62 protein-coding genes and 4 pseudogenes (1 of these 66 running past the window's edge) are annotated in these 54,313 nt (G+C 60.9%); 29 read left to right on the forward strand and 37 right to left on the reverse strand.

What is annotated here, in order from left to right; all coding sequences use genetic code 11:
* Positions 1-110: 110 nt before the first annotated feature.
* The 3 genes from U0025_RS21430 to U0025_RS21440 all read left to right on the forward strand — a co-directional run bounded on the left by U0025_RS21430 (position 111) and on the right by U0025_RS21440 (position 2,113).
* Entirely contained in the window at positions 111-365 is a 255-nt protein-coding gene (locus tag U0025_RS21430) for a hypothetical protein (protein WP_004209604.1), read from the forward strand.
* A 205-nt stretch (positions 366-570) separates the two neighbouring features.
* Positions 571-1,767 (forward strand): DUF2252 family protein, encoded by a 1,197-nt coding sequence (locus U0025_RS21435; RefSeq protein WP_004209605.1) that lies wholly within the window; start codon positions 571-573, stop codon positions 1,765-1,767.
* 169 nt (positions 1,768-1,936) lie between these two features.
* On the forward strand, positions 1,937-2,113 hold the full coding sequence (locus U0025_RS21440) for a hypothetical protein (protein WP_004209606.1): 177 nt from the start codon (positions 1,937-1,939) through the stop codon (positions 2,111-2,113).
* Positions 2,114-2,173: 60 nt separating this feature from the next.
* Here U0025_RS21440 and U0025_RS21445 read toward each other — a convergent pair whose 3' ends face one another.
* Complete coding sequence (locus U0025_RS21445) at positions 2,174-2,674, reverse strand: DUF1543 domain-containing protein (RefSeq protein ID WP_004209607.1); 501 nt, start codon at positions 2,672-2,674, stop codon at positions 2,174-2,176.
* Entirely contained in the window at positions 2,671-4,362 is a 1,692-nt protein-coding gene (locus tag U0025_RS21450; RefSeq protein WP_004209608.1) for an FAD/NAD(P)-binding protein, read from the reverse strand. Before U0025_RS21450 ends, U0025_RS21445 begins: the two co-directional genes overlap by 4 nt.
* Positions 4,363-4,756: 394 nt before the next feature.
* Between U0025_RS21450 and U0025_RS21455 the strand changes: the two genes are divergently transcribed.
* Positions 4,757-5,650, forward strand: coding sequence for an SDR family oxidoreductase (locus tag U0025_RS21455; protein ID WP_004209610.1), 894 nt, complete (start codon positions 4,757-4,759; stop codon positions 5,648-5,650).
* A 183-nt stretch (positions 5,651-5,833) separates the two neighbouring features.
* Here the strand turns inward: U0025_RS21455 and U0025_RS21460 are convergent, their stop codons facing one another.
* From U0025_RS21460 to U0025_RS21525, 14 genes are all read right to left on the reverse strand, one after another.
* On the reverse strand, positions 5,834-6,517 hold the full coding sequence (locus U0025_RS21460) for a CDP-alcohol phosphatidyltransferase family protein (RefSeq protein WP_004209612.1): 684 nt from the start codon (positions 6,515-6,517) through the stop codon (positions 5,834-5,836).
* Between the two features lie 695 nt (positions 6,518-7,212).
* Positions 7,213-9,978: a MobF family relaxase gene (mobF, locus tag U0025_RS21465; protein WP_004209613.1), complete on the reverse strand. Its 2,766-nt coding sequence runs from the start codon at positions 9,976-9,978 to the stop codon at positions 7,213-7,215.
* Positions 9,975-11,837 carry a type IV secretion system DNA-binding domain-containing protein gene (locus tag U0025_RS21470; protein WP_004209614.1) on the reverse strand — a complete coding sequence of 621 codons (1,863 nt, stop codon included), beginning with the start codon at positions 11,835-11,837 and terminating at the stop codon, positions 9,975-9,977. The genes mobF and U0025_RS21470 overlap by 4 nt, the downstream gene beginning before the upstream one ends.
* Positions 11,834-12,205 (reverse strand): hypothetical protein, encoded by a 372-nt coding sequence (locus U0025_RS21475; protein ID WP_004209615.1) that lies wholly within the window; start codon positions 12,203-12,205, stop codon positions 11,834-11,836. The genes U0025_RS21470 and U0025_RS21475 overlap by 4 nt, the downstream gene beginning before the upstream one ends.
* 286 nt (positions 12,206-12,491) lie before the next feature.
* Positions 12,492-13,175 carry a lytic transglycosylase domain-containing protein gene (locus U0025_RS21480; protein WP_004209616.1) on the reverse strand — a complete coding sequence of 228 codons (684 nt, stop codon included), beginning with the start codon at positions 13,173-13,175 and terminating at the stop codon, positions 12,492-12,494.
* A complete protein-coding gene (locus U0025_RS21485) occupies positions 13,172-13,513 on the reverse strand; it encodes a DUF736 domain-containing protein (RefSeq protein ID WP_004209617.1) in 342 nt (113 codons plus the stop codon). The genes U0025_RS21480 and U0025_RS21485 overlap by 4 nt, the downstream gene beginning before the upstream one ends.
* Positions 13,486-14,091, reverse strand: coding sequence for a S26 family signal peptidase (locus U0025_RS21490; RefSeq protein WP_004209618.1), 606 nt, complete (start codon positions 14,089-14,091; stop codon positions 13,486-13,488). Before U0025_RS21490 ends, U0025_RS21485 begins: the two co-directional genes overlap by 28 nt.
* On the reverse strand, positions 14,088-14,600 hold the full coding sequence (locus U0025_RS21495) for a DUF2840 domain-containing protein (protein ID WP_004209619.1): 513 nt from the start codon (positions 14,598-14,600) through the stop codon (positions 14,088-14,090). The genes U0025_RS21490 and U0025_RS21495 overlap by 4 nt, the downstream gene beginning before the upstream one ends.
* Before the next feature lie 220 nt (positions 14,601-14,820).
* A complete protein-coding gene (locus U0025_RS21500) occupies positions 14,821-15,705 on the reverse strand; it encodes a replication initiator protein A (RefSeq protein ID WP_004209620.1) in 885 nt (294 codons plus the stop codon).
* A 4-nt stretch (positions 15,706-15,709) separates the two neighbouring features.
* Positions 15,710-15,973, reverse strand: coding sequence for a helix-turn-helix transcriptional regulator (locus tag U0025_RS21505; protein ID WP_004209621.1), 264 nt, complete (start codon positions 15,971-15,973; stop codon positions 15,710-15,712).
* Positions 15,974-16,102: 129 nt separating this feature from the next.
* On the reverse strand, positions 16,103-16,681 hold the full coding sequence (locus tag U0025_RS21510; RefSeq protein WP_004209622.1) for a DUF2285 domain-containing protein: 579 nt from the start codon (positions 16,679-16,681) through the stop codon (positions 16,103-16,105).
* Positions 16,602-16,925, reverse strand: a complete 324-nt coding sequence (locus U0025_RS21515; RefSeq protein WP_306452542.1) for a transcriptional regulator domain-containing protein — start codon at positions 16,923-16,925, stop codon at positions 16,602-16,604. The genes U0025_RS21510 and U0025_RS21515 overlap by 80 nt, the downstream gene beginning before the upstream one ends.
* A 73-nt stretch (positions 16,926-16,998) precedes the next feature.
* Positions 16,999-17,316 (reverse strand): DUF736 domain-containing protein, encoded by a 318-nt coding sequence (locus tag U0025_RS21520; RefSeq protein WP_004209623.1) that lies wholly within the window; start codon positions 17,314-17,316, stop codon positions 16,999-17,001.
* A 733-nt stretch (positions 17,317-18,049) separates the two neighbouring features.
* Positions 18,050-18,370, reverse strand: a complete 321-nt coding sequence (locus tag U0025_RS21525; protein WP_004209624.1) for a DUF736 domain-containing protein — start codon at positions 18,368-18,370, stop codon at positions 18,050-18,052.
* Between the two features lie 354 nt (positions 18,371-18,724).
* Here U0025_RS21525 and U0025_RS21530 point away from each other — a divergent pair, with 354 nt between their 5' ends.
* Together U0025_RS21530 and trxC are read left to right on the forward strand one after the other, a co-directional pair.
* Positions 18,725-18,907, forward strand: a complete 183-nt coding sequence (locus tag U0025_RS21530) for a DUF3008 family protein (protein ID WP_004209625.1) — start codon at positions 18,725-18,727, stop codon at positions 18,905-18,907.
* Positions 18,908-18,909: 2 nt separating this feature from the next.
* Entirely contained in the window at positions 18,910-19,365 is a 456-nt protein-coding gene (gene trxC, locus U0025_RS21535; protein WP_080604481.1) for a thioredoxin TrxC, read from the forward strand.
* A gap of 290 nt (positions 19,366-19,655) precedes the next feature.
* Here the strand turns inward: trxC and U0025_RS21540 are convergent, their stop codons facing one another.
* Positions 19,656-20,264 (reverse strand): DUF4142 domain-containing protein, encoded by a 609-nt coding sequence (locus U0025_RS21540; RefSeq protein WP_004209626.1) that lies wholly within the window; start codon positions 20,262-20,264, stop codon positions 19,656-19,658.
* Positions 20,265-20,678: 414 nt separating this feature from the next.
* Between U0025_RS21540 and U0025_RS21545 the strand changes: the two genes are divergently transcribed.
* The 3 genes from U0025_RS21545 (at position 20,679) to U0025_RS21555 (ending at position 21,911) form a co-directional block, all read left to right on the forward strand.
* The gene (locus U0025_RS21545) at positions 20,679-21,113 is read left to right on the forward strand and encodes a DUF488 domain-containing protein (RefSeq protein ID WP_004209627.1); all 435 of its coding nucleotides are present in this window, start codon (positions 20,679-20,681) and stop codon (positions 21,111-21,113) included.
* Between the two features lie 246 nt (positions 21,114-21,359).
* Entirely contained in the window at positions 21,360-21,539 is a 180-nt protein-coding gene (locus U0025_RS21550) for a hypothetical protein (protein ID WP_234415668.1), read from the forward strand.
* Positions 21,540-21,572: 33 nt separating this feature from the next.
* Positions 21,573-21,911: an HU family DNA-binding protein gene (locus tag U0025_RS21555; RefSeq protein WP_409371846.1), complete on the forward strand. Its 339-nt coding sequence runs from the start codon at positions 21,573-21,575 to the stop codon at positions 21,909-21,911.
* A gap of 17 nt (positions 21,912-21,928) precedes the next feature.
* Here the strand turns inward: U0025_RS21555 and U0025_RS21560 are convergent, their stop codons facing one another.
* Positions 21,929-22,453: a hypothetical protein gene (locus U0025_RS21560; protein WP_037490795.1), complete on the reverse strand. Its 525-nt coding sequence runs from the start codon at positions 22,451-22,453 to the stop codon at positions 21,929-21,931.
* Between the two features lie 792 nt (positions 22,454-23,245).
* Here U0025_RS21560 and U0025_RS21565 point away from each other — a divergent pair.
* The 9 genes and pseudogenes from U0025_RS21565 to U0025_RS21605 all read left to right on the forward strand — a co-directional run bounded on the left by U0025_RS21565 (position 23,246) and on the right by U0025_RS21605 (position 29,445).
* Entirely contained in the window at positions 23,246-23,998 is a 753-nt protein-coding gene (locus U0025_RS21565) for a helix-turn-helix transcriptional regulator (RefSeq protein ID WP_004209629.1), read from the forward strand.
* Positions 23,999-24,169: 171 nt separating this feature from the next.
* Positions 24,170-24,739: pseudogene (locus tag U0025_RS21570) on the forward strand (acyl-homoserine-lactone synthase).
* A complete protein-coding gene (locus U0025_RS21575; RefSeq protein WP_004209632.1) occupies positions 24,736-25,608 on the forward strand; it encodes a phytanoyl-CoA dioxygenase family protein in 873 nt (290 codons plus the stop codon). Before U0025_RS21570 ends, U0025_RS21575 begins: the two are co-directional and overlap by 4 nt.
* Positions 25,605-26,204 carry a GntR family transcriptional regulator gene (locus U0025_RS21580; protein WP_004209633.1) on the forward strand — a complete coding sequence of 200 codons (600 nt, stop codon included), beginning with the start codon at positions 25,605-25,607 and terminating at the stop codon, positions 26,202-26,204. Before U0025_RS21575 ends, U0025_RS21580 begins: the two co-directional genes overlap by 4 nt.
* Before the next feature lie 161 nt (positions 26,205-26,365).
* Complete coding sequence (locus tag U0025_RS21585) at positions 26,366-26,935, forward strand: helix-turn-helix domain-containing protein (RefSeq protein ID WP_004209634.1); 570 nt, start codon at positions 26,366-26,368, stop codon at positions 26,933-26,935.
* A 60-nt stretch (positions 26,936-26,995) separates the two neighbouring features.
* The gene (locus U0025_RS21590; RefSeq protein WP_004209635.1) at positions 26,996-27,358 is read left to right on the forward strand and encodes a hypothetical protein; all 363 of its coding nucleotides are present in this window, start codon (positions 26,996-26,998) and stop codon (positions 27,356-27,358) included.
* A gap of 49 nt (positions 27,359-27,407) precedes the next feature.
* A complete protein-coding gene (locus U0025_RS21595) occupies positions 27,408-27,869 on the forward strand; it encodes a hypothetical protein (RefSeq protein WP_004209636.1) in 462 nt (153 codons plus the stop codon).
* A gap of 310 nt (positions 27,870-28,179) precedes the next feature.
* Positions 28,180-28,446: a MarR family transcriptional regulator gene (locus tag U0025_RS21600; protein ID WP_323156742.1), complete on the forward strand. Its 267-nt coding sequence runs from the start codon at positions 28,180-28,182 to the stop codon at positions 28,444-28,446.
* A gap of 54 nt (positions 28,447-28,500) precedes the next feature.
* Positions 28,501-29,445 (forward strand): nucleotidyltransferase and HEPN domain-containing protein, encoded by a 945-nt coding sequence (locus tag U0025_RS21605; RefSeq protein WP_004209639.1) that lies wholly within the window; start codon positions 28,501-28,503, stop codon positions 29,443-29,445.
* Here U0025_RS21605 and U0025_RS21610 read toward each other — a convergent pair whose 3' ends face one another.
* The 7 genes and pseudogenes from U0025_RS21610 to folE form a co-directional block, all read right to left on the reverse strand.
* Entirely contained in the window at positions 29,446-29,613 is a 168-nt protein-coding gene (locus U0025_RS21610) for a DUF6771 family protein (protein WP_004209640.1), read from the reverse strand.
* Positions 29,614-29,968: 355 nt separating this feature from the next.
* A complete protein-coding gene (gene uraH, locus U0025_RS21615; RefSeq protein WP_004209641.1) occupies positions 29,969-30,370 on the reverse strand; it encodes a hydroxyisourate hydrolase in 402 nt (133 codons plus the stop codon).
* A 126-nt stretch (positions 30,371-30,496) separates the two neighbouring features.
* On the reverse strand, positions 30,497-31,036 hold the full coding sequence (locus tag U0025_RS21620) for a lipocalin family protein (RefSeq protein ID WP_004209642.1): 540 nt from the start codon (positions 31,034-31,036) through the stop codon (positions 30,497-30,499).
* Between the two features lie 91 nt (positions 31,037-31,127).
* Positions 31,128-31,886, reverse strand: coding sequence for an SDR family NAD(P)-dependent oxidoreductase (locus U0025_RS21625; protein ID WP_004209644.1), 759 nt, complete (start codon positions 31,884-31,886; stop codon positions 31,128-31,130).
* Positions 31,883-32,566 carry an NAD(P)/FAD-dependent oxidoreductase gene (locus tag U0025_RS21630; protein ID WP_048939285.1) on the reverse strand — a complete coding sequence of 228 codons (684 nt, stop codon included), beginning with the start codon at positions 32,564-32,566 and terminating at the stop codon, positions 31,883-31,885. The genes U0025_RS21625 and U0025_RS21630 overlap by 4 nt, the downstream gene beginning before the upstream one ends.
* An 87-nt stretch (positions 32,567-32,653) precedes the next feature.
* Positions 32,654-32,842, reverse strand: a pseudogene (locus U0025_RS26140) (NAD(P)-binding protein); the annotation flags it as partial.
* 1 nt (position 32,843) lies between these two features.
* Positions 32,844-33,476, reverse strand: coding sequence for a GTP cyclohydrolase I FolE (gene folE / locus U0025_RS21635; protein ID WP_004209646.1), 633 nt, complete (start codon positions 33,474-33,476; stop codon positions 32,844-32,846).
* Between the two features lie 83 nt (positions 33,477-33,559).
* Here folE and U0025_RS21640 point away from each other — a divergent pair, with 83 nt between their 5' ends.
* Positions 33,560-34,174: a PAS domain-containing protein gene (locus tag U0025_RS21640; RefSeq protein ID WP_048939287.1), complete on the forward strand. Its 615-nt coding sequence runs from the start codon at positions 33,560-33,562 to the stop codon at positions 34,172-34,174.
* Here U0025_RS21640 and U0025_RS21645 read toward each other — a convergent pair.
* Positions 34,171-35,670: a polyprenyl synthetase family protein gene (locus U0025_RS21645; RefSeq protein ID WP_169331138.1), complete on the reverse strand. Its 1,500-nt coding sequence runs from the start codon at positions 35,668-35,670 to the stop codon at positions 34,171-34,173. The genes U0025_RS21640 and U0025_RS21645 overlap by 4 nt on opposite strands.
* Between U0025_RS21645 and U0025_RS21650 the strand changes: the two genes are divergently transcribed.
* Positions 35,629-36,825, forward strand: coding sequence for an IS256 family transposase (locus U0025_RS21650; RefSeq protein WP_004207098.1), 1,197 nt, complete (start codon positions 35,629-35,631; stop codon positions 36,823-36,825). The two genes, U0025_RS21645 and U0025_RS21650, sit on opposite strands and share 42 nt — an antisense overlap.
* 33 nt (positions 36,826-36,858) lie before the next feature.
* On the opposite strand, the gene U0025_RS21655 is transcribed toward U0025_RS21650, so the two are convergent.
* A complete protein-coding gene (locus U0025_RS21655; protein ID WP_080604482.1) occupies positions 36,859-37,407 on the reverse strand; it encodes a hypothetical protein in 549 nt (182 codons plus the stop codon).
* Positions 37,408-37,543: 136 nt separating this feature from the next.
* On the opposite strand from U0025_RS21655, the gene U0025_RS21660 reads away from it, so the two are divergent.
* On the forward strand, positions 37,544-39,031 hold the full coding sequence (locus tag U0025_RS21660) for a phytoene desaturase (protein ID WP_004209649.1): 1,488 nt from the start codon (positions 37,544-37,546) through the stop codon (positions 39,029-39,031).
* 68 nt (positions 39,032-39,099) lie between these two features.
* On the opposite strand, the gene U0025_RS21665 is transcribed toward U0025_RS21660, so the two are convergent.
* The 4 genes from U0025_RS21665 to U0025_RS21680 all read right to left on the reverse strand — a co-directional run bounded on the left by U0025_RS21665 (position 39,100) and on the right by U0025_RS21680 (position 45,176).
* Entirely contained in the window at positions 39,100-40,740 is a 1,641-nt protein-coding gene (locus U0025_RS21665; protein ID WP_323156743.1) for an FAD-dependent oxidoreductase, read from the reverse strand.
* Entirely contained in the window at positions 40,740-43,649 is a 2,910-nt protein-coding gene (locus tag U0025_RS21670) for a TonB-dependent receptor (RefSeq protein WP_234415667.1), read from the reverse strand. Before U0025_RS21670 ends, U0025_RS21665 begins: the two co-directional genes overlap by 1 nt.
* A 128-nt stretch (positions 43,650-43,777) precedes the next feature.
* Positions 43,778-44,722, reverse strand: a complete 945-nt coding sequence (locus tag U0025_RS21675; RefSeq protein WP_234415666.1) for a FecR family protein — start codon at positions 44,720-44,722, stop codon at positions 43,778-43,780.
* A complete protein-coding gene (locus tag U0025_RS21680; protein ID WP_306452558.1) occupies positions 44,700-45,176 on the reverse strand; it encodes an RNA polymerase sigma factor in 477 nt (158 codons plus the stop codon). The genes U0025_RS21675 and U0025_RS21680 overlap by 23 nt, the downstream gene beginning before the upstream one ends.
* A gap of 498 nt (positions 45,177-45,674) precedes the next feature.
* Between U0025_RS21680 and U0025_RS21685 the strand changes: the two are divergent.
* The 5 genes and pseudogenes from U0025_RS21685 to U0025_RS21705 all read left to right on the forward strand — a co-directional run.
* Positions 45,675-46,270, forward strand: a pseudogene (locus U0025_RS21685) (transposase); the annotation flags it as partial.
* A gap of 117 nt (positions 46,271-46,387) precedes the next feature.
* The gene (gene tnpA, locus U0025_RS21690; protein WP_279731898.1) at positions 46,388-46,816 is read left to right on the forward strand and encodes an IS66-like element accessory protein TnpA; all 429 of its coding nucleotides are present in this window, start codon (positions 46,388-46,390) and stop codon (positions 46,814-46,816) included.
* A gap of 26 nt (positions 46,817-46,842) precedes the next feature.
* Entirely contained in the window at positions 46,843-47,169 is a 327-nt protein-coding gene (gene tnpB / locus U0025_RS21695; RefSeq protein ID WP_206434212.1) for an IS66 family insertion sequence element accessory protein TnpB, read from the forward strand.
* A 32-nt stretch (positions 47,170-47,201) separates the two neighbouring features.
* On the forward strand, positions 47,202-48,725 hold the full coding sequence (tnpC, locus tag U0025_RS21700) for an IS66 family transposase (RefSeq protein ID WP_004209593.1): 1,524 nt from the start codon (positions 47,202-47,204) through the stop codon (positions 48,723-48,725).
* Positions 48,689-48,862 (forward strand): annotated as a pseudogene (locus U0025_RS21705) (IS3 family transposase); the annotation flags it as partial. The gene tnpC and the pseudogene U0025_RS21705, both read left to right, overlap by 37 nt.
* A 105-nt stretch (positions 48,863-48,967) precedes the next feature.
* Here the strand turns inward: U0025_RS21705 and U0025_RS21710 are convergent.
* The 6 genes from U0025_RS21710 to groES all read right to left on the reverse strand — a co-directional run bounded on the left by U0025_RS21710 (position 48,968) and on the right by groES (position 53,197).
* Positions 48,968-49,609 (reverse strand): LuxR C-terminal-related transcriptional regulator, encoded by a 642-nt coding sequence (locus U0025_RS21710; protein ID WP_004209656.1) that lies wholly within the window; start codon positions 49,607-49,609, stop codon positions 48,968-48,970.
* Between the two features lie 281 nt (positions 49,610-49,890).
* Entirely contained in the window at positions 49,891-50,175 is a 285-nt protein-coding gene (locus U0025_RS21715) for a DUF1905 domain-containing protein (RefSeq protein ID WP_234415665.1), read from the reverse strand.
* A gap of 385 nt (positions 50,176-50,560) precedes the next feature.
* The gene (locus tag U0025_RS21720) at positions 50,561-50,749 is read right to left on the reverse strand and encodes a hypothetical protein (protein WP_004209657.1); all 189 of its coding nucleotides are present in this window, start codon (positions 50,747-50,749) and stop codon (positions 50,561-50,563) included.
* 210 nt (positions 50,750-50,959) lie between these two features.
* A complete protein-coding gene (locus U0025_RS21725) occupies positions 50,960-51,145 on the reverse strand; it encodes a YdcH family protein (RefSeq protein WP_004209658.1) in 186 nt (61 codons plus the stop codon).
* A gap of 56 nt (positions 51,146-51,201) precedes the next feature.
* Positions 51,202-52,827, reverse strand: a complete 1,626-nt coding sequence (gene groL, locus U0025_RS21730; protein WP_004209659.1) for a chaperonin GroEL — start codon at positions 52,825-52,827, stop codon at positions 51,202-51,204.
* 55 nt (positions 52,828-52,882) lie between these two features.
* On the reverse strand, positions 52,883-53,197 hold the full coding sequence (gene groES, locus U0025_RS21735; protein WP_004209660.1) for a co-chaperone GroES: 315 nt from the start codon (positions 53,195-53,197) through the stop codon (positions 52,883-52,885).
* A 272-nt stretch (positions 53,198-53,469) separates the two neighbouring features.
* Between groES and U0025_RS21740 the strand changes: the two genes are divergently transcribed.
* The 3 genes in view from U0025_RS21740 to U0025_RS21750 are tightly spaced (each overlapping or abutting the next) and all read left to right on the forward strand, a layout consistent with a single transcriptional unit that may run on beyond the window.
* A complete protein-coding gene (locus U0025_RS21740; RefSeq protein ID WP_004209661.1) occupies positions 53,470-53,706 on the forward strand; it encodes a hypothetical protein in 237 nt (78 codons plus the stop codon).
* Positions 53,703-53,972: an usg protein gene (locus tag U0025_RS21745; protein WP_004209662.1), complete on the forward strand. Its 270-nt coding sequence runs from the start codon at positions 53,703-53,705 to the stop codon at positions 53,970-53,972. Before U0025_RS21740 ends, U0025_RS21745 begins: the two co-directional genes overlap by 4 nt.
* Positions 53,969-54,313, forward strand: partial view of a hypothetical protein gene (locus tag U0025_RS21750; RefSeq protein WP_037490812.1) — the 5' portion only. The gene runs 228 nt beyond the window's last position; only the first 345 of its 573 coding nucleotides appear in the window; the start codon lies at positions 53,969-53,971; its stop codon lies off the right edge, out of view. The genes U0025_RS21745 and U0025_RS21750 overlap by 4 nt, the downstream gene beginning before the upstream one ends.

The following is a 54,313-nucleotide window of genomic DNA, read 5'->3' on the forward strand; positions in this document are numbered from 1 at the left end:
TGGAAGCGCGCCAAAATGTTGCTCGAGATTGACCGATTGCCGATCGTCCCACTAAGTTCCGCACACGGAATTGATGACAGGCTTTTCGCACAACCTGAGCAGGAAAAGGCATGACGGAAGAAGAAGCTTACGCGCTCAGACTGCAATCCGTCGCCACCACCAAGCTGGCGCAGACCACGCTTGAATTCGCTATCAACATGGCACGACTGCAGGGATTGTCCCTCGATCTGGAAGGCGCTGCCCAAGCGCACCTCAATTGTGAACTGGATCACAGCCTCGACCCGAAAAGCCTGGCAATAGAAGGTGACGCGCGCATGATTGTCGCAGAGACGCTCCTCGCCTTCGCGCGCAAGTCGGGCTGCTGATCACAGGCCTCGCAAAAGATCTGCCGCTGCTGCTGACCACGCTTTCGGAGAGCGTGGCCAAAGCTCCATCCGATCCATCATTTTGTGCAGCACGGCATGTTACAGCCTTGCATGCCGCAGCCCCTAGGCCAGTTACTGGCCCAGCTTGAAAAGCCCATGGCGAAAGCTAACGGAACGGCACAAATTGTTGCTCGTTCATGTCTCCATGAAGCCATTCGCGCCTGCAGAACGTGTTCCCTATCTCCATGCCCGTCGCGACCTCAAAATGGCACGGTCGGCCCATGCTTATGTGTGGGGCAACACGGCACGTTTCTACGAATGGCTGGAAGATAGCAGGCTTGCCCGGATCGTCCCGGAAGGGCCCGCGATCTGGATCTGCGGGGACTGCCATCTTGGCAATCTTGGTCCGTTAGCGGATAGCGACGGCAATGTCGCAATCCAGATACGCGATCTTGATCAGGCGGTCATTGGCAATCCCGCACACGATCTTATCCGCCTTGGCCTGTCACTTGCGACTGCGGCGCGCGGTTCCGATCTTCCAGGCGTCATCACCGCTCGCATGCTGGAAGAGATGATTGCGGGCTACGCCGAAGCCTTTTCCCACCCGGACCAGGACGAGCGGGAGGCCCAGCAGGAACCTGATGCGGTGCGCACGGTTCGCCGCCGTGCTCTCAACCGCAAATGGCGTCATCTGGCCAAAGAGCGGCTGGAGGCGATTGAACCCTGTATTCCTCTTGGCAAGCGATTTTGGCCGCTCGATGAAAAGGAATATGCGGCCCTGCGCGATGTCGTGATCCATCCGCCTGTCAGCGCGATGATCCTGTCTCTCGATCATCGCGGGAAAGAACGCGCACCTGTCATGGCGGACGCTGCCTATTGGATGAAGGGTTGCAGTTCGCTTGGCCTTCTGCGGTTTGCCGCGGTCGTCACCTTGGAAGGAAAAAAGCGCACCGATCATGCGCTGGTCGATCTCAAGGAAGCTGTTCAACCTGTCGCGCCGATCGCGTCCGGAGCCTGCATGCCGGATGATCCTGCTGAACGCGTGCTGGCAGCAGCACGCGCCTTGTCTCCGCATCTGGGCGAGCGCATGGCCACAGCAAGGATGCTTGGACATTCGATCTTCGTTCGCGAACTGATGCCGCAAGACCTCAAGATCGAGGCAGAACAATTTTCTCGGGGCGAGGCCCTAAAAGCCGCGCGATATCTCGCCTTCGTTGTGGGAAAAGCCCATGCACGACAAATGGACAAAGCGACACGCCGCGCATGGCTCACGACTTTGCGCAACGGCCGATCGAACGGCATGGACGCCCCATCCTGGTTGTGGCGGGCCGTAGTTGCCTTGGCGGCGCGACATGAAGCAGGCTATCTCGACCATTGTCGCATTTATGCACTGGCGCGCTGAGACATCTTTCGTCTGGGAAGGATGCTCAGCCGTGCGGACGTGCCGACTGCGCTCGGTAAAATCACACTGATTGAGATTAAAGCGACAGCTGCGACCGGGAACGCCCCTCTTGGCTAGGGATTGTCCTTCTGGCGGGACAATATTTGTCTCGAGCAGATTGGAGAGTATCATGAGCATTGAAGGCAAGGCCAAGGAAGCCGCCGGTTACATTAAGGAAGAAGCTTTCGAGCATGGCAAATCGCCTGAAAGTCAGAAGAAGGCCCAGGAAGGCCGCGACCTTCGCAACGAAGGCCGGGTGGAAGATGGCAAGCTACCCAAGACCGACAAGCCCGGCACCGGCGACTGACGGTCCTCCAAGCAAAAATCGCCGCTCCGGTCCGGGGCGGCGATTTTCATTGGAGTGCCTCTATTTTAGCGGTTTGTAGCTGCATTTGAATTTCAACGGGCGGGCTGGCAGGCTCGGTGTCAAATGGATGTGGAACTGCTCTCCGACCATCGTGTCGAGCGCGAAAGCCTGCTCCGCCTCATACATGTCGTCACGATGGGCGTCCTTCCATCCAGCCACGGCCTCGATCGCCTTTGCCTTCGCCCGCGACAGGCTGGTTGCCACGACGAACATGTTGCGATGCTGCTCCGCGAAGTCCGTCGGGTCATACCCTCCCAGATTGACATAATATAGCCTCTCGGCGCCCGTCCATCGCTCTGGGCGTAAAGTGACATTGTAGCCATCGGCATGATCGATCTCGGCCCAGCAGTCTATGTGCAGCGTGCCTGGCGTCCCCCACCATTGCTCCCGCAATGCTGCATGGGTGTCCGTGATCGTATCAGCTACAACAAACCGCATATCGTGGATTTCGATATGGGCCCTGGGATGTTCGCCGCCCACATATATCGCAAAAAGCTTCATATCGGTGCTCCGGGCTGGTGCTCGGACCGTACAGGCGATCGCGATGGGCGTATCGCGATCGCACAAGCCAGTTCAGCGCCGACTACCAGGCCCATTTCATGGGAGCTGGTGATGCCCTGGACAAAGGGATGGCGACCAAGAATGAAAGGTAGGCTTAGACAGAATATGCGTCGCGCCGCCGGGTCGTCAGAGACAGGATGATAGAGCTCGTCGATTGCGACACCTTTGACGCTGCAGCCTTGCGTGTCTGCGGCATTTTGGACGATTTCTTGTTCGATCAAGGTTGGGAAGGGGAATGCGTCAACATTGAGTGGACGCTGTCCGGTTGCTTCGATGAACACAGGATAATGGTGATCTTCGCCATCAATCAACACATGCACACCGGAATCGGCTTGATGACTATCGATTCTGTAATTTTCTCCCAATGCCTTCACATCCAATTTTTTTGCCCGATGTAGTGCTATCAGGCGTTCGATGGAAAGGTGTGGCACTGTTGCATAGTCGTCGATGAATATCGGCTTTAGAAAGCGATCAAACCGCTCGAGTTCATCTTCATCAAGATGCGGAACGATCAGTGCCATCACCTCATGCATCCGCAAGATGGCATAGCGCCATGGAACGGTGACTTCCTTGGCGAAGTTGCGCTTGGCTTCTGCCAGGTTGGTCGCTGCCCACTCAAATGGATCGACGTTGGCGCGCTCTCCAAAATAGCGATCCGAAAACTGTTCGGGCGCGAGGTCTGCAAGCATGATGCGTTTCGCATAATCCGGGTCAGCCTCCTGCAGCTCCTGCCGGAAAAGCGCGTAGGCTCGACGGAGAATATCGCCTTCTCCATCCTCGATCAGGCTTGTGATCGCTGCTTCCGTGCAGATCGAAAGCGGTATGTAGGGGATAGTATGGTAGAAATCAGCTTCCGGAAGCAGGCCCTTGCGCGACATCATCGTTATCTGAAGCTTTTCATGGCCGGGCTTTGACCGATATGTCAGAGCTCCGCCGTTCCGGCATTCGAACTGACCGTGGGCGACAGCCAGAGCCACCGCGGCATCAATGGCCGTCAGTGAGCTTCCGCGCAGCCCAACCTTTGTAGCGGAAATCCGCTGAAGTGCGCTTGCCGGCCATGGGCTCAGATAATAGCCGGGTCGCACTTCGGGCTCTTCGGGCCACTGATGCCCGGTCGCCAGGACGACATAATCAAACCACTCGATTGACTGGGGCAAGCGGGCTGGGGCGATCATCAGCTTCAGGCTGTCTCCTTCAACTTCAATGTCGACTACCTTGGTTCGCGCGCGGACATGAACGTCGATCCCCTTCAACCGGGCGCGCTCGACCAGTTGGGTGAACTGGTCGAGAAAGAACCGGCCGAGCGCTACCCGCGGGTAAAAAGCCCGTTCGTCGATGCCTGATCGATCAATGCCGAGTGCGCGAAGCCGATCTTCATCCTGGCGGCCGAGCCAATCGATCAACGTTTCTGCCAGAGGCGGAATTTCGACGCTCGCAATGTTGGACAGCATGGCGGGATCATTCCAGCCTGGCCGATATGGGGTGCCCAGACCTGGCTGGGATTGCAGTTCAAATATGGTGATATTGGCGTCAGGCCGGCCTGGTAAATTGCCTAGGGCTTCAATCAGCGCGTTCAACGTATAGATGGTGGTCGGACCTGCGCCGACGAAAGCGATTGCGGTAGCCATGTCAGTGCAATTCCCGTGGCGCCATTGAGTGCCATGGCAACTGCCATAGTTGATGCGAATTAAGCTCTTTTCCTGTTAGCGCCACGCGGTATCGGTACCGTATGAGCTCGCAGAACAGGACCTCAAAGCCCGGCCTCCCGCCCTCCGCCACGACAGATCGCCTCAGCTGAACGCCGTTTTCACCACGGATGATGCGTCTAGCATGCGCGTCTTGCGCCGATATGAACTCTACCATCGTTTAAGGGCGCGCGCCGCCGCCATCGCAATTGCTCCCGCCGATCGGTCTACGCAGCTCATTCACTGGAACCAGATGCCCTTGCGGCTCGTAAATTGCCCTGTCGCCTCAGGAGGCAACCCGGACAATGTCCATCATTCCACTCAGCAAGGAGCGAACATGGCAGAGCGTCTCACCATGCAGGACCCGCGCGCGCAATATCCCAAGCCGCCATTTCCAGAGCAGCCGCAACCGGTTCCCGGCATCGCAGCAAACATGGATCCAAAGCCTGATCATGGCGAGGACAGCTATGTCGGTTCAGGAAAGCTCAAGGGCCGCAAGGCGCTCGTTACCGGTGGCGATAGCGGCATCGGCCGGGCTGCAGCCATTGCCTTTGCGCGAGAAGGCGCTGATGTCGCCATCTCCTATCTTCCAAGTGAAGAAGCTGACGCAAAGGCAGTGGTCGCCCTCATCGAGGCTGAAGGGCGCACGGCCTTGGCGCTACCGGGCGACATCACCGATGAGAGCTGGTGCCGCAAACTTGTCGATGAAACGCTCTCTGGCCTAGGCGGCCTCGACATCCTCGTCATCAATGCTGGTCATCAACAATATCGCGATGATGTGACAGCCGTGAGCTCGGAAGATTTCGACCGTACGCTCAAGACCAATCTCTATGCCATGCATTGGATCACGCAGGCGGCGGTTCCTCATCTACCTGCTGGCGCATCCGTGATCACCACCGCCTCGGTGCAAGCCTATGAGCCGTCGGCCATTCTCCTGGACTATGCCACGACCAAAGCCGGCATCGTCGCCTATACCAAGGCGCTGGCAAAGCAGCTGATCGAGAAGGGCATCCGCGCCAATGTGGTGGCGCCCGGTCCATTCTGGACCGTGCTGCAGCCCAGCGGGGGGCAGCCGCAGGAAAAGGTCAGACAGTTCGGCGGGCAGAGCCAGTTCGGTCGTCCTGGTCAGCCAGTCGAGATTGCGCCCGTTTATGTGCTGCTTGCCTCGCAGGAGGGCAGTTATATCACGGGCGAAGTCTATGGTGTGACGGGAGGCGCCGGTATCGCGTGATGCAAATAACGGCCCCGCATCACTGTGGGGCCGTTATGGCAGTGAATATCCGGGAACGTGCCTTCATGGAATGTATTGCCCTGGGCGTTGCCGGAAACCAGCTGGAAGGGAAGCGACCATTTGCGTCGTTCATGCTACGGTTTCTAAATCTGCAATCCGCCATCGCCCCTGAGACGCTGCTTTTCACCCTTCCCAGCGCTCGGAGCGCGCCAGCCGCCGGCCCGTGGTCAAGGTCTGAATGACGAAAAGAAGAATAAGAATAAAGCCTGCTGCCCCGACAAACAGGTCGAAGCCCGACAGGCGCCCAAAATATCCTGGACCAGAACCCAAAACCATCATCATCAGCGTGAGCGCGATAAGCATCAATCTCAATTCGGTCGGGCCCGCTGCGAGATATGACAGCTTGAACTCTCCCAGCACGCGCGCAGCAAGATAGGCGTGGATCGAGAGCAGCAAATATCCAGCAAGCGCCACCATCGCGATGTCCATGGTGACGAACGGACTGAGGCCGATGCCGGCAAGGATGAGTAGGGTCGCAAGCCCATCGCAACTATGATCGATGAAATAGCCATAGGAAGGACGCTCAATGCGGCGAAAGCGAGCGATGCTCCCGTCCATTGAATCCCCAAACCATTGGACGACATAACCAACAATGGCGAGCGACAGCCACGATGTGTGTAGATTGCTTGCCACATAGCCTATGAAAATCAAACATGCACCGAACATGCCCAAGGCCGTCAGGAGATCGGGGGTGACGCACTGCGGCATTTGAGCGCATAACCAGTTCAGCAATTTCCGCTCTTTCGCGGCAAGCCAATTCTCTTGGATGCGGGAAAGGGCGGCTAAATTCTTTAGGGGAATTGTCATAGTCCCTTATGAAGCCATGAGCCTCACTGGGCAATGTGAGAATGGCGATACCTCCCGTCACTTCCAAGGCATATGCCTGATGGCAGCTTGCGACCGATTCCGTTGTTCCCAGCGCCTCTTCAAGTTTGCTTAGGGAGAATTGGAAACAGTCCGCTATCTACCCGTCACTGCAATCACGCTCGGGTTTAGCTTCGAGACCCTTTGGGCAAATTATCTGGGAATCTTCCTGCTGTCGCGGCACCGCTCGGACCTCTATCTGGACGATCACTAGTCGGAGCCGGGGCGTCGGGCTCGTCGATGTCTGTGGTACGTATGGCAGGGCTTCCGAGCCCTTCCCCAGCGATTGTTGCGCTACTATCTCCCGGCGAGACCTTCTGGGCGGCCTTCCGGTTGGTGCGCTCGCCAGCGCCGGTGTCCTCTGGACCGTCGGTAGTTTTAGGTGTCGTGGGCATCATTGATATCCTTTTTCGACTCATCGTCGAAACAAACAAAGCGCGCGCGCAATTGGTTTCACGATCGAGGCGACACTGATCTCCGACCGTCCGCTCCCGACCGTCGATCGCTGTTTGCCGGGGCGCCCGGCGCCGGCCCCCTACAGCGGTTGGTCCACTTCTAGGCGGGAACGTTGCCCGGCGCGAACCAATCGAATTGTTTGATGCCGCCACTTTTTACCCTGCCAGGATGAAGGCCCAGCCTCATCCCAGACCAGCGTCTTTCCTAGCGCCAGCTGCAAGTGCCGGGGCCTTGGCCTGAAATATGGCCGTCTGAACTTGGCCGGTCCGCTCACCGATCGCAGCCACGAGCCTGTCGCGATCATTAGTGTATATGGTGGCGGACAGCTTTGCTCGGGAGATCCCTACATAGAAGGACTTCTGATCGACCAGGTTGGTCGCTCTGCTGTCGGCATGGATGATGACGTGGTCGGCGGTCCTGCCCTGCGCCGCAAAGGCGGTATCGACATAGGCATGGGCAATATGCCGGTCGCGGGCGGAATCGAGATGGAGCGTTTCGATCTTCCCTCGTCCAGTCTGGACCGTGGCGGTGCGCGCCTCTTGATCAACCGCAAGGACTTGCGCACGGGCGCCATTCACCCGCCCCGTCTCGCGGTCATTGCGGGTGAACCGGATCGTATCGCCGGCCTTGAGGTCGATCGGCTGGGCCAAGAAAGCCTGAGCATGACCTGCCCCCCATTGCCGCAGGCGCCAGTCCACTGCGCGCCCATCCTCGGCCCTGAGTGTGATAGCAGCCTTGAGCGGATCGATGCTTTCGACGCGATAGGCTTCTCCACGCGCCACCCCCTTATCGGCATAGTCACGAGTGAAGCTGACGACGTCGCCCTTGTCGTAACTCAGCGGAGCGCGTGCATCGACTCGGGTGAGCCCCTTGTTGGCGAGGCTTTCCACGGCAACGGCGGGACCGGTCAATATCTCCGATCGAGCGAGGGCGGCGCGAATGTCTGCGGTCAGCGCATCGCGCCCTTCGCGCGACGGCTCGATGATGAGGGTGCGGGCACGTCCTGTCTTGTCGAGCGCGGCATATCGCTGGGCGATGGCAGCAAAGCGCTCATTCCGATCCGCGTTTTCTATGACCTGCCCGCCACCTCGATCCAGCGCTGCCATGGCTTTTCTGGCATCCCCATCGATCGACGCCAGCACCGCTTCCTTGGTGGCACCATTGGTCTGTCGCACAATCTCGGCCAGCCTGGCGGTCTCCATGCCAGCGTCCTGCAATTGGGCAAAGGCCGCGCCCGCCTCGACTGAACCCAACTGCTTTACATCCCCGACAAGCAGGATGCGGGCATCATGCTTGGCTGCAAGCTCGAACAGTCGCGCCATATCGTGAGCCGACAACAGGGATGCCTCGTCAACGATCCACGCGGCAGGTCGGCCAATATCGCCACGCTGCGGTGATAACAGGTGTCGGGCCACGGTATCGCCATTTGTGCCCAGCGCCTGCCCAAGCACCATCGCCGCTGATGCGGTAGGCGCAAGTGCGGTGATCGACACGCCTCGCGCCGCAGCCTCACAGGCAAAGGTCGCCAGTACAGTCGTGGTCTTGGCCGTGCCGGCATAGCCCTGCAGAGCCGTGATCCGGTTGCAACTGTTCAGGAGCTGCTGGGTGGCAGAGCGCTGATCGGGGTTCCAGCCGAAACCCGCGCGCTCGGCCTGCGCTGCAGCGTTGGCAACCGCCTTTGCGGCCGCAAGTGGGGATGCGATCGGGGCAAGTCCCCCACGCCCGTCCGCCTCGATCCGCAGCATCCTGGCTTCGGTCTCGACATTCTGGCGGGTGGTGAACCCGGAAAATTCGGCGCCGCGCCGGTCGATATAGACACGTTCCAGCAAATCCCCCTTCTTCGTGGCCAAATCGATTGCGGCCCCGATCTGCTCGTAGCCGATCCGGCCCAGCCCGATCCGTCCAGCCTCCTGTCTCAAGGTGGCCTCGGAAAATAGCGACTGCCGCTCTCCCAGACTGGCGGCGGCATGGGCGACAGCGCGGGCTGCGCCATTCTCGCCCTCAAACGCCATCCTGGCGCGATGAGAAGGATCGGCCATTCTGGCCTGAGCCTCTCTTACCATCATCGACCTCACTTCTGCCCCAAAGCCGGTCTTGGCGGCCCTCTCCCGCCATTGCGCAACAAGTCCCGTCTGGTCGGCGAGGACTTTGGCCTCGCGCGTGTCGAGCGCGGCAATCTGCTTCTCCAGAGCGCTGGCGGCATCACGAGATGTTCCCCTTTCGACAAGCGCTGCCTCGATCTCGGCACTTCGGGTGCTGAACGCGTCAATGACACCGGCTGGCACATCCGTGATCTCGAACATGGACTCCTTGCCGGCATCGATCTCATAGCCGAGCTCTCGCACCTTCAAGGCCAGTTCCTGTCGATAGATGGCTCCAATCTGCTTTTGCAGCTGGTAGAGCGCGCGCGGTTCTAGGCTGCGCCAGCCACCATCTTCACCCTGCGTGGCATTCATGATGACATTGTGGGTATGAAGCTGCGGGTCCTGGGCACGGCTGGTGCCATGCTGGAAGCTGGCAATGACCAGATTGCCGGTCGCCTCGCGCGCAACGGTGCCGCCATCGCGTACACGGGTCGCGGCCATATGCCGTTCGACATGCGCCATCGCGATTTTCACGGCATGGCCATGGGCGTCAATCAAGCGCCGGTCGCCTGCCACCTGGGCCATGATCGACACCGACTTGGGGGCGCTCAAGGTCACGTCCCAGCCGGGACGGTGGTGAAGCGCGCCATCCCGAAAGGCGCCGAGCTGCAGATCGCCGATCCTGCCGTCCAGCAAGGCACGGAACTGGTCGCGGTCCACCTCCCCGCACAGACCCAGCGCTTCGGCGCCCTGGCCCTGCCAATGGGAGGGCGACAAACCGCCCTCGGCATAATAGTCATCGGCCTCATAATAGCTGCTCGCCTGCGCCGAGCTGGTCAATGCCGATACCGATGCCACCATCATACTGGCCCTTGGCTCTCGGGCTGGGTGGAAAGCGGTGACGACGCTGCTGGAGATGGCGGTGCCGGAGATATCGGGGACGCTGGCGCAGCTTTGCCCCAGAGCATGGTCGCCGGATCGGCTTCAATAAGCCGCGGCTGGCGTGGGGGGCCGCGCCGCGCGACATGATCGGCGGTCAGCCGGATTTTGGCTACTGGCAATCCGTCGGGCAGCAGCAAATAGCCATCATGCCGCGCAAGGCGCAGTTCGCTCTCGAAGACGGCCGGGCGGACTTCTCGCCGCTTGCCCAAGCTGATTTGGTGGCCCTCATCACCGTCTACCAGAATGTCGGCCTTGGTCCGCATTTCCATCTCGCACTCGCCGATGGTCTGGCTGGCCCATTTCCTCGTTTCGCTGTCGATGCTTTGCAGGAACAGCTTGCTGTTACAGCAGCCCAGCATGGCCTCGGCGATCTGCGGCCCGTAGCGGTGCTGCATCTGCCCCAGCGCCTGGAAGGTCAATATCACCGCCGCACCAAATTTGCGGCCCTCGGGCAGCAGCCGCGCCAGATTGTCGACGCGGGGCAGGTCGGCCAGTTCATCCAGCACGAACCAGATGCGCCGTGTATCGGAAGGGGGCAGGCCCAGCACGGCGCTTGCCGCACATTCCAGCCAACAGGCGAGCAAGGGTTTGGACGCTTCGAAATAGTCCTCCTTTCTTGGCACGAATATCCAGGGCCGCGCGCCGGAATGCCGATCGAGCCCGTTGAAGAAGGTGCGAAAGGCAAAGGGGCTCTCCTTGGCGCCCTCGGCGCGCAGGAACTGGATAAGGTCCGCCGCCTTGGCGAGCATGAAAAGGACGCTGCCCGTTGCCCGGTCGGCATCGTCGGCAAAGGTGCGTGCCGATGAACTGGTGGCGAGCCATTGCTTGAGATCATCCCTGGTCCGGTTTTTCAGGGCATGAAGCAGGTTTGGCAGAGTGCCATTCTTCTCTCGCCACAAAGCCCTGATCATGTTGGCGACAAGGATGCGGCTGGTATCGAGCCACACGTCGCTATCATGTTTCCCGGTTTCGGTGATCAACTGGTGGGCGATGCGGTCGGCATCGGCGGGATGGGCGATCTCGGCGAACGGCGACCAGAAGGCGCAGCGCGCATCGAACGGATTGAGGATGATATCGCCGCGCGCCGGATCGTAATAATGTGCGATGAACTCGCCGCTTGTGTCATAGACCAAAGCAGCTTCGCCACGCGCCTCGATACCGTCGAGCAATTGCCGCAAGGCTGTGGTCTTGCCGCTCCCGGTTGTGCCGATCATGGCCATGTGACGGGTTTCGAGGCGGGTGGGAATTGGTACCTTTCCAATCGAGAGGGTGCGGGCATCGGCCTGCCTGCCGGTCAGCCTGGCGAGTTTCTTCTCGTCCGCCACCTGCGTTCCGCCGATCCAGCGATCGGCCAGCAGGCGCTCACGTCGCCGGGCCATCGCATGACGCATGGCGATCAGCGCAACGAGCCAGCCAGCAAAGCCCAGCATGCTGCCGCCTTTGATGCAGGCCCAGAGAAGATCCACTTGGTGGTGGAAATAGGGATGGGCGATGATCTGGCGGGCCGATCGTCCTTCCTCGATATGGTCGGGATAGTGGACATCGATTCCCGTGTCCGCCTTCCAGGCCGATACGGCCAAGAGTTTGGTCCTGGCCCAATAATAGGTGCCGGTGGCCAGCATGCTGTCCTTGTTCAGCAAGATGGTCGGCAAGGACAGTCCGCCGATGGCGATAGAGGCCAGCATCACCAAGGCCTGCCGCTTGAGGCGCGCGCCCTCGATACCGAGATGATGCTTGCGCAGGGCGTCTGCATGGTCGCGGCGATCGTCTCGCCGGGTCATGATCGATGTTCCTGCGCGAGCCGCCGCTGCCGATCATAGGCGGCATGGATCTCCTGGGTGAGGACTTCGTCGCTCTTGCCTGCGCCGCTCGCCGCGCTGCGGGCGTAGCAATAGGCTGCGCAGGCGGTGAACAGCGTGCGGTCGAGCATATGCTCGAGGTCGATGACATGCGTGCCGACCGCTGCAAGTTCGGTCACGATCTCGCGGGTGTCGATCGCGCTGCCTGTTCCCTGGACGAGGGCGATCAGCCCCTGGTCCACGACCCGAGCGAGCATGGCATATTCGCTCAAGCCGCGCTGCCGGGCGAATTCGGCAAGGATGCGATGCTGGGCTGGAGAGAGCCGCACGGTTTGGGCCCGAGCGCTCATCGCACTACCTGTGACGAGATGCTATTTGCCATCGCTAGAAATGGCGCAATTGCGCCATGTCCGCGCCGTTGCGATTGGCGAGATGCTATCGGCATCCCGTCAACCCCGCAGAAATGCGCGATGCACCCGTGCGTGAGGTGTGTATCAAAATTGCTGGCTCGATGCGGAGCATCGCAGCCCTGGAACCTTGCCCAATGGGCGCCCCAATCAACGCTCGCCAGCATGACCGGCTTCGACCATGCGGCGCTCCGACCGGCAACTGCGACATGGGCGGTAGGACGATGGTTCATCGCGCCGAGCCAGTAGAGTGCCGTACGAAGATCGTCGGCAGCACATCCACAAAGCCATCCTCACCATGCAAATGAGCGGTGAGCGCGGAACGAGCAGCAGCGCCATCGCCCGGCGGCTTCATCGCGGCGATCCCGCCAGAGAAGAGGCGCGACGCGCGCCAGTCGGTCGGCATGGGGACAAACATATTGCGGGCATCAGCCTCGCGCCTTTCGGTGACACGAGCGACATAGGTGATGGTCTCGGCGGGCAGGGCACGGGCATATTTGCGGTAGGCGTCGACGCGCCCCGGCCCGGCATTATAGGCCGCCAGAGCAAGGCGTAGATCCCCATAGCGGTCGATCATTTCGCGCAGATAAGCAGCCCCTGCCAATATGTTGGCCCTGGGCTCATAGGGAGAGCTACCCAGATGGTGGCGTCTGCTCAGATAAGACCAGGTTGCAGGCATGATCTGCATCAGTCCCATGGCGCCAGCACGCGATGCGGCGCGCAGATCGCCTGCACTCTCTGCCGCCATGACGCTGCGGATCAGGTCCTCGGGAAGCGCGAAGCGATACGCGGCTTCGGCGATGATCAGGCCATGCTCTTGGGCGCGTGACGGCGCTGCGATGGCACAGCCTAGGAGGCCGGCCAGCAGAAAACAGGGCAGGCGACGGCGCATGATTGCGGATCTGGCAGTCATGGCTGCGCCTCCCTAGGGCGCGGCAGACTGCGCGACCAGAGCAAGGCATGGTCAGCGGGATTGCGATCGGAGCGCATGAGGTTTGCCCGGAGTGGACGAGAGAAAGACGGGCAATCGAGCAGAAGGGCGATAAAGGGGCCGGCCTTGTCGCTGGTGCGCGTCCAGCCGCAGCCAACGTCGATGCGCGCGTCGCCGCGTGCAAGGACGACATGCCAGTCCGGCGCTGTCGCGCTTGCCTTTCGCCCGGCGGGCAGGACTCGGATGTCGAGATCGAGGCTCAATGTCTGGAGCCGGCCGGCATAGCCGCCGATCACCTTGCGGAATTTACCGATATGCATCGATTATTCTCCTTGTCGGTCTGGGCTGTCGCATCGCGGCGCCACCGCCAGGGCGCATCGGGCGCGGCGCGCGTGAGGATTGGCGTCGCGATCCCGATCACCGTCCGGCTGGAAAGCGGACCGAAATAGCGACTGTCGAAACTGTCGGCCGGCGCATTGAGGAGAAAGAGTTCGCCCCTCTCGAGCGTGCGGCACCCAACCCAGCCTGGAAGTGCACGGCCTTCCCGATCCCGCGCGTGGGCGATCGAGCGGGCGATCCCATTTATGCTGATAATGCCTTGGGCGTTGCAGACACGGGCACCGGCCGTCGCTGCGACCCGCTTTAGTAGCGGCACATTTTCGCCTAGATAGCGACGCCGCACCATGAAGGCGGCAAGCCGTGGCGGCGGCATGACGGCGACGAAGGCACCGCGCCGCGCCCGTGCGCCGACATGGACGAGATAGAGCCCGACGGGCGCACTCGCGCTGCTGTTCCAGAGCAGGCGTGGCGCGGGTCCGCTGACTGCAATCATGGCAAAGGCGATGGCAAAGCCCGGCGCTGCGAGCAGCGTTGCGAGACGATAGAAAGCCCGGCTCATCGTCCGAGCGCCTTGCGTTTGCGCCACGCCACATGGCGCTCGGCAGTGTAGGCGCGTGGCTGCTCGCCCGCTGCAATCCGGTCGGCGACATGGCTCCAATGTTCGGGCACGACAGCGCAGGGATCGATGCCGGCCGCTTCGATGGCATCGATTGTCTCGAGCACCAGCTGGACCTTGGGCCCGCCCTCGATGCTGAGCCAGATTTGCGCGCCCGGGCGGACGAATGGCAGCGTCGAACAGGCCTCGCCCGGTATCACCGTGCACATGATGTCGATGCGCGATCGGATCGTGCCATAGTCGCTCGCCGACCACCGAACCAATGCGACAGGACTGTTGGGAGGGAAGCGCAATATGCGTGTGCAGCGCGAGTGGATCGTCTCGTCCACTGCGTTGCCGAAGCGGATCCAATGTTCGATGCGCTTTTCGATCCAGACAAGTTCGATGTCGGTGTGAAGCTTCTTGTCCGCCACGGCTGTGCCGGGGCCAGCGCGGTCCCGTGCTGGCGTCATCTTGCGTCTCGCTCACGGCATGGGGATGCGATCACCAGGCGCGCGGCGCACCGCGTTAGAAGGAATCTGGAAGATTCCTTCCTATTAGCATGGTTAGAGGGGGCGGGATTCCGGAAGCGATGCCAGCGGCTTATCGCTGGTCTCGGTTCCCGATAGGACGAGGATCGGGTTCCTGATAGGACGAGCCCACCGGTTCCCGATAGGACGAGGCGAAGTCGGCTCATCGCTGCTGGCTCGCACGGGTTCGGCGCAGGGCGCGCTCAAAGCCGCTGAGCGCGATCGGTGCGAAACTCAGCCGCTCGCGTCCACTGTCCCGGTCAATGAGGAGGTGATAGCCGGGCAGCGGCTGACGGCGGACAATGTCCCGCAGTTCGAAGGCAAAACGTTTGTAGGGTGACAGTACGCCAGACTTTGCGTGCAGATGGGAAAGGTCGAAACTCCAGCCACCAACTTGTCGGCCGCCATGCTTGCGCACGATTCGATAGAGCCAGCGCTCGAGACCTCCTGTAAGGCGAAAATAGGCGGGATCGATGGTCAGGATGAGCGCACGATCCAGCACAGCTGCATAGAACCAGTCTGGCAGGATCAGCTCGATGCCGAGGGGGCGGCCCTTGCCGTCGAGCCGCTCCTGCCATTCATTTATCCAGGAAAAGCGGTGCCGGCGGCGCTCATGCTGTTGTCGGATCGAGGTCGCGACACTGGTCGCCTGCAGCCGATCGAGCGCCGCCTTCAATCGGTCATAATTGTCGCGGCTGGTCCCGCGTCCGATATAGGTGAGTATCTCGAAGGGCGTGGTCGCCATGAGCCGGGAGGTCGGCCGGCCGGCGTCGCGGGCCTCCACCAGCTGGCTCGCTGCCCAGATCAGGATGTCGGCATCCCAGATCGTCGCCATGCCATGCTGATGCACGGCCTCGACCGATATCCAGGTCTGGCCCATTTCAAAGGCAATCGGCACGGTCCGAGGCGACTTGGCGAGGCTGAAGAAGGGCCATGCCATCAGATCCTGGGCATCGCGGGGCGGGATATTGCCGGGAATGGAACGGAACAGCTCGAGCTGCGCGCGGTCCGGCTCGTCCCGGACGGTGAGAGCGCTATGATGTGCCATCGGTTCAGCGCCGTACCGGGCCATCGAACCGGCGGGCGGGCAGGCAGACACCTGAACCCGGATCGGAGGTCGAGCGCCGCAAGCCGAGCGCTGCCCAGCTGTCGAGCGCGTCGATCGTATAGACGACGCGCCCACCAAGTTTGTGAAAAGCCGGGCCGGTGCCATAGCAGCGGTGCTTTTCGAGCGTACGCGGGCTGAGGCCGAGATGCAGGGCGGCGTCGGGTGTCCTGAGATATTGCGGCGAGGACAGGGCGCGATTGGCGCTCATGATCATTCTCCATCGAAGGTGGGCCGGGGATCGAAGATCAGCGGACCGTCCGGCGGAGGATGGCGAAGCGCGTCCGGCATGGTGGAGCGGCTATCTGGATCGCCGGGTTTTTGTCGCACCGCGTAGCGCTCAGGGGCGTAGGAGCCTGCGATAGCCGCCCTCCATCAATGCCCGGGCCTCATCGATGAGGCGCTGGGTGCGGCGGCGCTGGGACGAGGATTTCCATTCGCTGCCCTGCCCCACCTGCATGTGGGCATAGACATGGCTGCGCGCGATTTCGTGTGTCGTCAGCCGGGCTTCGTCCCGCGCGCCGGCAGCATCGAGTATGTCGAGCAGCATGGATAGGCGCTGGCGCTGAAATGACGTGGGGCAAATGCCGGGCGGCAATCGGTCGGCGCGGCCGCCCGCCGTGCGCCGCTCGAAGCGGCGCACCATGGCCTGACGAAGCGCGATCGCGTCGTCTCTGATGACCATATAGGCAAGTGATCTGTCGGCCGGCCCGGGGCGCAGCCACAGGCGGTGCAGACCGCCGCCGTCTGCCAGGACGATGTGACGCCCGTTTTCGAGCAGTTGATCGACCAGAATGTCAGGCCGCCCCTCGAAATCGGAGAGAGCAGGAGCCGCGCCCTCAAACGGCGCGGTGTCCAGGATGAGGACCGCCGGCGCCGCCTGCGGATGCCAGAGCGCGGGCTGCGCTGCGGCAAACATGTCGGGGGCACAGGGGAAAGCTCAGGCCCCAGCGCCGGGCCATCACCTCCCGCGCCGATGGCGCTTGTCCAGCTGGCAGGATGGCAAGCGCATGATATTCGGCGCGGTAGCGTGGGTTGCGGCGGAGAAATTCCTGCGCAAAGCCAGGCAGATCGAGCTGCTGGCGCCCTGCCGCTTCATTGCCACCCACGCCTGTTTGCTCTGCCATGGCGGGAAGTTGGCGTGGCGGCAAAAGCTCAGCCATTCCATCATCAGGGGGTCGCTATCCCCGCAAATGGGGACGGTTCGCCCCCTTGGGGGAGCGAACCTTTCCATAGTCAGTCCGCGCCACGGCGGGGCTGGCGGTTCCAGACCAGATCATGTTCGCCATTCTCGCCCTCGAAAAGTTGCGCGAAGATCGGAGCAGTGAAGCTGGGATCATCGAGTTTGATGGAGAGAAAGGGGCGATCTTCGTTGCGGGTCTTGACCCAGCCGGCACCGACTTCGGCTTCGCCGGCATAGATGCGGTGGGTGGGCGCATGTTCGCTGGTCGTGACCTGTTCGACGATGCGGACCGACTTGGCCAGCAGTGTGAGAGTGATGATCTGGCCCCGATATTCGCCCGAGACCTTCTTGAAGCTGCCGATCTTCGACATGATCCAGTCCTTTTCTGTTGCTCGAGCCGCGCCATTGCGGCCTCGATGCGCATGAGGGGCAGCAACAGGAAGGCGCCGCAGCTGTCAGGCCCGCAGCGCAAGCGAAGGACGGGGCCACAGCCGTTTCTTGGCTCGCGAGGAGCGACGCGAAGCGCCGCGGGGAAGAAACTGCGAGCGGCGCCATTGCGGCAAGCCTTCCAGCCGCAGGCGATGTTGGTGCAGATGCGCAGGGAAAGAGGCCCATGGCGCGGCACGAACGGGCAACGGACATGTTTGACGATCGGCAATGTGGGATGGGTCGGGGATCGGCGCGCACGGCTGAAGCCATGACTGACAAGCGCTCATCCTCGATCAGGCGGACATCAATCCTTGCGCCCAGCTGTCGCCGATGCCGGCAACGAGGATCTCGGCAGACCGGATCGGCAGCTCTGTCCCGTCCCCAAATCATTCTGCAGGCTTGCGCTGCCTGCTGGATTGCGCTCACCGCTGGCAGGGCAAGGATGATAGCGCAACAAGCAGGCGACCGGTATGGAGACGTGCAGCGATCGCGACCATGCGCAGCAAAATGGTCAGGGGCCACCCCTTATCCAATGAGGGAAGGTGCTCTCTCCCACCGCAGCGCACATCTGCCCGACGACCAGAGCGTGGCGGCAGGGCGCCGCGAACCACAATCCATTGCCGGGCTGTCAGTCGGCACGCCCCGGTCCACCAATGGCGGACCGGGACGCATCGATCAGGCCGGTGCATTCCAGATGATGACCTTGCGCATCGGGTCATTCCCCGGCGCATTGGCGATGTTGCCGTAGATGGTCCCGAATTCCGGGGCCGAGAGAACGACCGAGACATATTCGGCACCGGTCGACTGGGCGAATTTCCTCCAGCCAGCACCGAGCTCGAAACCATTGCTGCGGCTGATGATCCGGTAATCGGGCTCCGCCTCCTTCGATTTGCGGGCGTTGGGCACAACGGTGATGGGGGCACTGATGGTCAGGGTGGCGAGCGTGCCTTCAAGGCTATCGCCCTTGACGATGAGGTTCGCGACGATGGTAGCCATGATGTGATCTCCTTGTCTGCTCGGGACCATTCCCGATGTCCAAGCCCAGGGGGCAGCTGATTACCGACGTCACGGATGGCTATGGCATCCGGGAACCTCCTCGCGGGGTTGACGGCATGAGGTAATCACGCTGCTCCAAGGCCAGGATGAGGGAGAATGGGGCTGGGCAGACAGATGGCGTCAGGTCTGCCTTCACCATGCTCCGAGCCAAGATCCACAGCCTGTGGCACTCTCACAGCAGTCCTGAGAACCCGCGAGTGGACCTGGTTCGACTGTTGGGACAGGAGGGCGGCATGCTGGCACCAATGCAGGGATGATGCGTTTCTGGGCTATCTGATGTTGAGAGATGAGGATATGCCTGCAACCTCCAAGGCGCAGCAAAAGGCGGCCGGTGCCGCTCTTGCCGCCAAGCGCGGCGATCAACCCAAATCGAAGTTGCGCGGCGCTTCAAAGCAAATGGAAGAGTCGATGACCGAGAAGCAGCTCGAGGAATTTGCGAGCATAGCTCGCAAGAAGCTGCCCGCCAAGAAAGGCTGACATTGGCCGGTAACGACAACCAGGCGCTGATCATTGCCTGCCCGATGTGCGCGGTGCTCAATCGCGTGCCATCGTCAAAATTGGGTGTCGGCGGGAAATGCGGCAAATGCGGTGGCGATCTCTTCGCGGCGGCGCCGGTCGCACTAAGCACCAGTAATTTCGATGCGCACGCCTTGCGATCCGATATCCCGTTGCTGGTGGATTTCTGGGCAGACTGGTGCGGACCTTGCCGGCAGATGGCGCCAGCCTTTGCTGCGGCCGCTCCGCAACTGGAGCCCTGGTTGCGGCTCGGCAAACTCGATACGCAGGCCGACCAGGCAATTGCGGCGCGCTATGCTATCCGGACGATCCCGACAATGCTGATTTTGAAAAAGGGCAAGGAGATTGCCCGAGAATCAGGCGCAATGCCGGTACAGGCAATTGTCCAATGGGCACGGCAAGCTTTGCGTCCGGGCTGACGGCGCGATCCACTTGTGCCTCGGTTATCATAAAGACCGTGCGGGCGAAGATATTGATGGCGGGTAAAGTCGACAAAACTGCGGCTCGGTCAGAGCCTGGACGCAAAGCCGGCAGCGCCCGATTTCTTCCGTGTAGATGTCTGCTACCGAGGGCCTGTCCTGCGCCCCGTCAATAGGCCCCCGCCAGACATGCTGGCAGGGGCCATGAGGCCCAGGCCATGGAGAGATGTCGCTACGGCGTCTCTTCATTGTCCGAAAAGATATGCACGGCGTGCGAAGGCGGCATCACGTCAGTCCTTGTCGAGCGCCTTGGCACTCGAGAGATGCTTTTCGACCACAGGCGCTATTTCCCCAGCTGCCTGCTTGAGCGAGGCGATCGTGCCGTCCGCAGCATATTTGCGCATCAGCTCAAGAGCGTCTTCATGGGCATCGACTTGGCCATCAATATATTCCTTGTCGAACTCAGTGCCCTTGAGTGCCTTCAACTCCGCGAGATCCTCCGACTGATCTTTGGTCAGCGTGGCATTGGGCGTTATCGCGGGACTGGCCGTCTTGGCTGCGGCCTTGATCTTGGCGGTCGAATCCGAGTGGGCGGCGACCATCATCCTGGCAAATTCCTTCACCTCAGGAGATTGGGCATTTGTTGCCGCCAGCTTTGCGGCTTCGATCTCGAAGGCGTCGCTCTTGGCGGCCGCGTCCGCAAATTCCTGGCCCGTCGGCGTCGTCATGAGAGCCTGCTGGGCATTGTCGATTGCGTTGCCGGTGGAATTGACGGCCCCTGAAACGGCGGCGCCGGTATCGTTCAATGCGTTGTCGGCCTTTTCTTCCACTTTCGGGCTGCAAGCACCAAGCGCGAGGGCCGCTATCGGTGCGACGCTCATCCACAGATGATTTTTCATGACATCCTCCTCTTTGGATGTCGCTCGAACGTCCGATAGCCGACCGCCGTTCCGCTGACGGGGGCGATTCAAAGCATGTTTTGAAAATCCCGGAAAATCGATCTGCTCACTGCGAGGCGCAGCAGAGATCACGCCATGTTCAATGGCGCGACAAAATAAAAGCCCGCCCGGTTTGCGCCGGGCGGGCAGTAGCAGGCTAAAAGCCTCGGGTCGCTCATGAGCAGATACAAGCTTGCAAGCGAGTCGCCTTGTAAGAATCCGACAAGTCTTGGATACTTTCCGTTAGGGAATGCTTGTCTTTCATGCGTCAGCCCGCCTTGCCGGAAAACGGCGCTCCCAGCGATGCGCCAGGAACTTGCCGGTCCCAAGATCAATTGATGCGCTCAATAGTGGCAAGGCTGAGGCTTCCCAACCATGAAGATTTTCACCATCGGCTATGAGGGGGTGACCCAGGAGCAACTGATCGACGCGCTGAGAGCGGCTGGCGTTGAAGTCCTGGCAGATGTACGGGCCCTACCCCTGTCGCGCCGCCCGGGATTTTCGAAGAATATCCTAGCGGCCGGTCTGCGAGAGGCTGGCATCGACTATGTTGGTTTCAAGGCACTTGGGACCCCTGCGGCAGGTCGCGAAGCGGCGCGCAAGAGGCAGCACGCGCGGCTGGCGGAAATCTATTCAGGTCAGCTCGAACTGCCCGAGGCAATTGTCCAGGCAGCGCAACTGGTCGAACTGGCAAAGGGGCGTCCTACCGCCTTGCTTTGCTTCGAGCGCGATCCGGCAGGCTGCCATCGGACCTTGCTGCTCGATGCCGTCCTACCACAGGCTGATCGTGTCGACCTCTATCCGGGCTGATGGCCGGATCTGCTGTGAGAACCCCGCCGGCGCGATGTGGCGTAAGCTACGGCGGCCCGGTGCGGCGCCGAATTTTCGAGATTATCCTATTCGATTTCGGGAACCCCAGCGGACGGGCGACCTTATAGCGGCATGCGCACCGCATCATCCCTGTCCCTGACATTTGATTGCTGGAGCCTTGGGCTTGAGGCTTGGTCCGTCATTGGCATGCGGCTTCCCCGCCTGATGTCCGGAAACGCTTTAGCCATGGCCGAAGCGCAGTTGATGGTCAGAGAGAAGATGGAGGCAGCAGCGCTGCTCCAGTGGAAGTTCATGACCGGTAGCCTTGGCGCCTCGGCCCCTGCGATAATGAGCGCATCAGTTACCCATTATCGCAAGGCGGTTCGCAAGAATCGGCGGCGATTGGCGCGGCCGGCCAGAAAATGAGAGTGCGGCGGTATTTTTTGCAATCAGTATGAAGTGCGCTCGACCACCGCTGGCATGTTTGGCAAAACGCTCCCTCCCCCAGCGAAAGAGGATGCCATGACTGGAAATGAACTGATCGAAGCCGTTGCTGTCCAGCAGGGCGTCACCAAATCGGACGTGAAGAAGATTATCGACGCAGCCTTGGCCATTATTGCGGACGAAGCAGCCGAGGGCGAAGATGTCTCGATTGCAGGCTTCGGCAAGTTCAAGGTGAAGCAGAGCGCGGCCCGAGAGGGCAAGAATCCCCGGACGGGCGAACCGATGACGATCCCGGCATCGCGCAAGGTCGGTTTCCAACCGGCCAAGGCGCTCAAGGACAAGGTCAATAGCTGATAGCAGGCGCCCCGGCATTATGAAGCGGCGCGACAGTTTTCGTCCGTAATCAACGACCGCGGTGCGCCCTGTATCGGCACGTACTGATAGGACTTCCGGCGAAAGGCTGGCAATGCTGGTTCCAGCGCGCGCTGGATGATGTTGGACCTCGCAACGGGCGGGGCAAGGACAGTTCCGGCTGGAGCGGGATAAGGTCTTGCCCCGCCAGCCTTGAGGCGGGTCGCTTCGCTCTGAAAGGCAGGCGGGGCATCCAGCAGATTGGCGCAGTCCTTGCCGCCCCGTTGGATAGATTTGACTGTTAACAGCGAAATCTGAATGAAATCTGCAATGGCCTGAGGCCATCGAGTCAACCTCAGCCGGCCACCCACTGCAGGCAGGCTGAGGTCAACCGAGAGGGTCGAAAAACCCTGCACCGGTTGATGCAGGGCCAGTCGGGTCGCGCAAGCCGCGGAGACTTGCAGGGGGATAACTGCTTGGTCGATCATTGTTTCCACGAAATAATGACGCAATCGAAATTTATCCGCGATGTGCTTTGCCACCATAGCTGGCCCGAGTCGGGAAAGGCGAAATATGCGGGATCAGGTCGGGAACAGAATGGCTTGAGGGAAGGCCGCCGCGCGCGGCGGCCGCGATTTTTTTCTGGGCGCGTCAAGCCATGGGCAGCGTTTTTGCTGCCCATGGCCATTTGATCAGGCTGTGCTGGCCGTCGATCTTGGACGAGCGGCAGGCGACTCGACCTTGCAGGCGCCGTGACGCGCCGTGCTGATCCCGCCCAAACCACCGGCAGGGCGGGAATTAGGGGGGGCGGCAGGGTGCGAGCGGAAAGGCGCGCTCGAGCGGGCGTCGGCACCGTCAGGGCGCAATGGCAATGGAGCAGCTGCGCAGCAGGTTGCCACCGGTCGCGACGCGCCTAGCAGGGAGCGCCGGCCACTCCCGATTTTGAGAGGAAGCGGCCAGACCTACGCCGCCGCGCAGGCGCGGCGTCCGCAGCCCCCTTTCCTTGCCACCGGGATCGTGACCGCGAGGCATGAGATCATGAGGGTCTGGCTCGAGATCGGGAAAGCGAAATGAAGCTTGGCCGGCGATGGCCAAGCCGCCATCGATCGCCTGTCACATCATTGTCACAAAGCATCTTGAAACCGGCGGTCATTCGGGCAGAGTTGCGCCACGGACCAGGAGAGTCCTCCCGCTTCGGGAACAGAGGTTGCAGCCAAAGGCAGACAGAAACGCTCGCGGCGCGGCGTGAGGGACGTCGCCAACGGCCCGAGCCAGGAAAAGGGCGCCTTCATGACGTAACGGGTTGGGCCCGTCGGCATGGGCGCAGATCCCAAGTCATGAATCAGGAACAGATAGAGTCGCTCAGCAAGACCATTCTTCGTGCCCTGTCCGCAGACGCCCTTCATGAGGCGATGGACAGGATCGCCATAGCGCTAGGGTTTGACCGCTTTGCCCTCAGCGTCGACGTCGGCCTTGGCGGACATTCGGGCACATCAATGCTTGTGCACAGCTACCCGGCCAGCTGGGCGGATATCTGTATCGGCTTCAACCTCGCCCAGACCGATCCGGTCCGAAGAGCCGGCGAAAGCAGTTTGTCGGGCTTTCGATGGCGCGAAATCGAACATCTCATACCGATTACGCCGATCGAGCGGGTCACCTTCGAGACCGGGCGCAAACATGGCATGGTCGACGGCTTCACCGTCCCGCGTCACCTGCCCGGTACGGTCACAGGCAGTTGCACCTTCGTCACCGCCACAGAACGCCCGCTCCCTGAGAGGATGCTCATCATCGCTGACATATTGGGCGCCATTGCCATCGCCCAGGCGAGCCGGTTGTCGGGGTGGCGGCGCCCCATCAAGAAACCGCGCCTCACCGACCGGCAACGCGACTGCGTGCTCTGGGCGGCGCGGGGCAAGACCAACTGGGAGATCGGTCGGATATTGGGCATCAGCAAGGAGACGGTGATCCAGCATCTTAAGGAAGCGCGCGACCGCTATGATACGAGCAACCGCGCCTCGCTCATCCTTTATGCCCTGTTCGACGGGCTGATCAGCTTTTCCGACATATTCCGCTGGCGCGAGCGGGTCTGATCGACCGCACCGCCGCGCGATGCGCGCGGCGGTGCCATCCCCCTTTCTGGGTATAGGCGGGGTCGGGCTGCGATGATGTCATGCGTGCATGTTCAATCATGACAGGAACAGCACATGGCTTCCCCGATCATCCGGGACCCGCATATCGACGAGGATATGGTGCTCCGCGCCATGTTCGAAGCGCGCAAGCGGGTCTTCATCGACCTGCTCAAATGGGATCTTCCGGTGCTGGCCGACCGCTATGAGGTTGACCATTTCGACACGCCAGACGCGCAATATCTGGTGCTGACCGATACGGAATTGCATCATCGCGCCTCAACACGGCTGCTGTAGACAAACCGGCCCCATATCCTCGCGGACATCTTCCCGCATCTGTGCGCTGGTCCGGTCCCGACCGGCGACCATGTCCGGGAGATCACCCGTTTCTGCCTTGATCGCGACCTCAGGGCCGCTGAGCGGCTTGACGCGCGCAACCAGCTCGTGATCGCGCTTGTCGATCATGCCCTGGCCAATGGCATCGGCTCCTACACCGGCGTCGCCGAGCGCTCGTGGTTCGCGCAGGTCGCGACATTCGGCTGGCGATGCGAAGCGCTGGGCCAGCCGGTTCGGCATAGAGATCAGTTCCTCATCGCCCTGCACATCCATATCGATGCAAGCACGCCGTCCATGCTTGAACGGGCGGGGATCCATGCCTCGCTTCAATATCAGCTGAGCGCCCCACGCCATGGGAGGCGCGCATGATGCGCCTACAGGCTTGGGACATCAGCATGCGGGAGACGCTGCTGCGAGACGGCTACTGCGTCATCGAGGATGCGCTGCCGCCAGACGTCATCCATGCGCTCAATGCAGATCTTGAACCCAGTTTCGCCGCCACCCCGCTCTGCCAGGGACGCTTCTATGGCGAGAGGACCAGGCGCTTTGGCGGCCTGCTCAAGCGCTCGCGCGACGCGCAGGCGCTCGTCCTCAACCCGGTCATCATGGACCTGGTCGAGGCCGTGCTGAAGCCCGCCTGCGACCGGATCCAGCTCAATGTCATGCAGGCGATCGAGATACTGCCCGGCCCAGCCCAGCAATTGCCGCATCGCGATCATAGCATGTGGCAGGGTGCCAAGGGGGCGCATGAATATCTTGTCAATGTGATCTGGCCGCTCGATGCCTTCTCCCGCGAAAATGTTGCGACACTTGTCTACCCCGGCAGCCATGGCGAAGCCGGCATGGCCAGGGCTGGACAGGAGGAACCCATCGTCGCCCAATGCCCGGCGGGCAGCGCGATCTGCTTTCTTGGCTCGACGGCCCATGGTGCAGGCGCCAATATCAGCCAGAGCGCCAGGCGTGCCATCGTGGTCGGATACTGCCTTGGTTGGCTCAAGCCCTATGAGAATCATTGGCTCGCCTATCCGCCTGCAGTGGCCAGACATTTCAGTCCCGAACTTGCGGCGCTGGTCGGCTATGCCCAGCATCGCCCCAATCTGGGCAATTATGAAGGTCAGTGCCCGTCGATCCTGCTCGGTGACAATCTGCCCGACCATGTCGGTGCGATCGATGCGCTGCGGCCCGATCAGGAGGCGCTGCTGGCCGCGTATTTGGAAAGCGCTGGAGAAAAGGCATGAGCCCGGCCCATGTGCTCGAGCCCACCTATGATGCGCTGCGCCGGCGGCTGATTGCCGGTGCCTGGCCGTCGGGCTTTCGCCTCGAGGCGACCAAGCTGGCGATGGAGCTGGGCGTCAGCATCACCCCTGTGCGCGACAGTCTCAGTCGCCTTTCGGGCGAGCGGCTGGTCCAGGCCACGGCAGGGATCGGCTTCCATGTGCCCCGTCTCGATGCCGCCGATATCAGCCAGTTGCTCGACTGGCACCAGATGCTGCTCGGCATCGCGGTGCAGCGGCTCGAAACCAACCAGGCCGCGCTGACCATTCCCCATGGCCATAATGGCATCGCGGATCATAGCGCGATCCTGTTCGGTTCGATCGGCATGGCGGCCGGCAATGGCGAACTGGACCGGGCGGTCGCCAATGCGGCGGCGCGGCTTGGCCCCTATCGCCGTATGGAAACCGAATTGCTGGCCGACGCCCCAGCCGAAATCGAGCGGATCGACCAATTTGCGCACGCCGGGAGATGGCAGGCGCTCAAGGCGCTCCTGGAGCATTATCATGAACGCCGGCGCGCGATCGCGTCGCAATTGGCCCAGGCGGTTCGCGACAGCTGATTGCGCGCAATCGACGGGGCCAAGGTCAAGGCCGGCACGATCATCCTCGCGTTTCCAATCCCGGCCCCGATCATCGCTGAAAAAGCGTTTGGAATTGCAACGCAATATCGCCTGAGGGAAGATGCCCCCACCCCGAAGGCCGAGAGGTTCCAGACGCACGCATGACCGAGACGCAATTTGATCGGCTGACGCCTCGCGAGTGCCAATGCCTGCTGATGGTGCGCGATCTCAAAAGTTCGGAGGATATTGCCCGCGCCCTCAATATCAGGCCCGGCACCGTCAACACCTATATCCGCGACGCGGTCGTCAAGCTGGGCGCGCGCGACCGCCGGCATGCGGCCCTGCTCTATGCCGAGCATCTGGCCCGGATCGTGCCGCCATCTACCACTAGCGCCCCCGAGAAAATAGGGGGCGATTTGATAGGTCTAGCCGATCAGGCCGATCCTGCAGCAGCTGTGCCACACGCCCAGAACGCCATCGATCGGTCCAGGCCGGAGGATGGTCTTGAGGGCGAGAGGCGGTCCGTCACCCCGCCTCGCGGGCAGGTCAATCTCGGCCTGCTCGTGCGGGAAATTCTCGATGGAACGAGACCGGACGGGATGACGCTGGTTACGCGGTCGCTTCTCACTCTGGCGGTCGCGATCGCGATCGGCTTCTGCTTCTTCGCGATCAGCGCTGGCCTAGGCATGCTATTCAGCATTGCCGATTTTCTCCGCCGCCTCTCCCACTGAGCCTTCCCCACACCGGCATCACAGCAGGTGCGCCACGATACTGGCGCGAGGAGAATGCGCATGTCCAAGCCGACCGACCATCCGCTCCATAGCGGCATCATGACCGTCGCTGCGGCAATCCAGCTGGCCGAGAAGTCTGCCGACAGCGGCATCGTCTCGACGGCCGAGCTCATCATCGCAACGATCAGGGTCCAGGAAGATCAGGGTCTTCCGCCCGGTATTGCCGAACCGGCGCTCGCCAAGCTGCGGCGCGCGATCGATGCCCATATGGAAAGCCGAACAGCGATCGTGGAAGCCCATGCCGAATATGGCCGGATCGCCAAGCGCTTCGGGGCCACGCCAGAAAGCTTCGGTCCGACCTGGCCCTGCCAGCAGGCCAAAGCGCCCTCTGCGCCTGTCGCCACGCTTGCAGCCGCCGCCTGAGCCCGATTTGCAAATGAGGGAAGGCCAGCCTTAATGTGGACAAGCGACCATGATCCTGCTGGCCTTCCTCATCCTTTCGGCAATCTGCTGCAGCTATGCCCTGGTGCGGGGCGGCAGCCCCGAGCGGCTGACCGCAGGAGTTTTTCTTGCAGGCACCTTCGCCTCGATCATGATTTCCATCCATGCGCCTCCCCCGCCAGAGGGCTTCCAATCGGCGATCTTCCTGGTCGATCTCGCCATGCTGATCGCGCTGGGGGCGATCATGCTGTTCGCGCGCCGCTACTGGCCGATGGCGATCACGGCCTGTCAGCTGCTGGCGGTGATGGGCCATGTCATCCGGTTGCTCGATCCGCAGATCGTTCCTGTCCTCTACTGGATCAGCACCGCCTTCTGGGCCGTGCCGCAGATGCTTTTCCTGGCGGCTGCCACCGCGCGGCATCGCAGTCGGCTCCGCCGCCATGGCGTCGACCCGGCCTGGTCGCGCCGGCCTGCCGCCGACCACGCCGGGTAAAAGGCACAAGCCCAGCGCAGCGGCATGTCGGGCCAAGAGCCGGACTTATCCACAGGTCAGACCTGCGTCATGCCGGAAACAAGGCGAGATGACCGATCAACCGCGCAAGGCGCTCCGACCTGGCAACATGGCGGCGCCAGGAAAGCCTGCCAGGATGCTAGCCGGCACCAAACGGCGGCGCGTGCCCCGAGCCCCTACTCCTTTGGAGGACGAGATGGGTGCAAGATTCATCCGATCGATCGGCGAGATGCGCCGTCGCCGCGCTGATCATGCCGCGCTTGTCCAATCGGCTGAACCGGCATGGGATATCATGCTCGACATCTATGCCTGCGCCCTTGAACGGATCGACCTCTCTGTCACGGCGGTAGGAATTGCCGCAGGGATTGCGCCGGCAACCGCGCAGAGATGGATCAAGAAGCTGGCAGCGCTCGGCGTCATTGAAAGGCTTGCCGATCCCCGTGATCGCCGCCGCAAGCTGGTGAGACTATCCCCGGCAGCGCTGGCGGCCATGCACCATTGGCAAACTGAAGCGCGCGCGATCTTGGAACAGATCGTACGTCGTGAAGAGCCATCGTGACGAACGGCCGGCCCCTCATTGCAGCCGCCCTGCGGACTAAGCTAGGATAGGATGATGCGGACCGATCTGGATCATTTGCCCGGCGACAAACAGCGCGAGCTCGAACGGGTCGTGCGGATCATCTTCGAGGAATTCGAGGATGCGCTGGCGCTCGCCAACCATGGCTGGAAGAAGCGCGGCCGGATCGAGAAGATCATTCTCTATGGCAGCTATGCCAGGGGCGGATGGGTCGACGAACCGCACACCGCCAAGGGCTATCAGTCCGACTATGACATTCTCATCATCGTCAATGACAAGCGGCTGACCGAGCGGGTCGACTATTGGCTCAAGCTCGAGGACCGCTTCAATCGCGAACTGGCGATCACCCACGCGATCCGTACCCCGGTCAATTTCATTGTCCATACGCTGCAGGAGGTGAATGACGGTCTGGCCCATGGCCGCTATTTCTTCATGGACGTGCGCGAAGACGGCATCGCGCTCTATCAGGTCGAAGACAGCGAGCTCCATGTTCCCAAGCCAAAGACGCCCGACCAGGCGCTTGCCATGGCACAGGAATATTTCGAGGAGTGGTTTCCTACGGCAAACCATTTCCACGCGTCCGCTTTGCATTCCGCGTCGCAAGGTTGGCTAAAAAAAGCGGCATTTGACATGCATCAGGCCACTGAACGGCTCTATCACTGCGTGCTGCTCGTCACGACCTTCTACACGCCCCATGTCCATAATATCGGATTCCTGCGCACACAGGCGGAGCGGCTGGATCGCCGGCTGGTCGATGTCTGGCCGCGCGAGCGGCGCATCGATCAGGCACGCTGGGAAAAGCTCAAAGAGGCTTATGTGAAGGCCCGCTATTCCAAGCATTACAAGATCAGCGAAGCGGAACTCAGCTGGCTTGGCAGACAGGTCGAGGATCTGGGCTGTGTGGTGCATGAAGTCTGCGCCGAACGGATAGCCGAGTTGAAGCGGACTGCCGGCGTTCTCGCCCGAACATCCAGGACCTGATCATTCGGGCAGTTCGCCCTGCTTGCGGATGGCGTCGGCAATGATCATGGCGAGCGACTCCTCCGCACGGACACGGGCGCCTAAATCCTTCGATGTCAGATCCTGCCGGATCCAGATCGGGGCGCGTTTGATCACGGCGAGAATGGCGGCCTGTACGAATTCACTCATATGCGCGCCTATGCCGGGCCTTGGCTATCGAGGCAACGCATCGGTCTCACACATCCGTGGGGCGCGGCGATGCGGGTGCAAAAAACATGATCCACTATAGTGAGTGGGCCGCCGCCGGACACGGATACCGCGCTTCTTGCCTTTGCTATCCCCGATGTCTCGACGTCATGTCCCTGCAGCGGAAAGAAGATTGCACTCAATATGCGCCGATTGGCTGTCCTTTGCGCTAGCCAATTGGCGACTGAGAGAAAGCGCAGGCCGATAGGTACTGGCTCTCAAACCCTCAGCTGCACATCATCGACGGTTTGGCCAACTGGCTTCGACCGCGGATCTCAAGAGCTTCGCTCCCTGCACATTAGTTGCCCCGGTAAGTCGAGTATCCATAAGGGCTGACTACCACCGGGACATGATAATGGCCCTCTTTGTCGGCAACGCGGAAGGTCAGGACAATTTCAGGAAAGAAGGGATTTGCAGACGCATCGGGATATTTCGACATATCGAATTCAAGGCGGTAGACGCCCGTGTCGAACAGGCCGCCATCGTCGAAGCTACGAACACGACCATTGGCATCCGTCGTTGATTTGGCCACTTGCTGCCAGACGCCATCCGCCGAGCGCTTGGACAGTGCAACAGGCACGCCCTTGCCGCCGGTGCCACGTGCAAGGTCGAGCACATGCGTGGAAATTTCAGCGGCGGTGGCCGGGAAGACGCTGCACCCATAGATTGAGGCGAATACGGCCAAGGTAGCTAGTTTCATGGTGACCTCCCCGAAAAGCGATGCTCTTTTCCAAAATACGTCCATTTGGCTCACGTCCTCCCGCCCGATGCTCAAAGCGGGCTGAGTGCGTCCAGTTCCCGCTATGAGAAATGTCGAAACGCGCCATCATTGGCGGGTGATGCGTACCAGATTCCAGTCATATCCCAACCGTTTGACGCGCTCGGCAAGCTCGGTTTTCATCTGGTCCGAAGGATGTTGGTCACGGGTCAGTACCCACAGATAGCGGCCGCTGGGTTCTCCGACGATAGACCAGCTATAGTCATCGCCATGATCCAGCACCCAATAGTTGCCATAGAATGGGCCGAAGAATGATACCTTGAGCTTGGCGTTGCCGCTACCCTCGACCAGCTTGGCCTTGCCGACCGATTCCTTCCATTTCGATCCCCGGCGTCCACGGTTGACGACCCGGACGGTGCCGTCCGGATTCATCACATAGTTGGCTGTGACGCCGTCCATGTCCTTCTGAAAAGGTGCCTCATATCTGAATTGCTCGAACCAGAGCCCCATATACTGTGCGAGGTCGACGGCTTTGGCGGGGGCGGGTACATTAACGTTACCAACTGGTCCGGGCCGCTGGATGAGCGCGCATGCGCCTAGTAGAGTCGTGGCAGCCAGCAGGCTGCCGATAACCAATTTTCTATGCATCTTGCTTTCACGATATGTTGGAATTTGCCTGCTATACGCACCGAATGTTGGATGTTTCCGTGAAGGAGGGAGACGCGCCGCTCGTACCACTTTAGTCTGGCAGCCGGACTCCGTTCCACGCGAACAGCCCGCCACTGTCTTGCGGTGTAAGCCCATCGAGCACATCGAGCAGCCGCTCCGCAGCATATTCCGGCGTGAAGATTTTTCCGGTCGAAATGCGGGCGGTGAAGGGAGCGGAAAGGGCGCTCCTTACGGTGCCGGGATGGAGGGCAGCGGCGATGGCCTGGGGATGTGTCCGCCCCATCTCGATCGCGAAATTTCGGATCATCATGTTCAGTGCTGCCTTGCTTGCCCGATAGGCATGCCAACCGCCAAGCCGGTTATCGCCGATCGACCCGACCTTTGCTGAGAGCACAGCGAAGATGGCGCGTCGATCTTTCGCAAGCCGTGGCAGGACATGTTTGGCGATGAGAGCGGGGCCGATAGCATTTATCAAATAGCTTCGTGCGAGTGCTTTGGCGTCCAGGGCACGCATCGTCTTTTCCGGAGCGATTGCCGCCACCTGATCGTGCAACATGCCGGTGCAGACAAATATCAGGTCGAGCGAGCTTGGCAGAGTTGCTGCTGCCGCGGCAATCGACGCCTCATTCTCCAGGTCGAAGCTGAAGGGCACGCAGTCCGGGGCCGGGACAGATCGACCTTTTCGCGAGCCGGTGTGGACCGAACTGAACCGTCCACCTTGCGCGAGACGGAGCGCAATGGCCTGGCCGATCGCGCCACTCGCGCCGAATATCGCCGCCGTTGCGGGTCGGGCCAGATATTTGCCTGTCTCATTTTGCAAAGCAGTCATCGTGCGACGGCTCCATTGACGCTAGCGTCGATCGGTTGCGACAGCATTGTGTCAGCAAGCAGGACGCCCGAAAGCCATGCGCCCTCGACCGTCGGTGAATGACACCAGTCTCCGCAGGCACCCAAGCCTATGCCAGGATTCCAGATGATCCTGCTCGACTGCGCATAGGGCTGCGAGAACCGCCAGCGATGGGCCTTCAAAAATGTGGGGGCAGGGAGCCTGATCTGGAAAAGTCGCGCAAAGGCGTCGAGAAGATACGCGGCAGCCTCAGGCGGCGACCATTCCAGATGATCCTGGGACCAGTGGCTGTTGGCGTGCAATATCCAACATTCACCATCACCCCTTTCAGGTTTGGACCTGTTGCATGCAACCATCGAGAAAATATCGACGTTGGTAGCGAACGGCGTTGGTACATCCAGTTGATGCGGAAATTCGACCATAACCGCCCAGCAAGGTGAGGACCTGACAGACGCGGCCTCGCGCGCAGCTTCGAGATCGTGAAGAGACAGCAGTGGTGCCGCCTGCTCAGCCGGAACGGCGATCACCACCGTGTCGAATGGACCTACGCAATCTCCCTCTGCCTGGATCATCCAACTTGAATCTTCCCTGACAAGAGATTGAACCCGGAACTCAAAATGGACGTCAAAACGCCGGCTTTGCTCGCGAACCAAGGTGGCCATTGCGGGCACCCCTACCATCGCATTCCCTGGGCCGTCGCTCCAACGCGCAACCCAGCCAGCCTTTCGCCAACGCCCGACTTCAGTTCGGAATCTGGGATCCCTTGCCGTGAACCAAGGCGCTCCCAAATCCCATGATGATGATCCAATTGCGACCGTTGTGAGCCTGCCACCGGGACGATGCCCCTTGTCGACGAGCATGATTTCACCGCAATGACGCAGCCGTCCTGCGCAGGCCAATCCTGCAATGCCAGCCCCGATGATGCCAATGCGAGGCATTTTATTGAGACTGCATGAGTGTCATGATCTCCCTACGGCTTGTGGGATCATCGCGGAAGCAGCCGAGCATCTTGCTGGTCATCATCGTTACGCCATGGGTACGTACACCGCGGCCGGTCATGCAACCATGACTTGCCTTGATGATGACAGCGACCCCATGGGGCTTGAGATTGTTCCAGATACAGTCCGCAATTTGAGCGGTAAGGCGCTCCTGGACCTGGAGGCGCCGGGCATATCCGTTCAGAACACGGGCCAACTTGGATATGCCCACGACCCTGTCCTTGGGAAGGTAGGCTATCGAGGCGGTTCCCGTGATTGGCGCAAGATGATGCTCACAGTGGGACTGGAAAGGGATGTCACGCAAGAGGACTATTTCATCATATCCTCCTACCTCATCGAACGTGCGAGAAAGATAGGTGGCTGGATCGATCTCATATCCGTTGCAATATTCTTTCCATGCACGCGTCACGCGCGCAGGCGTATCTCGAAGGCCTTCACGATCAGGATCGTCGCCCGTCCATCGCAGAAGCGTTCGGATAGCATGGTGAACTTCTTGGGGAGCTGAGAGAGGCTCTGGACCGCTTTTCGAGCTATCCTCATCGATAGGGACGAACCCGGCAGTAACGAAATTCATGACAGCTCTCGAATATCTGGCCGCCTGCCCCTTGCAAGCGATGCGAAGAGGGCATGCTAGTCAACTGAACAGGGCTCTGCGATATGACCAAATGGGAAGGAGTTGCAGTGACCAGAATATCGGATCCCAATTCTCTGATTTGCAACAGCCAGGTAGCGGCCGTGGTCAGCGATCCTCGGCGCGCCGACAATCCTATCGTGGCCTGCAATCCTGCCTTTGTTGAGTTGACGGGCTACTCCCAAGAAGAGGTCATAGGCCGAAACTGCCGGTTCCTGCGCGGTGCCGGAACCGAGGCCGAGCAGACGGAGATGTTGCGCGACGCTGTAGCCCAGGTGCGACCTGTCATGGTCGAGCTGATTAATTACCGTAAAAACGGCACCCCTTTTCGCAACGCTGTAATGGTTGCGCCGCTTTTCGATGACGAAGGCGAACTGGAATTCTTTCTGGGTTCTCAGATGGCCATCGACGATCGGCCGGTCAGCCGCCATCAGCAGGCACGCATGCGAATTGAAAATCTTAGTGGCCGTCAGCGTCAAATAATCGAGGCGCTTGCCCAAGGGCGCCTAAACAAACAAATCGCGTTCGAGCTGGGGGTTACCGAGCGGACGGTGAAGATGCACCGCGCTGCCGTTCTTCGAACTTTGGAAGTGCGGTCGGTGGCAGAGGCAATCCGGATTGCGATAGAAGCTGGCCTCTAGAGGTCGCGCCGCGCAGCGAACCGGGCCAAAGTCCTCAATCGGGCAGCGCTTATGCCAAACGGCTCCAGAGCGCTATCGCATGCGCGCAGGAGCGCTTCCACTTCAAGAGCTGTAGTTTCTGCTCCCAGGACCGTGACGCCGGTCTCCCGGCTTTTATCTTTGTCCTTGTTTACGGCCTTTCCGACAATGGCTGCATCGCCCTCAGAATCGAGGAGGTCGTCCCTGAGCTGGAAAAGAAGGCCGAGGTCGGTAGCATAGGACTTTAACGCGCTGCGCGTTTGCGCATTGCTTCGGCCCAGCAACATGCCTGCTTCCACTGCGAACCGCACAAGTGCGCCAGTTTTCCGATTGAGGCAATCGATGAGCCCTTCTCGTGAAAGGTCTGCTTCGGGATACAGATCCATCATCTGACCGCCGGCAAGTCCATCCTGACCGATGCATTTCGCAAGGCCCAGAACAAGTTCGCTGCGCACGGCCGCATCGGCATGGGTGCGCGGATCAGAGAGAATTTCAAAGGCCAGTGCCAGCAGAGCATCGCCCGCCAGGACCGCTGTGGCCTCGTCGAACCGACGATGAACGGTAGGTCGTCCTCGCCGAAGATCGTCATCGTCCATGCAGGGCAAATCGTCGTGGACGAGGGACTGAGCATGTACGCACTCAATTGCCGCAGCGACACGCAGTGCCGAACCCCGGTCACCCCCCAACATTTCAGCCACAGCCAGGGCAAGAGCGGCTCTAAAACGCTTTCCTCCTGCCGTAGCAGCGTAGCGCATCGCGTCGGCGAGACGAATATTGCGTGTGGGGCAGTCACCGATCGCATCCATCAGCACCGTGTCGACTGCTGCACGATCATCAGCCAGAATCTTGGGCAGATGCGGAGGGGCTTGCTCGGTCGTTACCACTGAAATGGGTCGAAATCGGATTGATTCTTCCGGTCCAGCCATTTCCTCGCGCAAGAAGCCAAGGCCATCAAGCCAGGAACATATTTCTTCAATCGCCTCGTCCGGGGCGGATGCGGCTGCGCTCAACCCTATTGTAGAGGCTTTCGCCAGTGGAATATGAGCCAAATCTTCAGCATCTTCGATCAGAAACGCCTGCGGACAATCAGCCGCCAGCGCCGCTTCGACCAGTCGGCGCGCATTCGAAGATGTGGGATCTCCAACAATCAACATGATATCGCAACGCGGCGCTATTTGCGTCACAGCAGATTGCCGGTTTGTGGTTGCATAGCAGATGTCGCTTGAACGCGGACCGACGCAATTGGAGAATCGAGCCTCTATCGCCTCGATCAATCGAGCTGAATCGGCGACTGAAAAGGTCGTCTGGACGGCGTAAGCTACTGGCGTTTCAGGTCGTGTCCCACGGGGTGGTGTAGGAAGGTTTCTCTGAGAGGGTGGCCACCGTCGATCTTCTGGTAGGGTTCGGATGCGAACTCGAACCTGGAGAAGAAGACGATGACCGACGACAGAATGGCCCTTGTTGAGCTGATTGAGCAAGGGGCAGACAGCGATTTGGTGCGCGATATGCTGGCATTTGCCGCCGAGCGCATGATGGATCTGGAGATTGAGGCCAGAACGGGTGCGGCTGCGGGCAGTCGCAGCCCGGCGCGGCTCAACCACCGCAACGGCTATCGCGAACGGGGCTGGGACACTCGGGCCGGCCGGATCGAGCTGGCGATCCCCAAGCTCAGGAAGGGCAGTTACTTCCCGAGCTTCCTTGAGCCACGCCGCACGGCTGAGAAGGCGTTGGCGGCGGTGATCCAGGAAGCCTACGTCCACGGTGTCTCGACTCGCTCGGTCGACGATCTGGTCAAGGCGATGGGCGCCAGCGGCGTCTCGAAGAGCCAGGTGAGCCGTCTGGTGGCCGAGATCGACGAACGGGTGAACGCCTTCCTGCAGCGGCCGATCGAGGGCGAGTGGCCCTACCTGTGGATCGACGCCACCTACCTCAAGGTCCGCGAGGGCGGGCGGATCGTCTCGACGGCGGCGATAATCGCCGTCGGCGTCAACACCGATGGTCGGCGCGAGGTTCTGGGCGTTGCCACCGGCCCTTCAGAAGCGGAACCCTTCTGGAAAGCCTTCCTGCGCTCGCTCGCCGACCGGGGACTTCGCGGGGTAAAGCTGGTCATCGCGGACGACCACAAGGGGTTGCGCGCCGCCGCCAGCAAGGTGTTCGCCGCGAGCCAGCAACGCTGCCGGGTCCACTGGATGCGCAATGCGCTGGCACATGCCGCGCCCAAGCAGCGACCGGCAGTCATCGCCATGATCAAGACGATCTTTGCGCAGGAAACGGCTGAAGCGGCTCACCAGCAATGGGAACAGGTCGCCGATGCCCTGCGCGAGAAGTTCCCGAAGCTGGCCGACATGATGGCCGGATCGCGCGAGGACGTGCTTGCCTACATGACCTTCCCGAAGGAGCACTGGGCGCAGATCGCGTCGACCAACCCGCTGGAAAGGGTGAACAAGGAGATCAAGCGAAGGGCCGATGTCATCGGCATCTTTCCGAATGACGCCGCCGTCGTCCGCCTCGTCGGAGCACTCATGCTGGAACAGAATGATGAGTGGGCGGTGTCACGCCGTTACATGACGCTGGAAACCCTCGGCTCGGTAAGCCATAACCCCATTGTCAGCCTGCCAGCTCTGGCTGCCTGACCCGAACCTGATCCTACTGCGGATCGACGGTTCCTACACCACCCCGTGGGACACGACCGGCGTTTCATCTGGCAGGGGGAGGGCGCTGACACTGGCCAGATCCGCTACTATCGAAATGGCGTCAGGGGGCAATTGTCCAGTGGTTCCGATTATCTCGGGATGGTCCGCATGGCCGACGAGCAAGACGTGGCGGCCTTGCGAATTCCATTGAGCGACCTCGGAATGAATTTTTGCGACCAAAGGGCAAATGGCATCCACGACGCGCAAACCACGTTTATCCGCCTGCGCTTTCACGGCGGCTGCACTTCCATGCGCGGACAATATCGTGACTGCGCCTTGAGGGATTTCGCTCACATCCTCAACAAAAACGGCGCCTAATTCCTCAAGCTGCTTTAGCACCCTTCGGTTGTGCACGATCGCATGGCGCACATAGACAGGAGCACCATGGACATGCAGCGCGTCCTCAACGGCTGCAATCGCACGTCGTACGCCAGCGCAAAAGCCACGCGGATTGGCCAACAGCACCCGTCTGGGCTCAGGAGAAAAAGCCTGATCTTCTCTATCGTCTGGTGCGCTGATCATCGCCTCATCCTATCTATCTGACATATTTTCAGTTTTTGGCTTTGAATACCATACTCCCCTTTGGACAGGTTGTGGCACTCCACCAATTCCATAGCGATGCCTTGAACCAGCATTCCTCAAACCAAGGCGATACATGATGTCATCAAAGCCTTCTGCAATCGTCATCGGATCAGGCTTTGGGGGACTTGCGCTTGCAATCCGCTTGCAAAGTGCCGGTATCGGCACGACGCTCATCGAGGCACGCGATCGCCCAGGCGGGCGAGCCTATCGCTGGGAAAGAGAAGGTTACATATTCGACGCCGGTCCGACCGTGATTACCGATCCGGCCTGCCTGGAAGAATTATGGATGCTTTCAGGCAATCGAATGGATGAGGATGTGACCCTCAAGCCGGTGAGCCCCTTTTATAGGCTTGTCTGGAACGATGGCACACAGTTCGATTATTCCAATGATGACGCGCTGTTGGAAAAAGAGATTGCCAAGCTCGATGCGAAAGACATCGAAGGCTACCACCGGTTTCTGGACTATGCGCGGTCAGTTTACCAGGAGGGCTACGTAAAGCTGGGTGCAGTCCCATTTCTTGATTTCAAGAGCATGTTGAAAGCGGCACCCGCCCTTGCCCGGCACAAAGCATGGCGGTCTGTCTATGCAATCTTATCGAGCTTCGTGGGGAACGAAAAGCTACGCCAGGCCCTGTCATTCCACACTTTGCTGGTCGGGGGCAATCCGATGAGCACGAGTGGCATCTACGCCCTTATCCACCACTTGGAGCGGGAGGGAGGAATATGGTGGACGACTGGCGGCACAAACGCACTCGTCGATGGGATGGTGGCGCTTTTTGAGCGATTGGGCGGAGCGCTCATGCTGAATGAACCGGTACGGGAAATTTTACATGAAGGGCGTCGCGTAACTGGCGTGGTCACGCAGGATGGACGTCGCATTCATGCAGATCAGATCGCCTCCAACGCGGATGTTGTCAGCACCTATAAAATGATCGTCGGGTCTTCTCACGCATTGAGGAAAAGGCATTCACTCGAAGCTAAGCGATTTTCTCCCAGTCTTTTTGTTTTACATATGGGAATTAAAGGAAATTTTCCGAAAATCGCGCACCACTCGATTCTATTTTCCGATCGCTACGGTCCCTTATTGGACGACATTTACAAGGGGGGGCGCTTGCCGAAGGACCCGTCAATCTATTTGCATAATCCCGGAGCCAGTGACGCAAGCGTGGCTCCTGCCGGCAAATCGGTCTTGTACGCGCTCGCCCCTGTGCCGCATTTGGGCGCTGCGGCAGTCAATTGGGCGGAGGAGGGCGACCGCTATCGCCAAATCATCATAGGCCGCATTCGCGACCTGTTGATCCCCGATATCGAGGATCGGATCGAAATCTGCTTTCACTATACGCCGGAAGATTTCCAAAGGGATTTGGACGCTCATCTCGGTAGCGCTTTCAGTCTAGAACCGGTGCTGACGCAGAGCGCCTGGTTTCGAGCACATAATCGTGATGACCGATTTGAAAATCTTTTCCTGGTAGGAGCAGGTACCCATCCCGGCGCGGGCATCCCGGGCGTTGTCGGAAGTGCCAAAGCGACTGCAGGGCTCATGATGCAAACCGGGAGGCCCTGAGGCCCGTGTGAACATTGCTGTTCTATAGGCCTACAGAGCTCTATCGCTCACGCTCTATGGATGATCCGTTATCTTTCCAGCGCCAAGATCTGCTGCTCGGACAATAATTGCTGTTTCAGCATCCCGTAATCGACATCCTGCACGCTCCTGCCCTCCCGGATCGCGATGGATGCCGCAGCAGCGGCCGATTGGCCAAGGATCATGAAGACGGGCTCCATTCGGATCGAGCCATAGGCAATGTGCGATGCCGACAAGGCGACCGGGACCAGTAGGTTGGTCGCTTCCTGGCGCTTCGGGATGATCGCATCATAGCTGATCGGATAGGCGCGTTCAGGGCTGACCTCGATATTCCCTTCGTTGCGCGCAAAGCCTCTTGCATCGACGATCCGCCGGACATTGTGCGAGTCCATATTATATGATCCCATGCCGACCGGCCTGGGCGTCGCCTTCGTGCCGCGCAAATGCGGTTCGGCCATGACAAAGTCCGAAACCATGCGCCGCGCTTCGCGCACATAAACTTCCCGCGGCCAGTTACCATTGCCGGTGAATTCATCCTTGCACAGGCCCCAGCGCGACATTTCGGTGCGCGTCTCGGCCGGTACGCCAGGATCGTTTGCCATGAACCACAGCAGCCCCTGCTGATAGTCCACATGCTCCTGAATGATGGCAGCCCGTTCGGTGTCGGTTCCCTCGGGATAGCGGTAATTCATGCCGATATCATCGAAGGAGAAGGCACCGAAATTGTTGGTGTCGGTCTTGCCGTTGGGGATGCGATCGAATTTGCGGAAAAAGTCGCGATAGCCCGCATCCATATAGCGTTTGAGCAACGCATATTGGCGCGGATCATAATGGCGCGGCCTGGGAAAAGGCGTGCGGTTGGCTGGCACGTCGGTCAGGCACATGCGGAATGTATAGGCCTGTATGCGATGGTCGCCCGTGCCGTCCGGCGCGATCGGATCTGCCGTTACCCGCGGCAACAGGCCGCTGCCGGGCTTACCCGGGACGACATAGGGATCGACGTCCAGTGTGAATTGATGATTGGTCGTGTTGGCCATCTGGACGCCGTTCAACGTCTCGCCGTAGGTGGCATTTGCTTCGCGCCCGACCGCAAAGCCCACCCCTGCCCCCGCCATCAGATCGCCTTCATAGCTGGCATCAATGAAGACATGTCCGGCAAAACGACGACCAGTCCCGGAACGGAAGGCGACAACCCGACCGGCTTTCACCTCCACGGCCCCGTCCCGCCGATCGATCGGCTGGGATCGAACGACGGTAACACCGGCCTCCTTCAGCCAGGCCTCGTAAATCCCCTCAGCCACCTTGGGCTCGAACTGCCACATCGCATCGTCATTGACGAAATTCTCGGCGTTCTCCGGACGCCTGGCAAAGGTCCAGGCAGCCGGATCATCATAATGACGCTTCACCCGCCGATAAAATTCGAGCGAGAGGCCACCAATGGCGCGATGATTGCCGGTGTCGGACCAGCCCAGGCCATTGGTCGTCATGCCGCCGACATAGGCGTCGCGACAGACGAGCAGCACCGACCGGCCCAGCCGCCGTGCCTCGACCGCCGCAATGACGCCGGCCGAGGTGCAGCCATATATCACGATATCCGCCGGTGTTTGTGCAACCGTGCTGGCGTCGGCCGCGCCGGCCAGCAGAAGGGCCGCGGCGAGCATGGGGCGAAGCGCCTTGATCCTGCCAGCCATCAGAAAGTCGCCGCCACGCCGAAGAAGAAACGGCGGTCCTCTCGCAGCGAACTGAGCAGGCGCGCCGGATCCTGGAGATATTGCCGTTCGACGGACCGGGTGAGATTGATGGCCTCTGCCGTCAGGCGGACGGTCTTGGTGAGGTTGATCTGGGCCGAAGCGTCGAGTTGCCCCCTGGCCTGCATATAGGAGCTGCCGCCCGATGCGGCGCTGCCCTGCCCCTGCAGATATTTGCTGCGGTGGATATAGGCGACCCGGAAGGACAGCAATTCGTCCTCATAATAGCCGATGAGATTATAGCTATGCTTCGACAGGCCCGGCAATGGCAGGCCGCGTTGGGTCGCCTCGTCTACCAGCGGCGTCTTGCTGTCGACGAAGGTATAATTGGCCTGAATGCCGAGATTGTCGAAGGGCGCCGGCAGGAAACGCAGCGCGTGCTGATAGGCCAATTCGAATCCCTTGATGGTACCCGACTTGCCATTGACCGGCTGGGTAATCTGGAACAGGTCGTCCGGCCCCGTCGACAGGCCGGGCACGAATTCGGGCCGGGTCGTGTTGATGGTGAAGGAACTGACGTCCTTGTAGAAGCCGGCAAGCGTCAGCGCACTGGACGGTGCAAAATACCATTCGAGTGTCGCATCATATTGCGTTGCCTGGAACGGCCGCAGGGCGGGATTGCCACGCGATCCCGTGCGGGCGACGATGAATGGAATGAAGCTCACCCCGACATCGTTAAGACTGGGACGCGCGACCACCTTGGCAGCGGCAGCGCGGAACATGAGGCTGGGCGACAGCTCGAGCGAGAGGTTGGCGCTCGGCAACCAATAGTCGAAGCGCGATTTCGACGCGGTTGCCTGTGTGTCCGACAGATAGCCCGAGGATATGCGCTCGATACTGATATAGCGCACCCCCGCATTGCCGGTGATCGGTATCGATCCGACCTCGCTCTTGAAATTGGCCCGGACATAGAAGGCGAGCGTGTCCTGATCCACGTCGCGGATCGACACGCGGCCAAGCGGGATCGTATCGGCGCGAGGGATCGGCAGGCCAAATGCATCGCGTGCAACATCCTTGTCCACGGTCCCGGTCAGCAAGTCGCGTGGGAAATCGCCCGAGGCTCCAGGAAAGAAGCTGCTCATGCTATTGTCATAATTGAGCCCCGGCATCTCATCGACGGTGATGATGCCATCGCCATTCTTGTCACCAACGGCCAGCAGGCTTGCCGCGGAGGGGACGCTTTGTGGCGATTCCGAATAAAATTTGATCTTCTCGTAGCGCGAGCCAACCTGGATCGAGCTGAGCAAGCCCCAGTCGGTGCGGATGTCGAAATCGACACGGCCGTCATAGCCGCTGTTGTTGGTGATATTGTCGCCATCGAAGATCGATGCCAGCTGATATTGCGCCGGATCGTTACGGTCGAAATTGGTGTCGAGCGAAAGGTTGGGCACCGGGCCGCCCCCCGAGAAATCATAGCTCGCATTGGTGACATTGCCGGCACGCGGGACCACCACATAGGTGAAGGATGCGCCAGGGCCACCATCCGTGCCCTTGCCCTTGCTGTAGGAAGCGTCCGCCGACATCTTCACGACATCACCGTCATATTTGGTCGAGAAACCAAGATTGGTGGATCGGAACTCGGTCGGCTCGTCATAGATGAGCGGCCGCAGCGTCACGCCGGTGAAGGTGCCGCTGACGACGGTGCCATGTTCGTCAGCAACAGCATCGACGTCATTATTATTGAAGAGAATCTGGTAATTGGCGCTGTTGCGTTCCCGTTTCAGCCGCGAATAGGTGCCGTCGAGAATGATCTCCCAATTGTCGGCAGGACGAAACTGCAGCGAACTGTTGAGCGTCAGGCGCTGCTCCCGCCGATCATAGATGCGCGCCATGAAACGATTCGGCCGGAACAGGCCGGGGTCGTCGACGCCGTCACCATCGCCGTCGATGGCATCAGTACGGGTCCAGCCGCCGGAATCGAATGACTGTCCCTGGGTATGGGTGTTGGAATAGGCGATGCTGGCAAGGACGCCGAAGCGATCGTCGAAATTCTTCGAGATGAGGGCTGAGCCTCGGTAGCCAAGATGATCGGCCTGGTCGGTATAGGCACCCTGAAGCCGCCCGCTGATGACAAGGTCGTCAAGGTCGAGCGGACGCTTGGTCTTGAGGTTCACGGTGGCGCCAAGCGCCCCTTCGGGCATGTCGGCGGTGGGAGACTTCGAGACGACGATGCTGCCGATGATTTCCGGACTGATCGATTCTAGCGACGCACTGCCACCTGCACCCGGCCCCAGGAAGGTGCGGCCGTTGATTTCCAGGCGGTTCTGGGAAATGCCGCGGACGGTGAAGTTCGAGCCATCGCCTTCGCGCCGCGTGATCTGGACGCCGGTGATGCGGCTCATGGATTCAGCGACATTCTGGTCAGGCAGCTTGCCGATATCCTGCGCCGTGATGACATCGACGATGTTGCTGGCGCGGCGCTTCACATTGATCGACTGCTGCAACGAGCCGCGAATGCCGGTGACAATGATGTCCTGCGCCGCCTGATTGTCGGAAGAGACTATGTCATCTGGTGCAGCGCCCGCCGCTTCACTCCCCTGTGGATTGGGCTCACCGGCCGGCATCATGGTGAAAGCGGCTGCCGGGGTCGGACCGACCTTGCCTCGCTTGAGCACGATGGCGCTGCCGACCCTGACCATGACGAGATCCGTGCCTGCAAGCAGGCGCTGAAGCGCCTGCGACACATCCATTGCCCCTTTGATGCCGGAAATGGTGACACCCTCAGCTGTGGGGGCCGACACCAATATTTCGATACCCGCCTGTCTGGCAAAGAGCGGGATGCCGGTGCGCGCCGGTTGCGCGGGGATATCGAATCGCCGGACCTGGGCCGCCGCCTCTGCAGGCGAAGCCATGCTCCAGGCCAGGCTGGCTGAAGCCAACATAAAATAGGCGCGCGAAGCTCTCATACATCCTCCCCTGTCTGGCGCCCTGTTTTCTGGTGCGCTCTCGACCATCAAGAGACGGGCGGGTCGGTTTTCCGTCAGCTGCCTGCGATCTTTTTTCGCGAAAGGCGAATTTCCTCGGCTGTCATACTTACCGAAATATCGAGGGAAATGGCCAGGGTCCGCGCAAAACCTGCCGGATTATCGATCCGGAACAGGCCGACCAGCTTCTCATTGGCAAGGCTTGGGTCGGACAGCACCAATTGCTGCTTGTTGTAGCGATTGAACCGGGCAATGGCGTCAGACAATGTGTCCCCTTCGAGCGCGATTTCACCCGCTCGCCAGGCGAGCGACCTCTCTATCGCCTGCGGTGAATTGCCAGTGGCGGGAACCAGCGCGCCCCGCTCGAAGGTCGCAAAATCCCCGGCCCTGAGGATGGTCATGGCCCCTGCCCCGTTACGGGCCCAGGTTGCCACGATCCCCTCGGTCACGGCAATCTGCACGCCATTTTCGGTCCGACTGACGGAAAAGGCCGTGCCGATCGCCCTTGCCTGCGCAATGCCGGCATCGACGATGAAGGGACGCCGTCGGTCCTTTGCAACCTGAAACCAGGCCTGACCTCTTGCCAGCGTGACGCGTCGGCTTTCCTCGTCGAGGGCAACCCGCAGGTCGCTACCACTGTCGATCGTTGCGACCGAACCATCTTCGAGCGGAAGACGCCGAATTTCACCGCGCTCGGTCGCGATATGCTCCCCCGTCCAGCGCGAAAACCCGACCATGCCCGCGATCGCCGCCGCCATGGCACCACCGACCCCGGCCGCCATCCATCGACGCCGCGTCCAATGGGAGCCGTGCTCCGGCCCGGCGTCGGCAACAAGCGCTTCCTCCGCCAGGGCCAGGGCAGCCTGCGCACGCAGCAGCGCCCCGGCATGGAGCCGGTCCTGTGCGAGCCATGCGTCAAGAGCGGCCTGTTGATGCGCATCCAAGGGATGGCGCATGGCCCAGTTGGCAGCTGCCTCGTCAATGCTTTCGCGCACGGACACCTCCGCTGCTCGAAGGCTGTTCCTGTTCGGGCTCGGTCAATGTGCGAAGAATGGTTCTCAAGCCGCGGCTCGCCTCATTCTCGACAATGGTTTCGCTGATGCCCAGCGTCTGGGCAATCATCTTCTGGCTCAAGCCCTCGACCCTGCGCATGATGAAGATCCGGCGGGCACGGTCGGACAGCTGTGCCAGCGCCGCCTGTACCCTGGCCAATTCCTGGCGTCCCTGCGCGAAGCGCTCGGGCGTCAGAGGATCACCTTCCTCTTCCCAACCATCAATGCCGGACGCAGTCTCGATGCGAACCACCCGCGCCCGCTCCACCTGTCGTTGCAATATGTGTCGCGCCATCGTGAAAAGATAGGCGCGCGGCACGGCAACATGCGCGACATCGGGCAGCTGGGCCAGACGGCAATAGCATTCCTGCACGATATCCTCCACATCGGCCGCCGCAAGCACACGCCGCCGCAACCAGCTCCGCAGGTCACGTTCATGGGGCAGAATTTCCCGTGCTACCCATCTGGCAAGCGCGTCGCGTTCCGTAGTTTCTCTCCTCTCTCGTTGCCAAGAGCCATGGAAGAGGCATTTCCGTCACGGTTAAAGCAATTTTGTGGCGGAGAAACAGATACGCGCCGATAGGTGCACATACTCGAACAATCTCCGCAAAAACTGACTGACTATCCCGATCCTTCGCTGCCACCCGATGGGATTTTTTCGCTTCTTTCAGCGGATTGTAGGTTCCAAGCGCTCATGTGAGATCAATGAATTGCAAAGGGAGATGATAATCCGATAAATTGCGGTAACTATCGGACATATCCCAATTGCCGTACTCTGGAAGCATGATCCATTAGGGCCGTGTCGAAGATGATTATTCCCGGTGACATGATGCAGACTGACCTGCCCCCCGAAAGATCCCTCATTCTGATGTAGAGTCTGTCCACGAGAAGGAGCAGACGCATGAGGAAGCGCCGTTTTACTGAGGCGCAGATCATCGGGATGATCAAGGAGCAGGAGTCCGGGCTACCGACGGTCGAGATTTGTCGGAAGCATGGGCTGAGCACGGCGACGTTTTACAAGCTGAAGGGCAAGTACGGCGGGATGGAAGTGTCCGATGCCCGCCGGCTCCGCCAGCTTGAGGAGGAGAACGGCAAGCTCAAGCGATTGCTGGCCGACAGCATGCTCGACAATGTGATCCTGAAGGATCTGTTGGGAAAAGTCTGACGACACCAGGTTTGCGGCGAGACGCGGTGCTCAAGGTGCTGGGGCTCTATCCGATTTCCCAGCGCCGGGCCTGCGTCCTGATCGGTGTCGATCCCAAAATGGTCCGGCGCGAACGCCCGCCGGACCACGGAGCCATCCGGACTGCGATGCGTGAGGTCGCAGGCCAGCGCCGTCGCTTTGGCTATCGCCGGATCGGCATCATGCTGGAACGCCAGGGGATGACTATGAACCACAAGAAGCTCTACCGGCTGTATCGTGAGGAAGGATTGTCGGTTCGCCGCCGTCGTGGGCGCAAACGGGCGCGTGGCAGCCGCACACCGATGCCCGTGCCGCTGGTTCGTAAGCGCTGTTCTGCCCCCACCTTGCGCGTTTGAAGCGTAGCGCCGAGTTTCCGCGCCCTGATTGGGCTGGAGTGCGCTGCTACTATGATAATCTCGGGTGATGATCCTGTGAGCAAGGGCGCGCAGCGGTTCGAGGTGTTTACGGGCGCGGGCAAGCGGCGAGAGTGGCCGCCCGAAGTGAAGGCCTCGATTGTTGCAGAGTGCTATTCGGGCCGGGACGGGGTCAGTGCCGTGGCTCGCCGGCATGGGCTCGATCCCTCTCAGGTTTACGCGTGGCGGCGGGATTTGCGCAAGCAGCTCGAGGCCAAGGGGGGGATCCTGCCTTCGGAAGAGCCGGAAGCGGTCGCGTTCGTGCCTGCCGTAATCGAGCCCAGCGCGGTGTCCGGTCCTGCTCCCACGCGGCGTCCCCGCCGTCGACGTTGCGCAGCAGCTGCAGCTGTCGAGCTGGAGATCGACGGTGTGGCAGTGAAGATCGGCCGCAGTGCCGACGTCGGTGTGATTGCCGCGGTGATCGAAGCGCTCAAGGCGACGCGATGATAGGACCTGGGGCTGGCGCGCGCGTGATGGTCGCGACGCGCCCGGTGGATTTCCGCAAGGGACCTGACGCCCTGGCCGCGCTGGTCGGAGCCGAGTACGGCGGCGATCCCTATTCGGGCGTGATCTACGTGTTCCGGGCGAAGCGTTCGGACCGGATCAAGCTGGTCTGGTGGGACGGCACGGGCCTGTGTCTGATGGCCAAGAAGCTCGAGACCGGTGGCTTCAAGTGGCCGGGCATCCAGGACGGCGTGATGCGCCTGACCTCGGCGCAACTCGGTGCCCTTCTGGAGGGTCTGGACTGGCGCAGAGTGCACGGTGGACGCCGTCCCATTGTCCCGCAGATTGCCGGTTGACGGGGCCTTCGCCTACTGATTCACTGCCTGCCATGCTCATGGAAGCGGACCTCCCCGACGACGTTGAAGCGCTGCGTGCGCTCGTCCTCGAACAGGCCCGCGAGCTCGACACGCTCAAGGTTTTCCAGGCTGATGTGGAACGCCTGAAGGCGATCATCGAGGCTCTGCAGCGCCACCGTTTTGGACGCCGGTCAGAGCAGTTCGATCCTGATCAGTTCGAGCTTGCGCTGGAAGAAGTCGAGACGGCGTTGGCTGAAGCCGAGCATGCCAGGGACAAGGCAAGCCGGACTCCCGCCGAGCGCCCCCGCAAGAGCAACCGCGGTTCGCTCCCTGCCCATCTCGAACGGATCGAGCAGGTCGTCGATGTCGAGGACAAGGCCTGTCCGTGCTGCGGCGGCGCGCTCCACCAGATCGGCGAGGATGTAGCCGAACGCCTCGACGTCGTGCCCACGACCTTCCGTGTCCTCGTCACCCGCCGCCCGCGCTACGGTTGCCGCTCGTGCGAGAGCGCCATTGTGCAGGCCCCGGCACCGGCGCGGATCGTCGAGGGCGGCATTCCCACCGAAGCGCTGATCGCCCAGGTGCTGGTCGCCAAGTACGCCGATCATCTACCGCTGTACCGCCAGGCGCAGATCTACGCCCGGCAAGGCATCCAGCTTGATCGATCCACCCTGGCAGACTGGGTCGGACGGGCAGCTTGGTATCTGCGCCCCTTGCGCGATCACATCCTTGAGCGATTGCGACGATCAGAACGACTATTTGCGGACGAAACTACGGCGCCGGTGCTCGATCCGGGGCGTGGGCGAACCAAGACCGGCCAGCTATGGGCCTATGCCCGCGATGACCGACCTTGGGGCGGCGATGATCCGCCGATGGTCGCCTATGTCTATGCAGCCGATCGCAAGGGCGAACGGGCAGAAGCGCATCTCGGTGATTTTGCAGGTATCCTGCAGGTCGATGGCTATGGCGGCTATGCCGCGCTCGCCAGGCGCCGCCAGCAGATCAGCCTCGCTTTTTGCTGGGCACACGTCCGGCGCAAGTTCTACGAGCTGGCCGACAACTCGCCGGTGGCAACGGAAGTGCTGCGTCGCGTCGCCTTGCTCTATGCCATCGAAGATGAGGCGCGAGGATTATCGGCGGAGCAACGCCGGGCTGTTCGCCATGACCGCAGCCGCATCATCGTCGATGATCTTCGCCAGTATCTCGAGGCCCGCATCCGCCAGGTCAGCGCCAAGAGCAAGCTCGGCGAAGCGATCCGCTACGCGCTCACCCGCTGGGATGGGCTGTCACGCTTCCTCGAGGATGGCCGCATCGACCTCGACAGCAACACCGTCGAACGCTCTATCCGGCCCCTCGCGCTGAACCGCAAGAATGCCCTGTTCGCCGGTTCCGACGAAGGCGGCGACAACTGGGCGGTGATCGCCACGCTCATCGAAAACTGCAAGCTCTCCGGCATCAACCCGCACATCTGGCTGACCGATACGCTGAACAGCCTGGCCAACGGTCATCCTGCGAACGGCGTCGCCGAACTCATGCCTTGGACCACCGTGGGCTGAAAACACCGCTTACGCTGGTTCCGGGTTCGCGCTGGTCGATGGACTTTGTCTCCGACACGTTCGGTGCCTCACGCAAGTTCAGGATCTTGGCCATCAATGATGATTGCTGCCGGGAGAACCTGTGCCTGGTAGGTGAGCTGCAGCGACGTCGGCTGATCCCTTAACTGCTACATGTCCAGGAAGCGTTCTACACTCAGCTTTCTACTGCCCTGAGGGGCGGAATTTCGGTGAGCTAGCGTTGATCATGGTTCAATGATGCAATTGCGAATCGCATATCGAACAAGGTCTGCCACATTTCGTAAGTCGAGGCGTTTCATCGCTTCCAGGCGATGTGCCTCCACGGTTTTGACGCTCATGCCCAAAACTTCAGCGATTTCCGTGTTTCGCCGCCCTTCAGCGATCTGCTGAACAATCTGACGCTGTCGTGGGGTAAGCCGCCGCAGCGGGATTACGCTTTCGTCCAGCACGCGCTCGACCAGGAACTCGCTCGCTTCTCCTGAAAAGAAGGGTTCGCCTTTGAGGGCATGGTCCATCGCCTGCTGCCAAACCGACGGCCCTTCAATTTTTGAGAAATACGCTTTGCAGCCTGCACTCAGGGCGCTGGCAATTGTGGTTTTGCTACGCTGCAGAGTGAACATCGCGATGTAGATGGAGGGAGTAACCTGTCTCAATTGCGTTGCGTAGTGCAGCTCATTCTTCAAAGGGGGAGGGCAATCAAGAATAGCGATGTCGGGGGCGTAATCGCGCGCCATAGCAACACCATGTACGCAATCTACTCCTTCTTCGACAACTTCGAAGCGGGAATCTTTCCGCAGAAGCCGGCACAGGACGTTTCGCATCTCTATGCTATCGTCGATCACCAATATCTTAGCGCGGTCAATCATCGTGACGAACTCTCCCAGGCGGGCCCAATCGATTGCCCTCGAACGGCCGCCATGCTCTGGATGGTAAATTCGCTTTAGACTCGCTGCAATCTCCTAAAATCACAGCGGACTGAGCATTTTTCTTCCCTGCTCTCCGTCCTTGATACTGAAGCTAAGATTGAAATCGGCGTCTACCGCCGACCCAAATTATACCTTCAGAGACAGAGTTCGGCTCCTCAGGCGCAGATCTTCCGTTTTTCCAGCGGCTCGCGACCAACTTCCCTCAGGTCGAGCGCTCATTTCTAGCGTGATGGTCCCTTGGATAGGGTAATGCGTACCGTGATCAAGTCGCCTTCGGCCAGCTTTTCTGCTTTTCTCACGCTCGCCTTGATGGGTAGCATGTAGCCTTGGCGGGCCTTGCTCGGAAAAACCGATGTGCGCCAACAAGTTTTGCTGATGGCAGCCTCTACATAGACTGATCCCCAAGCCGCTGAGTGACCAGACGATGCTACACGGATGGCTTCCGCGACGTAGCCGTCGATCGTCAGAAATGACGGCTGGCCATCCTTGCCTTCCCCGCGCCACAACCAGATAGGACCGGCATGCTCTCAAACTGTTTCGTCGGGTGAGACGTCTCCGCCCAGTTCCTCGCGCAGGAAGCGGATCAGCTCAGGGTCTGTTGGGCCATCGTTCGTTTGCGCCACTCGATCATTGGCTGTGCGCTCGTTTGATGCAACCCGATCTTGCGCTATCGTTTCGTCTAAACCAGTAGGCACTATCGGCGCGCTCCTCGCGCGACTGGACGACTTCGAGGTCGGCGCCAACGTGCGGGTCACCCTCCAGCGGGGGCAAGCTACGCGCGAGGTCAAGATCGCGCTTCAGCCGGACGAGCAGCTGCCACCAGACGCGCGCTATCGGAAATCCTCCCGCGATTCGCAGGTGCCGTGACGTTTCATGCGTTTCGAGAAAGGGTCAGGCATCGATCGGCTGGAGGACTTCTCCCGTTTCATCGATCAGGAATGAGCCATCGGTGCGGCGCGTGACGGCAAGACCACTATCCAGGATGAAATCGATTTCCTCGCCCCTTTCCATCTGGACGATAGTGTGTCGCCGGCCACTCTCGCCAGCTGCAGGCAGCCGTTTCGTTACGCGCCAGTGCATCGCCAGGTTCCTTGGCCTGTCCCATAGATTGTTGCTGACAGAGAAAGGAGCCCCGGCGGCTGGCTCGAGGCTCCCCTGTCCATCCTCGCGAGCTTCCGCGAACGGGGCGGACGACCATGGAACGCAGATGGGCGCCATCGGGTTTCCGGCAAAAGCTCGCTGCCGGTAAGCGGCGGGCACTTGCGCGGATCGTCCGCATCGGACTCTCGCTCAAGCGGCTTCGCGCTCTTCCGCGTGACCCGAGCAGGCCGCCATCTGGTCCTTGACCGCCAGCTTCAGTTTCTTGAGCCGGCCGATCAGGAAATGGCGCGGATGGAGACGCTTCTCCTCTTCGCGGATTTCGGCTTCGAGACGCGCATGTTCGCGCTCGAGGTAGCGCAGATAGTGGTCGTTCATCGTCGAGTTCCTCATGTTCGATGATGGGGCCCGGCCGCAGCCGGGCCCTTCGTCTGTCAGTACTCCATTTCCGGCATCGTGGCCCTGGCGCCCTTGTCATCCTTGGGCGCTTCGGCGACGAGCGCCTCGGTCGTGATCAGCAGCGAGGCCACCGAAGCTGCGTCTTGGAGCGCGGTGCGGACCACCTTGGCGGGATCGATCACGCCGGAGCCAACCAGATCTTCATATTGGCCGGTGGCGGCGTTAAAGCCCCAGTTGTAGTCTTCGCTCTCCAGAAGTTTGCCGACGATGAATGCACCATCCTCGCCGGCGTTGTCAGCAATCTGCCGTGCCGGCGCGCGCAGCGCCCGGCGGACAATGTCGATACCTGACTGCTGGTCGTCGTTCGCGGCCTTGATGCCCTCGAGCGCCTTGAGCGCGCGCAGGAGCGCAATGCCGCCGCCCGGCAGGATGCCCTCCTCGACCGCGGCGCGGGTGGCGTGGAGCGCGTCGTCGACGCGGTCCTTCTTCTCCTTGACCTCGACCTCGGTTGCGCCGCCGACGCGGATCACCGCGACGCCGCCGGCGAGCTTGGCCACGCGCTCCTGAAGCTTCTCGCGGTCGTAGTCGCTGGTCGTTGTCTCGATCTGCGCCCTGATCTGCGTGACGCGAGCGTCGATGTCCGAACGCGCGCCGGCGCCATCGACGACGGTGGTGTTGTCCTTATCGATGATGACCTTCTTGGCGCGGCCGAGCATGGCGATCGTGACGTTCTCGAGCTTGGTGCCGAGTTCCTCGCTGACGACGTTGCCGGCCGTGAGTACCGCGATGTCTTCCAGCATCGCCTTGCGGCGATCGCCGAAGCCCGGCGCCTTGACCGCCGCGACCTTGAGGCCGCCGCGCAGCTTGTTGACGACGAGCGTCGCCAGCGCTTCGCCCTCGACATCCTCGGCGATGATCAGAAGCGGCCGGCCCGACTGCACCACCTGCTCGAGCAGCGGGATCAGCGCCTGGAGGTTCGACAGCTTCTTCTCGTGGATAAGGATGTAGGGATCCTCAAGCTCGACCTTGAGCTTCTCGGCGTTGGTTACGAAATAGGGCGAGAGATAGCCGCGGTCGAACTGCATGCCCTCGACGGTCTCGAGCTCGGTCGCAAGGCTCTTGGCTTCCTCGACGGTGATCACGCCCTCGTTGCCGACCTTCTCCATCGCCTCGGCGAGAATGCGGCCGACTTCCTCGTCGCCGTTCGCGGAGATGGTCGCGACCTGGGCGATCTCGCTATTGGCGCGGACCTTGCGCGCATGGGCTTCAAGGTCCTTGACCACGGCGCCGACGGCGAGGTCGATGCCGCGCTTGAGGTCCATCGGGTTCATACCTGCCGAGACAGCCTTGGAACCCTCGCGCACGATCGCCTGGGCGAGCACGGTCGCGGTGGTGGTGCCGTCGCCGGCCTTGTCGTTCTGCTTCGACGCGACCTCGCGCAGCATCTGCGCGCCCATGTTCTCGAACTTGTCCTTGAGTTCGATCTCCTTGGCGACGGTAACGCCGTCCTTCGTGATGCGCGGCGCGCCAAACGACTTCTCGATGACCACGTTGCGGCCCTTCGGACCCAGGGTCACCTTCACTGCGTTGGCAAGCGTATCCACGCCGCGCAGCATGCGATCACGCGCGTCCGACGCAAACTTCACTTCCTTGGCAGCCATTGCCTCGTCTCCTTTCTTCGAATTCATTCCTGGGTGTTGAGGGGACAGGCCAGCCTCACGCCGCCTGCTTGAGCTCTGCCTTGGGCTCGATCACGCCGAGGATATCGTTCTCCTTCATGATGAGCAGATCCTCGCCATCGATCTTGACCTCGGTCCCCGACCATTTGCCGAAAAGGACGCGGTCGCCGGCCTGGACTGATAGCTCGACGAGCTTTCCGGCTTCGTCGCGCGCTCCCGGACCAACGGTGACGACTTCGCCTTCCTGCGGCTTTTCCTTGGCGGTGTCGGGGATGATGATGCCGCCCGAGGTCATCTCCTCGGCTTCGATGCGGCGGACGACCACACGGTCGTGCAAGGGGCGGAAATGCATGCATAACCTCCAGATGCAAAACTGAGATGTGATAGGCCCGGCGTTCATTCGAACGTCAGGTGACGCGGAATTAGGAAAGCTCATTTTTTGCGTCAAGATGGTGCGCGAAAATTTTTGGCACTCGCAGGCATCGAGTGCCAGGTGCCGACTTATCGAGTTGTTGTTGGGTCAATTTCCCTCTTGACGCGAATCGCCGGCGTTCCAAAATTTGCCGAGTGGGCGCTGCGCCCGCAGATGAGAAAGGAGCGACACCAAAGGAAGGAGGCAGAGCCATGTCGCAGCCATTTTCCCGCTATCTTCATCCCTTCGACGTTGCGCACAATCCGAGCCTGGAGCCCGAAGTGAAGCGCGCCATTCTGGCATCCTGGGCGTCCGACCGTTCCGCGGTGCGCGACCATCCCGGCCTGCGCAAGCCGCCCGGCGCCAGGCGCGCGGTGCCGATCGATGACATCCTTGCCGCCATGCATGCGATCGACAAGCCCGCGGAAGGTCCCCGCGCTTCGCCATGAGCCGCCGGGATTTTATCGTGCAGCTAAAGGGCCATCGGCTGACGACGGCACAAATCCACTACTACCGTCCCGATGCGCCCTCGCTGCTGCAGTTGTTCGTTTGGCAGGAGTACGATCTCGCGCCCGACTTTCCAAGGCTGTTCGCGTTTCTCGAGCATTGGCGACGCGAGATCGAGGCCCCGCTCCACTCGATGTGCATTTCCCATGAGGGGATGATCCGCCCTACCGAGTGGCGCGCGGTCGATGGCGTCATCGATATCCGGTGACGCGCAGTCTGCTCAAGGGGTGGCGCAAGCCGAAGCCGGACGACGTGCCGGTACGCCTGCCCTTCAGCCACATCATGGAATTCGCGATGGCGCTCCTGTCGATCTCGCCGCACGAGCTGCGAGCGCTGGGCTTGACCTTCGCCCATCGCAAGAGACTTCTCGATCACATGCTGGCTTGTGGCCGTGCAGCCGAAGGCATCGAGCCGAACAAACTGACCACCAAGCAGATCGAGCTGCGCTTGCCGAAGGGGGACCTTGCCCGCTTGCGCATTTCGCGGTGCGCGAACTGCCCAAGGCGGCGAGCAACGCGGCGGTTATCGACCGGGTGCTCACCGCCCTCG

Origin of the sequence: Sphingobium yanoikuyae, assembly GCF_034424525.1 — a bacterium.
GTDB classification, from domain to species: Bacteria; Pseudomonadota; Alphaproteobacteria; order Sphingomonadales; family Sphingomonadaceae; genus Sphingobium; species Sphingobium yanoikuyae.

What these genes read in the sequence shown, in the direction of transcription:
- U0025_RS21430 (WP_004209604.1), top strand. Translation starts at nt 111, where the DNA reads ATGACGGAAGAAGAAGCTTACGCGCTCAGACTGCAATCCGTCGCCACC.
- U0025_RS21435 (WP_004209605.1), top strand. Translation starts at nt 571, where the DNA reads ATGAAGCCATTCGCGCCTGCAGAACGTGTTCCCTATCTCCATGCCCGT.
- U0025_RS21440 (WP_004209606.1), top strand. Translation starts at nt 1,937, where the DNA reads ATGAGCATTGAAGGCAAGGCCAAGGAAGCCGCCGGTTACATTAAGGAA.
- U0025_RS21445 (WP_004209607.1), bottom strand. Translation starts at nt 2,674, where the DNA reads ATGAAGCTTTTTGCGATATATGTGGGCGGCGAACATCCCAGGGCCCAT.
- U0025_RS21450 (WP_004209608.1), bottom strand. Translation starts at nt 4,362, where the DNA reads ATGGCTACCGCAATCGCTTTCGTCGGCGCAGGTCCGACCACCATCTAT.
- U0025_RS21455 (WP_004209610.1), top strand. Translation starts at nt 4,757, where the DNA reads ATGGCAGAGCGTCTCACCATGCAGGACCCGCGCGCGCAATATCCCAAG.
- U0025_RS21460 (WP_004209612.1), bottom strand. Translation starts at nt 6,517, where the DNA reads ATGACAATTCCCCTAAAGAATTTAGCCGCCCTTTCCCGCATCCAAGAG.
- mobF (WP_004209613.1), bottom strand. Translation starts at nt 9,978, where the DNA reads ATGATGGTGGCATCGGTATCGGCATTGACCAGCTCGGCGCAGGCGAGC.
- U0025_RS21470 (WP_004209614.1), bottom strand. Translation starts at nt 11,837, where the DNA reads ATGACCCGGCGAGACGATCGCCGCGACCATGCAGACGCCCTGCGCAAG.
- U0025_RS21475 (WP_004209615.1), bottom strand. Translation starts at nt 12,205, where the DNA reads ATGAGCGCTCGGGCCCAAACCGTGCGGCTCTCTCCAGCCCAGCATCGC.
- U0025_RS21480 (WP_004209616.1), bottom strand. Translation starts at nt 13,175, where the DNA reads ATGACTGCCAGATCCGCAATCATGCGCCGTCGCCTGCCCTGTTTTCTG.
- U0025_RS21485 (WP_004209617.1), bottom strand. Translation starts at nt 13,513, where the DNA reads ATGCATATCGGTAAATTCCGCAAGGTGATCGGCGGCTATGCCGGCCGG.
- U0025_RS21490 (WP_004209618.1), bottom strand. Translation starts at nt 14,091, where the DNA reads ATGAGCCGGGCTTTCTATCGTCTCGCAACGCTGCTCGCAGCGCCGGGC.
- U0025_RS21495 (WP_004209619.1), bottom strand. Translation starts at nt 14,600, where the DNA reads ATGACGCCAGCACGGGACCGCGCTGGCCCCGGCACAGCCGTGGCGGAC.
- U0025_RS21500 (WP_004209620.1), bottom strand. Translation starts at nt 15,705, where the DNA reads ATGGCACATCATAGCGCTCTCACCGTCCGGGACGAGCCGGACCGCGCG.
- U0025_RS21505 (WP_004209621.1), bottom strand. Translation starts at nt 15,973, where the DNA reads ATGAGCGCCAATCGCGCCCTGTCCTCGCCGCAATATCTCAGGACACCC.
- U0025_RS21510 (WP_004209622.1), bottom strand. Translation starts at nt 16,681, where the DNA reads ATGTTTGCCGCAGCGCAGCCCGCGCTCTGGCATCCGCAGGCGGCGCCG.
- U0025_RS21515 (WP_306452542.1), bottom strand. Translation starts at nt 16,925, where the DNA reads ATGGCTGAGCTTTTGCCGCCACGCCAACTTCCCGCCATGGCAGAGCAA.
- U0025_RS21520 (WP_004209623.1), bottom strand. Translation starts at nt 17,316, where the DNA reads ATGTCGAAGATCGGCAGCTTCAAGAAGGTCTCGGGCGAATATCGGGGC.
- U0025_RS21525 (WP_004209624.1), bottom strand. Translation starts at nt 18,370, where the DNA reads ATGGCTACCATCGTCGCGAACCTCATCGTCAAGGGCGATAGCCTTGAA.
- U0025_RS21530 (WP_004209625.1), top strand. Translation starts at nt 18,725, where the DNA reads ATGCCTGCAACCTCCAAGGCGCAGCAAAAGGCGGCCGGTGCCGCTCTT.
- U0025_RS21540 (WP_004209626.1), bottom strand. Translation starts at nt 20,264, where the DNA reads ATGAAAAATCATCTGTGGATGAGCGTCGCACCGATAGCGGCCCTCGCG.
- U0025_RS21545 (WP_004209627.1), top strand. Translation starts at nt 20,679, where the DNA reads ATGAAGATTTTCACCATCGGCTATGAGGGGGTGACCCAGGAGCAACTG.
- U0025_RS21550 (WP_234415668.1), top strand. Translation starts at nt 21,360, where the DNA reads ATGGCCGAAGCGCAGTTGATGGTCAGAGAGAAGATGGAGGCAGCAGCG.
- U0025_RS21560 (WP_037490795.1), bottom strand. Translation starts at nt 22,453, where the DNA reads ATGGTGGCAAAGCACATCGCGGATAAATTTCGATTGCGTCATTATTTC.
- U0025_RS21565 (WP_004209629.1), top strand. Translation starts at nt 23,246, where the DNA reads ATGAATCAGGAACAGATAGAGTCGCTCAGCAAGACCATTCTTCGTGCC.
- U0025_RS21575 (WP_004209632.1), top strand. Translation starts at nt 24,736, where the DNA reads ATGATGCGCCTACAGGCTTGGGACATCAGCATGCGGGAGACGCTGCTG.
- U0025_RS21580 (WP_004209633.1), top strand. Translation starts at nt 25,605, where the DNA reads ATGAGCCCGGCCCATGTGCTCGAGCCCACCTATGATGCGCTGCGCCGG.
- U0025_RS21585 (WP_004209634.1), top strand. Translation starts at nt 26,366, where the DNA reads ATGACCGAGACGCAATTTGATCGGCTGACGCCTCGCGAGTGCCAATGC.
- U0025_RS21590 (WP_004209635.1), top strand. Translation starts at nt 26,996, where the DNA reads ATGTCCAAGCCGACCGACCATCCGCTCCATAGCGGCATCATGACCGTC.
- U0025_RS21595 (WP_004209636.1), top strand. Translation starts at nt 27,408, where the DNA reads ATGATCCTGCTGGCCTTCCTCATCCTTTCGGCAATCTGCTGCAGCTAT.
- U0025_RS21600 (WP_323156742.1), top strand. Translation starts at nt 28,180, where the DNA reads ATGCTCGACATCTATGCCTGCGCCCTTGAACGGATCGACCTCTCTGTC.
- U0025_RS21605 (WP_004209639.1), top strand. Translation starts at nt 28,501, where the DNA reads ATGCGGACCGATCTGGATCATTTGCCCGGCGACAAACAGCGCGAGCTC.
- U0025_RS21610 (WP_004209640.1), bottom strand. Translation starts at nt 29,613, where the DNA reads ATGAGTGAATTCGTACAGGCCGCCATTCTCGCCGTGATCAAACGCGCC.
- uraH (WP_004209641.1), bottom strand. Translation starts at nt 30,370, where the DNA reads ATGAAACTAGCTACCTTGGCCGTATTCGCCTCAATCTATGGGTGCAGC.
- U0025_RS21620 (WP_004209642.1), bottom strand. Translation starts at nt 31,036, where the DNA reads ATGCATAGAAAATTGGTTATCGGCAGCCTGCTGGCTGCCACGACTCTA.
- U0025_RS21625 (WP_004209644.1), bottom strand. Translation starts at nt 31,886, where the DNA reads ATGACTGCTTTGCAAAATGAGACAGGCAAATATCTGGCCCGACCCGCA.
- U0025_RS21630 (WP_048939285.1), bottom strand. Translation starts at nt 32,566, where the DNA reads ATGGCCACCTTGGTTCGCGAGCAAAGCCGGCGTTTTGACGTCCATTTT.
- folE (WP_004209646.1), bottom strand. Translation starts at nt 33,476, where the DNA reads ATGAATTTCGTTACTGCCGGGTTCGTCCCTATCGATGAGGATAGCTCG.
- U0025_RS21640 (WP_048939287.1), top strand. Translation starts at nt 33,560, where the DNA reads ATGACCAAATGGGAAGGAGTTGCAGTGACCAGAATATCGGATCCCAAT.
- U0025_RS21650 (WP_004207098.1), top strand. Translation starts at nt 35,629, where the DNA reads ATGACCGACGACAGAATGGCCCTTGTTGAGCTGATTGAGCAAGGGGCA.
- U0025_RS21655 (WP_080604482.1), bottom strand. Translation starts at nt 37,407, where the DNA reads ATGATCAGCGCACCAGACGATAGAGAAGATCAGGCTTTTTCTCCTGAG.
- U0025_RS21660 (WP_004209649.1), top strand. Translation starts at nt 37,544, where the DNA reads ATGTCATCAAAGCCTTCTGCAATCGTCATCGGATCAGGCTTTGGGGGA.
- U0025_RS21665 (WP_323156743.1), bottom strand. Translation starts at nt 40,740, where the DNA reads ATGGCTGGCAGGATCAAGGCGCTTCGCCCCATGCTCGCCGCGGCCCTT.
- U0025_RS21670 (WP_234415667.1), bottom strand. Translation starts at nt 43,649, where the DNA reads ATGGCTTCGCCTGCAGAGGCGGCGGCCCAGGTCCGGCGATTCGATATC.
- tnpB (WP_206434212.1), top strand. Translation starts at nt 46,843, where the DNA reads ATGGTCGCGACGCGCCCGGTGGATTTCCGCAAGGGACCTGACGCCCTG.
- tnpC (WP_004209593.1), top strand. Translation starts at nt 47,202, where the DNA reads ATGCTCATGGAAGCGGACCTCCCCGACGACGTTGAAGCGCTGCGTGCG.
- U0025_RS21710 (WP_004209656.1), bottom strand. Translation starts at nt 49,609, where the DNA reads ATGATTGACCGCGCTAAGATATTGGTGATCGACGATAGCATAGAGATG.
- U0025_RS21720 (WP_004209657.1), bottom strand. Translation starts at nt 50,749, where the DNA reads ATGCACTGGCGCGTAACGAAACGGCTGCCTGCAGCTGGCGAGAGTGGC.
- U0025_RS21725 (WP_004209658.1), bottom strand. Translation starts at nt 51,145, where the DNA reads ATGAACGACCACTATCTGCGCTACCTCGAGCGCGAACATGCGCGTCTC.
- groL (WP_004209659.1), bottom strand. Translation starts at nt 52,827, where the DNA reads ATGGCTGCCAAGGAAGTGAAGTTTGCGTCGGACGCGCGTGATCGCATG.
- groES (WP_004209660.1), bottom strand. Translation starts at nt 53,197, where the DNA reads ATGCATTTCCGCCCCTTGCACGACCGTGTGGTCGTCCGCCGCATCGAA.
- U0025_RS21740 (WP_004209661.1), top strand. Translation starts at nt 53,470, where the DNA reads ATGTCGCAGCCATTTTCCCGCTATCTTCATCCCTTCGACGTTGCGCAC.
- U0025_RS21745 (WP_004209662.1), top strand. Translation starts at nt 53,703, where the DNA reads ATGAGCCGCCGGGATTTTATCGTGCAGCTAAAGGGCCATCGGCTGACG.